A 54,462-nucleotide genomic window follows, 5' to 3' on the forward strand; every position below is an offset into this window, starting at 1 on the left:
GGTCAGGATCGCGTGGTCGGAGCCCTTCTTGAATTCGACGCGCTTGGTGACGTCATCGGCCGGGGCGGTCGACAACAGCGCAGCGAACAGGGCGAGTGGAGCGAGGGAACGCATATCGGGATCCTCTGTTAAAAACCGCCCCGGCGGCGGCGCAAGGCGATGGAGAACACGCCCAGGCCAGCCAGCAGCGCTCCGGACGGCTCCGGAACCACGTTGACCGCGAATTGTCCGGTCTGAGGACCGGCGCTGGCCCAGCCGGACGAGCTGGTGAACACATCATCCCCAATGCTCCAGCCCGCGAGTGCCGGTGATTCGGAGTCGGAACTGGTAAGGGCCCAGCGGGTGATGTCCCCGGAGAGGCTACCTCCGCTCATGACCAGCCAGTAGGTGGTCGATGCCGCAAGGTTTGTGGCGGAACTCGGGGTGAAGAGGTACGTTCCCGGATCGGTAATGGCACTGCCGGTCAACGAGACGGTCTGCGTGCCAGGAGTTCCACCCGCATCCGAGTGGATCGACACGGTAATCCCATCGGCGGAGTTCCCGGTGTCCCGCGTGAAGGCGATGGCGATTGATTCCAAGCTCCACGAGGGCAAGCCATCGCCGGTCGTGAAGGAAGTGGCGACCTGAGTCTGAAAGCCGATGCCGCCATTGGGGGACTCCCCCAGATTGGAAACGGCGACGGCCGCCGAGGCGGTGCTCACCGCAGCGGAGGCGAGCAATGAGGCGAGGATGGGAGTGTGGTGGTTCATGTCAGGTGTGGACTGGTTTGATTTGGGTGAATCTGGATGGATGCGGTGAATGGTGAAAAATGGCTCACTCCGCCATGCTCCGCGCCCAAGCGGGACCGTTGGCGGCTTCGTAGGCCATCACCGTGCCAAGCTTGGCGCCGGTGCGGCTGTTGAAGAGTTCGACGGTGGCCGGGCCGTGGTTACCGCGGGACTTCACCACGATCTGCTCCTGCTCGGCGTACCAGCGGGTCTGCTCGACGTTTGGCGCGGCGGTGCGGAACGAGGTCAACACCCGGCCGCCCTCGCGGATGGTGACGGCCCCGTTACCGGTCTCGGCGGTCAGCGGCTGGCCGTAGGAAGACGCGCTGCCGGGCAACTGGCTGGCGCTGCCTTCGACGGGATTGCCGTTCTCATCGACCATGATGCACTGGGTCATAGGGAGCACGGCGGCGGCGGTCAGGAGGGGAAGAAAAATGGATCTCATGATGGCGACAAACGGCCGGGATGTTAGACCAAAGTGCGCTTCGGATAATAGGTCATTTCGAAACGACAAAGTTCACGTATTATCAGGTTGCCCCCGCCCGTGACCCGCCGTAGTCAAGCTTCGCTGTGCCTTCCACCCGTCGCCGCATCGCCATCATCCTGCCGCTTGAGTCGGACCATTCGGCACGGCTGCTGCAAGGCGCCCTGAGCTATTCGCGGGAGAAGCCCGCCGTGACCCTGGTGGATGTCTTTTACCCGGTCGACCAGCCTGGACGGCTGGAACTGCGTGACCCGGTCGATTTCGACGCGGCAATGATCTGGGCATCGCGTGACGCCAGCTGGGTGGAGGCCCTGCTGGACCGCGGCATCCCGCTGGTCTCGGTGAGCGGCGATTGGCCGGTGGAACGGGTGCCGTGCATCTCCTTCGACTCCGAAGCCGTGGTGAAGATTGCGGTGGAACATCTGGCGGCGACCGCGCCGGCGCGCCTGCTGTATGTCGATTTCCGAACGCACGGACTGCCGGTCAAGGAGCGCCGTTGCCAGATGTTCGTCGAACACACCCGGCGACTCGGCATTCCCGCGACCTGCCATCAGGTTTTCGAGCCCGCGGACGCCGCCGATTCCGAAGCCGCGCGCCGCCTGCCGCTGGGGGACCTTCCCGCACGGCGCCTGCGCCAGGCCCTGGCATCGTCGCCGCTCCCGGTGGGGATCTGGTGCGGCGAAGACCACTTGGCGCGACGGGTTTGCGATCTGGCCACGGACATGGGATTGCGGGTACCGGAGGATATCGCGGTCCTCGGCCTCGGCGATTTCCCGGTCGCCGAATGCGGCCACCCCACCCTTTCGAGCATCCCCTTGCCCGGCGAGCGGATCGGCTTCGAGGCCCTGGCCGTGCTGCACCGGCATTTGATCGAGGGCAAGCGTCCGCCTCCCTTCACCCCGGTGCCGCCGCCCCCGGTCACCCGCCGCGAGTCAACCGCCGGTCATTCCCCCGACGACCCGCTCGGCCGCGCCATGTCGCTGATTGCAAGCGGGGCCTGCGAAGGCATCACGGTCAAGGAAGTCGCAGCCGGCGTCGGCATGAGCCCGCAATCCCTCCATGCCCGGTTCAACCGGCAATTCGGCCAGCCGCCCGGGGAAGCGATCCGCGGCGCACGGCTGGCCGCGGCCAAGCGTCACCTCGCCGACCCGTCGCTCACCGTCTCACGGGTCGCGGCCTTGTGCGGCTTCGACCAGGTGAACCGGTTCAGCAGCTTTTTCCGCCGTGAAACGGGTTCCAGCCCGCGCGATTGGCGGAAGGATCCCGTTTAGCGGGACGGCCCGCGGCGATCACCCGAAAAAGTCGGCCGCGCGGGCATCCCGGGGGAAGTTTTGAGTCGCCCCCGCCAAAAAGGCCCTTGTAGTTTTCAGCACATTCCGGGAACCCGAAATTTGCCCGGAAACCCAAGGACCCATGAGCAATTCGATTGAAAGTCACCTCGCGGAGGACCGCGTCTTCAAGCCCGCCAAGAGTTTTTCCGCCAAGGCCCGCATCTCCAGCATGGCCCAGTACAAGAAGCTGTGGAAGGAGTCGGTCGACAAGCCGAAGAAGTTCTGGGCACGGGAGGCCAAGGAACTGGCCTGGCGCAAGCCGTGGAAGAAGGTGCTCGACTGGAAAGCCCCCGACGCCAAGTGGTTCACCGGCGGCAAGCTCAACGTCACCGAAAGCTGCGTCGACCGCCACGCCGCCGGACCGCGCCGCAACAAGGCAGCGATCATTTTCGAGGGTGAACCCGGCGACCGCCAGGTGATCACCTACGGCCAGCTCCAGCGCGAGGTCTGCCGCTTCGCCAACGTGCTGGTCGCCAAGGGCGTGAAACCGAAGGACCGGGTCCTGGTCTACATGCCGATGATCCCCGAGGCCGCGATCGCGATGCTCGCCTGCGCCCGCATCGGCGCCGTGCACTCGGTGGTGTTCGGCGGTTTCTCGTCGGAATCGATCGTCGACCGCCTGGAAGACTCCGGCGCCACCCACATCGTCACCGCCGACGGCGGCTGGCGCCGTGGCAAGATCGTCCCGCTCAAGGACAACGTCGACGAAGCCCTAAAGAAGTACCAGGGCATCCGGTCGGTGGTCGTTTTCAAGCGCACCGGCCAGGAGGTCGCGATGACCGACGGCCGCGACAGCTGGTGGCACGATGAAACGGCGAAGGTTCCGGCGAAGCACGAGGCAAAGGCCTTCGACTCCGAGCACCCGCTGTTCATCCTCTACACCTCCGGTTCCACCGGCAAGCCGAAGGGAATCCTCCACACCAGCGGCGGCTACCTCACCGGTGCCTACACCACCTGCAAGTACGTCTTCGACATGCGCGACGACGATGTCTACTGGTGCACCGCCGACGTCGGCTGGATCACCGGCCACACCTACATCGTCTACGGTCCGCTGGCGATGGGGGTGACCCAGGTGATGTACGAGGGCGCCCCGAATCACCCCGATTTCGGCCGTTTCTGGCAAATGATCGAGGAATACGGCGTCAGCATTTTCTACACCGCGCCCACCGCCATCCGCGCCTTCATCAAGGCCGGCGACCAGTTCCCGGAAAAGCACGACCTCTCCTCGCTGCGCCTGCTCGGCTCCGTCGGCGAGCCGATCAACCCGGAAGCCTGGATGTGGTATCACGACAAGATCGGCGGCGGCCGCTGCCCGATCGTCGACACCTGGTGGCAGACCGAGACCGGCGCGATCATGATCACCCCGCTGCCCGGTTGCACCCCGACCAAGCCGGGGACCGCCACCCTGCCCTTCTTCGGCATCGATGCCGCCATTCTCGACGAGGAAGGCCACGAGTGTAAGCCGAACGAGGGCGGCCGCCTGGTGATTCGCAAGCCGTGGCCGTCGATGACCCGCACCATCTACGGCGACAAGGCCCGCTTCAAGAAGACCTACTGGTCCGACTACAAGGGCATGTACACCGCCGGCGACGGGGCCCGCCGCGACAAGCAGGGCAACTTCTGGATCGTCGGCCGGCTCGACGACGTGCTCAACGTCTCCGGCCATCGCCTTGGCACCGCCGAAGTCGAAAGCGCGCTGGTCGCCCACGCCGCCGTCGCCGAGTCCGCCGTCGTCGGCCGTCCCGACGACCTCAAGGGCCAGGCGGTCGTCGCCTTCGTCACCCTCAAGGAAGGCGTCGAGGGCACCCCGGCCCTGCAAAAGGAGCTGCGCGACCACGTCGGCAAGGTCATCGGCGCGATCGCCAAGCCGGACGAAATCCACTTTGCGCCCGCCCTGCCGAAGACGCGCTCCGGAAAGATCATGCGGCGCCTGCTCAAGGAGCTGGTCGCGACCGGAAATGTCACCGGCAACACCACGACGCTTGAAGATTTCACGGTCATCGACAATCTTCGGAAAAGCATCGAAGCCAGCAGGAAAACCGGATGACGACCTCCCGCTACATCATTGCCCGCATCGCCCAGGCCTTCGGCGTGAACCGCCGCCAGCGGCGCATGTCCGAAGCCGCCAGCGAAATGCACCTGCTGCGCGAAGCCGAGCAGGTGCTCGGGCAATCGGTGTGGGAGCAGGTCGAGGAGGTCGAGGAACTCGGCGTCGAATACTGGAACCTGCGCAAGCTGATGAAGGAGCGGGAAGAGATCCGCTCCCGCCTCGACGAGTGTGAAGCCGTCCTCACCGACGCCCACGAACAACGGACCGCCCTGCTCGGCACCAAGACGGATGCCCAGCAGGAGCTCGAGGAGGCGCGCAGCCAGCTGTTGCAGGATCAGGAGAACCTCGCGAAGGAGCGGGATTCGGTCATCCAGCAGGCCCGCGAGATCCGCCGGATCTACGACGGACTGAAGATGAAACTCGAGGTGCTCCAGCGCGAGGGCGGCTCCGAGGTCATCGAGAAGACCAAGGGCCGCATGTCGGAACTCAAGGTCAGCTTCACCAAGTTGAAGCAGGACCGGGATCGCATCGCCGCCAGCATCGCCGAGGGTGACCGCAAGCTCGATGTCATCGAGACCGATCTCAACGAGGAGAAGCAGAAGCACCGCGACGAGGCTGCCGACGCATTCCAGCTGATCGGCCAGGCCAACCGCGAGATCTCCGCCCTCAAGGCCCAGCACGGCCTGGTTGACACCCAGATGCGCCAGTTGTTTAGCGAGATCGGCCGCCATGTCAGCCGCAACGCCTTTGTCAGCGACCAGTGCCACAAGGCCGCGAAGGGCCACATCCCGATGATCGACGTGATGCGCGCCCTGCGCCGATCGGTGGCGATGAACCACCGCCTCGCCGGGATGTAGCACAACGTTTCACGTTGTGTACAGGATCGTGTCGCCTTCCCGGGCAACGACGCCCCAGTCGGGAGAAGTCCGATTCGGAATCCTCTGGTCCTTCAGCGCCTGTCGCCAAGCGAGCCCTCCACCCGGAAGAAGCACAACGTTTCACGTTGTGACCGTGAACGCACCGCCTCCACCGGCAAGCCCGCTCGTTTCCGGAGAATCCCCCGACCCGGAGTTAAGCCGGACCTTCAACGCCGGATTTACCAGCGGGCCTTACACCCGGGCAACTTGGAAAGTCGCCCTACTTCAGCCACCCGGAAGTAGCACAACGTTTCACGTTGTGACCGTGAACGCACCGCCTCCACCGGCATGCCCGCTCGCTTCCGGAGAATCCCCCGACCCGGAGTCAACCCGGACCCTCAACGCCGGATTGCAAGCGGGCCTCACACCCGGGCAACTTGGAAAGTCGCCCTACTTCAGCCGCTCCAGCAGCTTGGTGTGGATGCCGCCGAAGCCGCCGTTGCTCAGCACCGCGACCACGTCCCCCGCTTCCGCCTCCGCGGCCACCGTCTCCACGATTTCGTCGACGGTTAGGATGTAGCGGCCGTGTCCACCGTGCTTCGCGATGTCCGCGGCGAGCTTGTCGGGATCAAGGCGGTCATCCTCCGGGAACTTGTGAAGGTCGGGGATTTCCGAGATCACCGCCCGGTCCGCCAAGGCGAGCGCCGCCGCCAGATCGTCCTGGAAAACCGCGCGGCGGGTGGTGTTCGAGCGCGGCTCGAAAAGGATCCACAGCCGGCTCCCCGGGTAGCGCTGGCGCAAGCTGCCGACCGCAAACTTGATCGCGGTCGGATGGTGGGCGAAGTCATCGATCACCTTCACCCCGCCGGCCTCGCCGCGGAGCTCCTGGCGCCGTGCCACGCCGTCGAAGCTTTCCAGCCCCCCGCGGATCTCATCCGGCGTCAGTCCCGCGAAGCGGGCCGCGGCGGCGGCCATCGCGGCGTTGCGGACGTTGAACTCCCCGGTCATCCGCAGCGAGTACCGCTCGCCACCCAGGTTGAACGAGCTACGACCCTCCTCGTACTCCACGTCGCCGATCACGAGGTCGTTGCCCTCCCCCAGCCCCACCGTGCGGACCGGGCACGGGGCATTGTCCGCCACGTCGCGGCAATTCGGGTCGTCGCCGTTGATGATCGCGCAGCCGGTCCGCGGCACCACGTTGAGCAGGCGGCGGAAGGTCAGCTTGATCTCGTCGAGGTTGTTGTAGATGTCCGCGTGGTCGAACTCGATGTTGTTCACGACCGCGACTTCCGGCAGGTAGTGGAGGAACTTCGAGCGCTTGTCGAAGAACGCCGTGTCGTATTCGTCGCCCTCGAGGACGTTGAACTCCGAATCCGGGAAGTGCGCGCCGCGGCCGAGGTTCTTGGGCAGGCCGCCGATCATCCAGCCGGGATCGCGGCCGGCGGACAGGAACAACCAGGCCAGCATCGAACTGGTGGTGGTCTTGCCGTGCGTGCCGGAGACCACGTAGTTGCGCTTGCCGCGCAGGAAGTGCTCCTTCATCACCTCCGGCAGGGATTGGTAGAGCAGGCGCCGCGACAAGGCGGCCTCCGCTTCCTCGTTGCCCCGCGAGATCGCGTTGCCGATGACAATGACGTCCGCCCCGGCCGGCAGGTTCTCCTCCCGGTATCCCGCGGTGATCTCGACCCCTTCGTTGCGGAGGAAGTCCGACATCGGCGGATAGACGTTGTTGTCGGACCCGGTGACCACGAATCCCTTCTGCTTCATCGCGACGGCCACGGCGCCCATGGCGGTCCCGCAGACCCCGGTGAAATGGAAATGCTTCTTTTCGGACATGATGGAACGGCGGCCGGGCTTCAGAAGGTCGGCGCGGCCACGGTGGCGTTCTCACGCTCCTCGGACCGGCGGCGCAGGATGCGGTCGGCGGTCTCACGCACCATCTCGGTGAGCAGCAGCCAGAGGTGGCTGCCCTCGCTGTAGTCGGCCGGGGCGATGTGTTTCACCCGCCCGGCATGGGCCGACAACTGGAAGCATTTGCGGAAGCTGCGGCCGGTCGGATCCTCCGGATTATAGACCGCGATCGCCTGCCCGCCGCTCTTCGACATCACCGTGAAACAAGGCACGTCGGTCGGCCCGTCACCGACGTAGATCATGTTCTCGAAAGGAATCGGCCGCTGGTCGGAAGGCATGTGGTCGTTCACGTCCTGGGCGTAGTCGAGCATGCCCTTGTTGATCCGGAACAGGAACTGAGTCTTGGTCGTGTGCGAGATCGCCCGCTTCGGGAAACTGATGTGGCCGTGGGCGTCCTCGCCGAATTCACAGCCGAAAATCGCTTTCACCTTCGGCTTCAGCCGGCTGCCGTCCAGCAGCGCCTTGAGACCGGAGGAGATGATGTAGAACTCGATCTTCACGCCCGCCAGCTCGTGATCGTGACCGAGGCAGGTCGCCGGCAGCGAGTCGAACATCTCCGCGACACCGGGGAAGAAGCTCAGCCCGGCACCGAGCTGGGTCAGCCGGGCGTTGGTCACCTGGTCCATCTGCAGGTAGTCCAGGATGCACTTCAGGTAGGCCAGCTCCCCGTCCCACTGCTGCTCGGTCACCAGCGCGTTGCACTTTTTCCAGAACTGCGCGGGATCGATCCCGAACTCCGGGAACAACACATCGTCCTGCATGTAGCGCGGGCTGAGCGTCTGGTCGTAGTCGAAAACCAGCGCGATCGTGTTCTGCGGGGCGGCCATGGAGCGGCGGAAGGGAACCAGCCGCCATCCCGTGCCGCAAGAGCAATTGCCGGACGCACGGCACCGCCCCGGGTGAATTCTGCTCGCCAAAACCCCACCCATCGGTGTTCATGCGATCATGTCAGACCGGATTTCCGACCTCCCCCTCGACGAGCGGCCGCGCGAGAAGCTGGCAAAGCTCGGCCCCGGAGCCCTCGACAACGCCGAGCTGCTCGCCCTGTTCCTGCGCACCGGGATGAAGGGACGCAGTGCCATCCAGATCGGCCGCGACCTGCTCGAACACTACGGATCGATCGGTTCGCTCGGCAGCGCCGGGGTCGACGAGCTGGCCCGGCAGCCGGGCCTGGGCCTCGCCAAGGCCTGCCAACTCGTCGCCGCCTTCGAACTCGGCGCCCGTGCCGCACGCGAACAACTGGCCAGCACGCCGCTCGACTCACCCGAAATGATCCACCGCACCTTCTCGCCCCAGCTCGCCTGGCTGCGGCACGAGAAGCTGCTGGTCGCCCTGGTCGATACCCGCCTGCGCCACAGCGGCACCATCGAGGTCAGCGCCGGCAGCCTGACCGAAACCGTCGCCCACCCGCGCGAGATCCTCCGTCCGGTGATCACCCGCGGGGCCTACGGCTTCGTCCTGATCCACAACCACCCGTCCGGCGACCCCTCCCCCAGCCGGGCCGACGAGCATTTCACCCGCCGCATCACCGAAGCCGCCGACCTGCTTCAGCTCCGCTTCCTCGACCACATCATCGTCGGCCGCCCCGACCGCGGCCGCGAGGCCTACTTTTCGTTCCGCGAAGCCGGGATCATCGGTTGACGGAGCGGCCGCCCGCCGAACACAAAAAGACGGCCCGCAGGCCGTCTTTCGGAAAATCCTGGAATTCCTCCGCGGGAATTACTTCACGCCCTTCTTCGAAAGGCGGGTGCCCTTGGTCGCACCCTGGCGGGCCTTGAACTTCGGGTTCGACTTGCAGATCACGTAGAGCGTGCCCTTGCGCTTGACGACCTGGCAGTCGGCGTGGCGGCGCTTGGCGGAGGCGAGAGAGGAAAGAACTTTCATGGCGAAAATGGCGTTTCGGTGCGGGCCGCGGAACTTAGGGAACCGGGCGAGCTTGTAAAGCCGATTCTCGCGCCAAAAAACCGTGTTCATCCGACCGCCTTCGTGGTCTGCTCCTCCCGCGCCCAGGATGAGCGAGAATTTCTACCAAACCACGACCTCCGCACCGGCCACGCCCTACGACGTCTCCCTCCGTCCCCCGGTGTTTTCCGAGTTCATCGGCCAGGAAAAGGTCAAGGAACGGCTGCTACTCATGGTCGCGGCGGCCGGAAAGCGCGACGATGTGCTCGACCACGTGCTGCTCTCCGGCCCGCCCGGCCTCGGCAAAACCACGCTGGCCAACATCATCGCCCGCGCCACAGGTTCCCAGCTCCACGTCACCTCCGGCCCGCAGATCGAGAAGGCCGGCGACCTCGCCGGCGTGCTGACCAATCTGCAGAAGGGCGACGTCCTGTTCATCGACGAAATCCACCGCCTCCACCCCGCGATCGAGGAATACCTCTATCCGGCGATGGAGGACTTCCGCCTCGACATCATCATCGACTCCGGCCCGTCCGCCCGCTCGATCCAGCTCAACCTGCCGCGCTTCACCCTGGTCGGTGCCACCACCCGCTCCGGCATGCTGACCGCGCCGCTGCGCTCGCGCTTCGGACTGGTCAACCGCCTCGACTACTACAGCCAGGAGGAACTCGCGCAGATCATCGAGCGCTCCGCCGGCCTCCTCGACATCCCGATCCTGCGGGACGGTGCCATGGGCATCGCCGCCCGCTCGCGCGGCACGCCGCGGGTCGCCAACGCCCTGCTCCGCTGGGTCCGCGACTACGCCCAGGTCAAGGGCGACGGCACCATCACCGGTCCGCTCGCCGACGCTGCCCTGGCCATGATCGAGATCGACGAGCAAGGCCTCGACGAGATGGACATGCGCATCCTCGAGGCGCTGATCTACAAATTCAACGGCGGCCCGGTCGGTGTCGGATCGCTCGCCGTGGCCGTCGGCGAGGACGCCGCGACCCTCGAGGAAGTCCACGAGCCCTTCCTCATCCTCCAAGGCTACCTCCAGCGCACCCCGCGCGGCCGCGTCGCCCTGCCCGCCGCCTATCAGAAAATCGGTGCCCCCCCGCCGCCGCCCGTCGACGGCCAGCCCAACCTCCTCTGAATCGGGCCCCGCCAAGCGAGCCGCCCTCAAACGGAGCGCCGGATTCATCCGGCTTCACCAGACCGGCACCACAGCGCCCTTATCCTCCCCGCATTTCCCGTTTCTCATTCCGCCATCCTCCGCTTACCCTTTCCCCGGATGTCCGACCTCGTCGCCCAGACCGTTGACCGCTGCCGATCCGCCGGCCTGCGCCGCACCAAAGCGCTGGAAGAGCTGATCACCACCCTGCTCGATTCCGACCGCCCGATGACCCTCGGCGAGCTGGCCGCCTCCCCGCGGCTGCGCGACCAGTGCGACAAGGCCACCGTCTTCCGCCTGCTCCAGCGGCTCGCCGAAAAGGGGGTCGTCCGTCGCCTCGGACTCCACGAGCGCGCCGCCTACTTCACCCTGCTGCTGCCGGGGCGGCACCACGACTACCTGATCTGCACCGAGTGCGGCAGCATCGAGGCGGTCAAGGCCCCCTGTCCCGTCCACGAGCTCGAAGACGAGATCCGCCGCAAAACCGGCTACCGCAACCTCTACCACGAACTCGAATTCTTTGGCACCTGCCCCGCCTGCGCATGAACCGCCTCGTCCGCATCGCGCTCACCCTGTTCATCGCCGCGAGCGTCCTGATCCTCCTGGTCCTCAAGCGACTGGAGCGCGCCAAGGAGATGATCGGCTCCCAGGCCGACTCCGAGGTCCAGATGGCTTACTTTGGCATGGGCATCGTCGCCCTCATGATGATCGGCGGCATCGTCCTCCTCATCACCGCCTGGGTCCGGTCGAGGAAAAAGCCCGCCGGCAATGAGTGACGACCCGGAGAACGACTTCCTTCGCTTCATGGAAGTCGAGCGCAGCGCCTCGCCGCGCACCTTGGCCAATTACCTGCAAGCCCTTGAGACCTGCCGCGGCTGGTTTGGCGACGGCTTCCCCGGCTGGCGCAACGCCACGGCCGACGACTTCCGCCGCTACCTCTTCGAGCTGATGAAGCAGGAGCTGTCGAAGGCGACCATCCGCCTCCGCTTCGCTGCCCTCCGCTCCTTCTACAAGTTCCTCGTCCATCGCCGCGGCCTGGCCAAGAGCCCGGTCGCCGAAGTCCAGCTGCCCAAGCCGGAGAAGAAGCTGCCGGTCGTCCTCAGCATCTCCCAGATCGACGAGCTGCTCGCCCTGCCCCTCAAGGTGCCCCTCCACAAGCAAACCGCGCCGTGGATGCCGCTGCGCGACGCCGCCATCCTCGAGCTCTTCTATTCCTGCGGCCTGCGCATTTCCGAGCTGCGCGGGCTCGACGTCAAGGATGTCGACTTCCTCGGCGAGAACGTCCGCGTCATGGGCAAGGGCGCCAAGGAACGCATCGTGCCGGTCGGCGGCCCCGCCCTCGCCGCCCTCCAGCGCTACCAGCGCGAGGCCGCCGTCACCAACGGTCCCTTGTTCCTCGGCAAGCTCCGCACCCGCATCAGCCAGCAGGCGATCGACCAGCTGCTGAAGAAGTATCTCAAGCTCAGCTCGATCCCCTTCAAGATCTCGCCCCACAAGCTGCGGCACAGCTTCGCCACCCATCTCCTCGACGCCGGCGCCGACCTGCGTTCCGTCCAGAGCCTGCTCGGCCACGCCTCGCTCTCGACCACCCAGATCTACACCCACGTCACCAAGGAGCGCCTGCGCCAAGCCTACGACCAGGCCCATCCCCGGGCCAAGTAGCGCAACGTTTCACGTTGCGTACCTGGACGGCCCGCCCCTTCTCAATCCCGGACCGCTTCCAACCAAGCCTTCCACCCCCCGTGGAAGGTGATCTCCTCGGCCCCTTCCGCCGCCCGCGGCTCGGCAATGAATCCCGGCACTTCCTCACCGCTTTCCAGCAGCACCTTGCCGATCCCAAGCGGTCCCGGGATCTTCGAAACGAAATCGCCGAAGGCCGCAGGATCCAATTCCCACACCTCGACCTCGATCGCCGCGCCCTTTTCGTCGTCGCGGATCATCGCCGGTCGCGGTGGGATTCCTTCGGAGGCGGGGATCGCATACATCCGGTAAACCGGCGCCGTCCGCGTCCGGGCCCGCAAGCTGGCACCGCGGTCCGCGAGCTGCCAATGCAGCGGCAGTCCTTCCAAATGGGCTCCGCAAACCACCACGGGGATCCGGTTCGCCGCTTCCGCAGGGGCAAACTCCGCCCCCCCGAAACGCCCGGCCAACCCGAGCAATGCCTGGTCCCAGCCCGCCTGCGCCGCAAGGGTCACTCCCCAACGCGCCCGCCCGCCCCGCGCCTCGCCGGCCGGCACCGCCACGGCACTGAGGTCGAGCAGGTTCATGAAATTCGTGTAGCGCCCGAGCGTGGCATTCGTCTGATACGGTTCATCCAGTACTTCCGCCACCGTGTAGAGACGCGGCGTCGTCGGCAGCAGCATCACGTCAACCTCCCGCCACGCCTTCGCGGCCTCCCGCGCCAGTTCCTGCAGCCGATACTGCGCCCGGAAAGTAGCCGCCGCATCCCAACCCTTCGAGGCTTCCAGGATCTTGCGCGTCACCGGGAAGACATCTCCCGGATGCTCCTCGACAAAGCCGCCTACCGCTGCCCAGCGCTCTGCCACCCAGGGGCCTTCATAGAGCAGCTTGGCCACATCGACGAAGGGCGTCAGGTCGATCTCGACCGGCACCCCGCCGATCTCCTTCATCCGCTCCACCGCGCCATCAAACAGGGCCGGCGTGTCCGGGTCGCCTGCGAAATCCAGCCCCTCCGGCACCCCGAAGCGGAAGGTCCCTCCGAAGCTGCCAACCGATGCCAACTCCCGTGCATAGGGATCCGTCTCGTCGAATACGCCGGCAACCGAAGCTACCAGCGAGGCGTCCGCGGCCGTGTTGGCAAACACTGACACACAGTCCAGCGAGCGGCAGGCCGGCACCACGCCGCTGGTGCTCAACAGTCCCTTGGTCGGTTTCCAGCCGATCAAGCCCTGGAAGGCAGCCGGCACCCGGCCCGAGCCCGCGGTGTCGGTGCCGAGTGAGAAGCAACACAGCCCCGCCGCCACCGCCGAGGCGCTGCCCGCGCTCGACCCGCCGGGCAGGAACTCGGCATCGATCGCATTCCGCGGCACGCCGTAGGGCGAGCGCGTCCCCACCAGGCCGGTGGCGAACTGGTCCAGGTTCCCCTTGCCGATCGGAATGGCACCCGCCTCGCGCAACAAGCGAACCACCTCGGCATCCCGCTCCGGAAGGTAGCTGAACTCAGGACAAGCCGCCGTCGTCGGCCACCCGCCCACATCGATGTTGTCCTTCACCACGAAAGGAATCCCCCACAGTGGCAGGTCCTTCGGCCTCCGCTCCACCGCCCGGGCCATCTCCAACAAAATGTCCTTTGCCGGCAGATGAATGAACAGCGCCGGATCGTTCCACTCCACGATCTTCGCCCAGATCTCCTCCACCAACTCCGATGGCCTGAATCCTTCTGCAAAGCGCGCCTTCAGTTCGTCGATCTTCATGCCTTCCAAATTTCGCGTTCTTCGCGTCGTTTCGCGGTTCAGTTCCGGCTCTTCACCACCAGCAGCGATTGCCCCGCACGGACACTCGCCCCTTCCGCCACCAGCACCTCGACGACCTCCACGGCTTCGTCGGCATCGAGCGGCACTTCCATCTTCATCGCTTCCAGGATCATGGCGGTATCGGATCCTCCCAGCAGATCGCCTGCCTGAACATGGATTTTCCAGACACTCCCGGTCACCGGACTGTCGAGCGTCGTGCATCCTTCCGGAATCGACACCTCCGCCACTTCGACCACCGCCTCGGCCGGCGCATCCATCGTCAGCCCGGCTTCCTCCCAGCGCTTGCGCTCCGCCTCGAAGGCCGCCCGCTGTTTCGTCCGGAAGGCCTCGATCCCGTCCGCATTCGCCTCGAGGAAGGCCTCGTATTCAGCAAAACGGAACACCGTCTCCTCGATCTCCAGCTGGTGCCGCCCGCGCGGGACGTCCTCCCGCAGTTGCAGCAGCTCCTCCGCGCTCACCGGATAGAAGCGCAGCTGGTCGAAGAAGCGCAGCAGCCAGGGCTGCTCGAAATCCACCGTCTGCCGCCAGCGGTTCCACACCGGGATCGTCCGGCCGGTGAACTGGTAACCGCCCGGCCCCTCCATGCCGTAGATGCACAGGTAAGCGCCACCGATGCCGACCGCATTCTCCGGCGTCCAGGTGCGCGCCGGATTGTACTTGGTCGTGACCAAGCGGTGCCGCGGATCGAGCGGCGTGGCCACCGGGGCACCGAGATAGACGTCCCCGAGTCCCATCACCAGATAGGAGGCGTCGAAGAAGATCCGCTTCACCTCGTCGATCGACTCCAGCCCGTTGATCCGCCGGATGAACTCCAGGTTGCTCGGGCACCACGGCGCGTCCGGCCGCACGCTCTGCATGTACTTGCGGATCGCCTCCTGGGTGCTCGGATCGTCCCAGCTGATCGGCAAATGAACCACCCGCGCCGGCACTTCGATTTGCTCAAGCGGCGGCAGGGAATGGATGCCTTCACGGATCGTCTTCCACAAAACCTCCCGGCCGATCGCCCGCGGATCGAAATGCACCTGCAACGAGCGGATCCCGGGCGTCAGGTCGATGATTCCCGCGATTCCCTGCTCCTTCAGCCATTCATAGACCACGTGGACCTTGAAGCGCAGCTTGAGGTCGAGGTGATGCGGTCCGAACTCGATCAGGAAGTAGCGGTCCCCCGCCCGCCTCACCACCACCGCATCATCGCCCTCGCCAAATTGATCCAAGATGGGCGACGGCAACTCGCCGATCGCCGCGGGATCCGGCAGGGAATCCGACTTTCCTGTTAGGAAAGCGTCCACCGCCACCGATTGGTGCGCCGCCCAGGCTTCGTCGACCGGCACGAAGCGCAGCTTGTCGCCCGGCCGCAACTGACCCAGCTTCCACAGCTCGGCATCGACCACCACCACCGGACAGACGAAGCCACCAAGGCTCGGTCCATCCGGCCCCAGGATGACCGGCATGTCGCCGGTGAAGTCCACCGCGCCGATCGCGTAGGCATTGTCGTGCAGGTTGGACGGATGCAGGCCGGCCTCGCCACCATCGGTCCGCGCCCACTTCGGCTTCGGGCCAATCAAGCGCACCCCGGTCCGGGCCGAGTTGTAGTGAACTTCCCAGGAAGTCGCAAAAAAGGTCTCGATGTCCTCGTCGAGGAAGAAGTCCGGTGCCCCGTGCGGCCCGTAGAGCACGCCGATGGTCCACTCGGATGCGATCGGCAGAGATCCCCGCGCTCCGATTGACTCGCTCGTCGACGGAACGTCGACCCTCCCTATCCCCAGCACGTCGCCCGGCAGTAGCGCACGGCCGAAGGGACCGCCGAAGCGACCCAGTGTGAAAGTGGCCGCACTGCCCAAATAGTGCGGCGACTCGATGCCGCCCGCCACGGCAAGGCAGCAGCGCATGCCCGGCCCCTCGATCCGGCCGATCTTCAGCAGGTCTCCCGCTGCAATCTCGACTGCCTCGTTCATCGGCACCGGCTCGCCGTTGCGCAGCATCAGCACCGGGGCTCCGGTCAGGGCGATCACCGCGTCCGCATTGAAGCGCAAGCTCGGGCCGCTCATCGTGATCTCCAGACCCGCCGATCCTTCGTCGTTTCCGACCAGGCGGTTGGCGAGACGGAAGGAAAGCGCGTCGAAGGGCCCGCAGGGCGGCACCCCGACCTCCCACAGCCCCCTCCGGCCCGGCCAATCCTGGACCGTGGTCATCGTGCCCGCCGTGACCACATCAAAGGTCCGCGGCCGGTAGTCGAAGCCCGCCATGTCGCGCATCGCCACGCCACCGGCGACGTACGACGACCACCGTACGACTTGCCGCAGGTAGCGCAGGTTGGTCTCGATCCCCGAGATCTGGCTCTCGTCGAGCGCCCGCGTCAGCAGGTCGACCGCGTCTCCGCGGTCCTTGCCGTGGACCATTACCTTGCTCAGCAACGGGTCGTAGAAGGGACTGACCTCCGTGCCGGCGGCGATCCAGCCGTCGCAGCGCGTCCATTCGGGAAACTCCGCCTCGGTCAGCAGCCCCGCGCTCGGGCGGAAATTGTGGTTGGGATCTTCCGCGTAGACCCGCGCCTGGATGGCATGGCCCTGCGGCGGCGGGGCGCTGGCAGGCATCGTCCATTCCGGGTCGAGCGCCAGCCGGATCATCCACTCGACGAGGTCGATGCCCGTCACCAGCTCGGTCACCCCGTGCTCGACCTGCAGCCGCGTGTTCACCTCGAGGAAAAAGAAGTCCTCACGATCCGCGTCGTAAATGAACTCCACGGTCCCGGCCGAGCGGTAGTTCACGCTCTCCCCGAGCGTCACCGCAGCCGCATGCAGGGCCGCGCGGACCTCGTCGGAAAGCCCCGGTGCCGGGGTTTCCTCGAACACCTTCTGGTTGCGCCGCTGCACCGAGCAGTCGCGCTCGCCCAGCGCCAGCACCCGGCCTTCGCCGTCGCCGAAGATCTGCACCTCGACGTGGCGGCCGCGCTCGATGAAGCGCTCGATGAACACCCCGCCCGAGCCGAAGCTGCGTTCGCTCAAGCGCACCACGCTTTCAAACTCCTTCGCGAGCTCCTCCGCGTCGCGGCAGACCTTCATCCCGATCCCGCCGCCGCCAGCCGTGCTCTTCAGCATCACCGGGTAGCCGATGCCTTCCGCCGCCGCGACCGCTGCCGCGGCATCTTCCAACAAGTCCGTCCCCGGCACCAGCGGCACCCCCGCCTCGCCAGCTAACCTCCGCGCCTCGTGCTTCAGGCCGAAGGCAATGATTTGCTCTGGAGTCGGCCCCAGCCACTTCACCCCGGCCTCCTCGCACATCCGCGCGAAGTCGGTGTTCTCGCTCAACAAGCCGTATCCCGGAAACACCGCCGCTGCCCCGCTCTGTCGTGCCACCTCGAGCAGCGACTCCTTCAAGAGATAGCTCTCCGACACCGGCCCCGGCCCGAGCCGGTGGGCCTCGTCCGCCAGGTCGACGTGCGGAGCGCCGGCATCCGGATCCGAATACACCGCCACCGCCCGCAGCCCGAGATGATGAACACTGCGGATCGCCCTCGCCGCGATTTCTCCTCGGTTTGCTATGAGTATGGAGCCTTTCATTCGCTTCGTTTCAAAACCACGGAACACCTCAATTCAAAACCCTCTTCGTTCCGCGTATTCCGTGATCTCCGTGGTTGGTGTTCCTAGTCCCAGATCAGCACTTCCACGGGCGTCGGATTCCAGCCGTTGCACGGGTTGTTGAGTTGAGGGCAGTTCGAGATCAGGCAGACGACATCCATCGCCGCGACCATCTCGACGTATCGTCCCGGCGCGGAGATGCCATCCTCGAAACTCAGCTGGCCGTCCGGGGTCACCGGCACGTTCATGAAGAAGTTGATGTTGCAGGCGATGTCGCGCTTGCTGAGCTCGATCTTCCATTCCTGCGCGCCGCGGATGAAGGAATCGCGGCATGCATGCATGCACTCCTTGTCGTGGGCGTAGCGCATCGTGTTGCTCTCGCGCGAGCAGGCGCCGCCCAGGGTGTCGTGGCGGCCGCAGGTGTCGGCGGTGATCTCCAACAGCACGTTCCCCTCGGTGCTCATCAGCTTGGTGCCGGTGCTCAGGTAGAGCGCCTGCTGGGCCTGGATCGTCCCGTCCGCCGAGTAGCGGTCGGTCGGGTCGGCGGCACTGTAGAACAGCGTGTCCGCGGCCTGGTTGCCCTCGAGGTCCAGGATCCGCAGCGTCTGGCCACGCTTGATCTCATGGACCCACCAGTCCCCCGCCGGGATGACGTGGCGGTAGGCGGCCGTGGCCGGGTCGAGTTTGCTTTCGGTCATGGCGGTTAGAAGCGCAGCGCGTGATAGGTTTCGTTGTTCTCCCAGGCCCGGAAGTTTTCCGGCCGGACCTTGAAGCAAGGATCGTCCTCCGCCGGAAGATCGCCATCGACAACCTCGAGCTTCACCGGCTTGGGCTGGTAACCGGGGTTCGGGTCGAAGGGATGCTGGCAGGTGTTGAGCACCACCAGCGTGTCGATCTCAAAGCGCAACTCGAGCTGCTCGCCGGCCTTCGAGTTGCCGGGGACGAAACTCAGCTTGCCGGCTTCATCCGCGACCACCTTGCTGAACCAGTTGAGGTTCGGCACCAGGTCCTTCTTGCCCAGCCCCCACTTCGCCAGCTCGATCAGGAAGCAGTCGCGGGCATTGCGGAACCACTCGTTGCGCGCCTGCTGGTAGTCGCAGGCACCGTACTTCCGGAACACCCCGGCCGCATCGCTGTGGCCGCAGACGGTGTCGTGCCAGCCGCAGTCGTCATGGGTCACCGAAGCCAGCAGGCGTCCCATGTCGGAGTGCAGGCAGTAGGGAGCGCGGAGGTAGAAGATGTGCTGACCCTTCAGCGTGTCGGGCATGTTGTAGCGCTCCTGCCGCTCGAGGGCGTTGTAGAGCATCATGCCGACATTCGCGCCGCCTTCCAGGTCGGTCAGGCGCAGCCGTTTGCCGCGGGAAATGACGCCGGACCACATGCCGGCACCGCTCAGGGTTCGTTCGAGGATCGTCTTCATGCGCGGGTTGCGTTCGCCTTGGCGTGCAAGGGCGGGATGAGATGGGGCGTGAGGGTCAGGTGGGCGGTCTTGACGCCCTTGCAGGTGACCAGCTTGTTGGCGATCTCGCGCAGCGTCTTCGCCGGCCCCTGCATCAGGATCACCTCGAGCACGTGGTCGTCCTCCAGCAGCACGTGCTGCGAGGAGATCACCTCGGCGATGTGCTCGCGGAAGATCCGCGACAGGTCGCGCAGCAGCGCGCTCTTCGACTCGTCGTAGACCAGCGACAAGGTCGCCGCCATGACCTCCTTGCCGATCTTGCCGAGATGCTCGGCGGCGTGCTGGTGGATCATCTCCGCGACCGCCTGGGAACGGCTGTCGAAACCGCGTTCGGCGACCAGCCTCTCGAAGGCCTGGAAGGTCTGCTCCGGCATCGAGACGGTGATCCGCCGCAGGCCGTCGCTGGGTGCGTCAGTGGACATGCCCCGGAGAAAGCACCCGAGGTGCCGAATGTGAAGTTTTTTTCATTTCTTCATACCGGATTCCTCCAGCAATTGCGCCACGCGCCCGCCGATCCATCGATTGATCTCGCGCAGATCCGCTGCCGGTCTCCCGCTCGACGGTTCACTTTGCAGATAGCCGTCCGGGCCGAATTCCGGCGTGACGGTGAAGAACTCAGCCCCTTTGTCCTGATGCCGTTCTGCAATCCGCTTCCAGCACTCCAAATGCGCCGCCAGCTCCGCGCCATATCGTTCGACCCGTGGATCCGGGACCTGAGGACCCTGATCGTAGCCAACCCGCGTGTGCAGATGCCCGACCTTCGCCTGGATGCTTTCCATCCATTCGACCTCTCCCGGCATCAGCCGTTCGCAGACCACACACCAGTGAGAGACATCGAGCGTCAATTTCATGTTCGGCAATTCCTCCAGGAATCGCCGCGTCCTCGCGAGATGAAAGGTCGGCCGAGCGCGATGGGTCTCGATACACACTTTCGCACCGCGCTGTTCCGCGATCCCAAGAAGGTCTTCGAAGAAGCGGCAGGCAGTCGGAAAGTCCCAGAAATCGCTCCCGGCCATCGTCGTGATCCTTAGCGGCTCCGCATCAAGGGCCAGATCGAGCTTTCGCCGGAAGTCCTCCAGATGCTCGTCAGGCGTCACCTTCAGCCCCGGCACATAGCTTCCAGAGTCGCAGCCGGTGACGATCTCCGCGATCAATTCCATGCCTTCCCCGGCGATCTCCCGGATGACCTCCGCCGGTCCCTCGACCGCCTCGAAGCCCCATTCGCAGGCCAGGCCCAGGGCCTCGACGGGCGAAGCCTGGTTTCCCCAACAGGACACGGCGCGGATCAGCTTCATGGCAGGTCGCAGGCGAGGCGGAATCCCAGGTTGTCCTGCCGCCGATCTGCCGGCAGCGGATGTCGGGCCGACAGCCGCAGCAGCCGCGGCAAGGCGTCCCAACCTGCGGATCGCACCACCCGCAGGCCGGCATCGGCGGCAAGGTGCGGCCGCCCGTCGGCTGGCAGCGCGGAAAGATCCGGCGACCAGGTGTCGGCCACCCATTCGGCAACGTTGCCGAGCATGTCCTCGAGGCCGAAGCCGTTCGGCGGGTAGCACCCGCGCGGCGTCCGCCCGCCCAGCCCGATCCGCTGCTTGCCGTCGTCGTGGAGGAAGTTGGCCTCCGTCGGACCGATCGAATCTCCCATGGGGAATCCCCCGCTCCGCCCCGCCCTCGCCGCGAACTCCCACTCCGCTTCGGACGGCAGGCGCAGGGGCAAGCCCGACTTGTCGGCAGCCTCTTTCAGCCAGCCATCGATATCGTTCCAGGAGAAATCCACCACCGGATAGCTCCCTTCCTTTTCGAAGCGCCACTGGGCCACGGTGACCGGAAAGACACCCATGGCGAAGCGGTGCCCGATCGAGATCTCACGGACCGGCCGCTCCGACGCCGTGGCAAAGCGGTCATCTTCCGCAGCACCCATCCGGAAGCTCGCCGGCCCCAGTTCCACGAAGTCGCCGAGCCACAGCAGCTCACTCGGAATAGTGCTCATGGCGCGGCAGGGAGTCGGCGGTTTCAAACCACGGCAAACGGTCGACCACCCAGTTGTGGTCGCGCGGCGGAAGCAAGGACGGGTCGTCGAGGCTGCAGGTGGTCACCTCATACTCATCCGGAATCGCCGGATCATAGAAACTCAACGGCGTGCCACACTCGGGGCAGAATCCCCGCTCCCTTTCGGCAAAACTGAGCAGCTTCGGCGCCCCCTTCGTCCATTCCAGCGAGCCTGTCGGAAAGAACGTCCACGCCACCACCGGCGCCCCGCTTGCCCGCCGGCAGTCCTCGCAATGGCAGTACGAGGTGCATCGTGGCTGCGCGTCGATCGCATATCGGGTCGCCCCGCACAGGCAGCCTCCGGTGATCATGACGTCACCTCCTTCTGCGATGGTGCCGGCGGCCGGTCCGCGGTCGGCCACGACCCACGGCTGCGCGCCGCGAGGAAGCGATGGAACAGCCACACCGGCATCTCCAGATGACTGAGGCGGCCCGGTTGCCAGCCAGCGGAGGCCAGCCCCCGTTGCACCGCCGTGCACACCTCCATGTCTTCCAGGTGGAAGGCCAACAGCCGCTGCGTTTCCCGCTCCATGATCGCGGCGAAGTCTTCCCGCTTGGTGGTTTCCACCGGCACCAGCAAGGTCGTCAGCAGCTTCATTCGCCCCGGACCGAGCGGCTCGACCCGATACCACGCGCAGCAGTCGTGACCCGTGAAGAACAGGAAGCAGGGATGCACCAGATAAAGGTGCCAGTGGCTCAAGCCGTCCTCCTCCAATCCCCGGATCACCGGGAACCCGGTCTCCGCATCCCCCTTCGCCAGCGAGTCCTCGATCGCCGCGCGGTGCTCCGCCGTGTAGGGCAAGTGGCCATGAACGTAGCGTCGGTGTTCCTCCTCCGTCCACGTGTTCTTCGCCGGCATCAGCAGTTGCAGCGTCTTCCGGTGCGCGCCGAGGTGGTGGTAGGACTCCATGAAATTCTCCACCAGCACCTTCCAGTCGAATTCGCACTCCCACTCGCGCTGCAGGACCACCTCGAGTTCCGCCGGTTTCCACGGCGCGATCGCCGCCGCCATGCCTTCGAGGTCACCAGCAAAGGGCGGTGCCTCGCCATCGAGGTTCACGAACACGAAACCGTTCCAGGTTTCGCTGCGGAACTCGCGCAAGCCCCACTCGTCGCGCTGGAAGCCCTCGGCCAGCTGCATTTCCGGACAGGCCCGCAGGCGGCCGTCGAGATCGAAGGTCCACGAGTGGTAGGGACAGAGCAGGAAGCGGGCGTGGCCACAGGATTCCGGCAAGCCCTCGCGGCGCTCGGCCGTGGTCAGGCGGCCCTCCGAATAGCCGGGCGGCAGGATGTCCATCGCCCGGTGCGGGCAGACCCGCGACATCACCCGGATCTCTTGGTCCTTGCCACGGATCACCACCAGCGGCTCGCCTAACAGGCCCAGCGTGATGAAGTCGCCCGCCAGCGGGATCTGCGAGACATGCGCCACCGCCATCCAACCGCCCGCGAGCAGCGCCTCGCGCTCCCACCGGTGGAAAGCCTCGCTGCGATAGGCCTCGCGCGGCAGGGTCGTCGCCTGCGAGAGGGGCACGTCGCAGGCCTGCCGGATCGATTCGAAGATCTTCTCGAGTTCGCTCATGGGATCAGAAAACCGGAGGCAGCGGGATGCCGGACCATTCCTCCTCCGGCAAAGGCGGCTCTTCCACAATGGCTTTGCGGACCTCGGCTTCGAGCGCCACGACCATCTCCCCGAACAAGCGCGCGCCCTCCTCCTTGGTCGCCGCCGACGGCATGCCGGTCACGCCGTTGAGGCTGGTCCGAGCAACCGGGTGGGAGAACACCGTTCCGGTCGTCCGGTCCGGGTCGTCCGCGTCGGCCAGACGGTCCTCGTGCACCTGTTCCGGATGCAAGTGCAGCATCAGCGAAGTCTCTGCCCGGTTGGCGTGAAGATCCGCGGCATCGTCGGTGTAGGTCTTCCAGATCCCCGGCGTCAGCTGGAAGACATGGCGCAGGCCGATGTGAAAGCGTCCCTCGAAGGCCAGCCGCAGCTGGTCCACCGCGACCCGCGCCGGGGCGTCGTTGCCGAAGTGCGAGTTCACCAGCAGCAGCCGCTGCCATCCGGTCGCCGCCGCCCATTCCGCCACGTCGCGCAGCACCGCCAGAAAGGTCGAGTGCCGCAGCGAGAAGGTGCCCGGCCACTTGGCGGTGTGGCCTTGCGAGACGGTGTAGCGCAGCGCCGACAGCACCGGCACGCCGGTTTTGCCCGACACCGCGTGGCACACCGCCTCCGCCAGCAGCGTGTCCATCGCCACCGGCAGATGCGGCCCGTGCTGCTCGGTCGCGCCCAGCGGCAAAAGCAACAAGCCACCGTTCGTCCCGCGCAGCTCCGCAATCTCGGGCCAGGCAAGTTGTTCGAGCAGGATCGGTTTCATCGTCTTTCAAAAAGGGAGCGCCGACTTCAGCCGGCTGGGTCGGACCGGCAGCCAAGCCGCCCTTGATCAGAACAGCCGCGCATAGGTGTCGATTTCCCACTGGCTCACCCGCTGGTGGTACTGGCGCCACTCCTCCGACTTGTAGGTGATGAACTCGTCCCGCAGTTCCTTGCCCAGGACCTTTTCCACGAAGGGATCTTCCGCGAAGGCCGCCACCGCCTCGTCCAGCGTCCGCGGCAACTCTCGGATCCCCCGCGCGGCGAACTCCTCGGGCGACAGCTCGTAAAGGTTCTCTTCCTGCGCCGGCCCCGGATCGAGCCCTTCACGGATCCCCTCCAGCCCCGCCGCCAGCACCAGCGCGGCAGCCAGGTAGGGATTGCAGGCGGCGTCCGCATTGCGGCTCTCGCAGCGACCGCCCGCCATCGGCACGCGCACCGAGTTGGTGCGGTTGTTGCGGCCGTAGGAATTGAAGACCGGCGCCCAAGAGTAGTAGGACATCAGCCCGCGGCGGACCAGACGCTTGTAACTGTTGACCGTCGGCGCGAAGGCCGCGCACAAGGCCGGGCCGTGCTTGAGGATGCCAGCGATGAACTGGTAGCCGAGCTCGCTGATCCCGAGACCCCGCGGATCCTCGTCGTGTGGCCGCTTGAAAAGATTCCCTCCGCTCTCGAGGTCGTAGAGCGACATGTTGAAGTGCGCGCCGCTGCCGGTGCGGTTGGCGAAGGGCTTGGGCATGAAGGTCGCCAGCAGCCCCTCCTCGGCCGCGTAGTGCTTGGCCATCAGGCGGAAGAAGATGAAGCGGTCGCACATCGTCAGCGCGTCGGCATACTTGAAGTCGAACTCGAACTGCGAATTCGCGTCCTCGTGGTCGAGCGAGTAGAGGTCCCAGCCGAGGCCGTTGATCGCGCTGGCCATCTTGTCGAGCCAGGGGTAGCGGTCCATGAAGCGCTTCACGTCGTAGCACGCCTTCACCAGGTCGTCGTCGGGATTGGGAATCTCCAGTTGCCCCGATTCGGTGAGCTTGAGGACGAAGAGCTCGCACTCGATCCCGAGGTTCATCCCGAAGCCCATCTCCGCCGCCGCGGCGAGCTGCTTTTTCAGGGCCACCCGGGTGCTCACCTCGTAGGGCTGCCCCTTGAAGGTATTGTCGGCCGGAAACCAGGCGACCTCCTTGTTCCAGGGCAGCACGCAGCCGCGCTCGAGGTCGGGCACCGAGTTGATCTCGTCGTCGTTCGGCTTCTGGCCGAGGCCGTCGAGCGCATAACCGGTGTAGAGCTCCGATCCCGCCGCGAAGTCCTCGAAGTGGTCGATCGGCACGAACTTGCCCTTCGGAACGCCATGGATGTCGACGTAGGCGCCGATGCAGTACTTCACCCCCTGTTGCTTGAGCGAGTCGCGAAGCGCCCCGATGCTTTCTTGATTCATACGTTTTAGTTGAAAAGTGTGAAACAACGGGTCCGCGATGGCCCCCTGTTGGAAATCGGTCCTTCAGATCACGTCGGGATCGGCGACGGCCATGCGCAGCACCGGCGCCTCCTTCTGCTCCTGGCCGGGCGGGTGCATCATGTGGTCGATGTGCTTGCGCGTGGCCATGAAGGTCGGATCGAAGAGCTGCTGCTCGGAGCGCGGCCGCGGCACCGGCACCTCGACGATCTCCGCGACCCGGCCGGGATTGGCATCGAGCACCAGGATGCGGTCGGACAGGAACACCGCCTCGTCGAGGTCGTGGGTGATGAAGACAATCGTGATGTCGACGTTCTTCCAGATATCCAGCAGGTATGACTGCATCTTGCAGCGGGTCTGGGCGTCGAGCGCGCCGAAGGGCTCGTCCATGAACAGCACCCGCGGCTGGTTGGCCAGGGCGCGGGCGATTGCCACCCGCTGCTTCATCCCGCCCGAGAGCTGGTGGGGATAGGAATTCTCGAACTTCGCCAGCCCGACCAGATCGATCCACTCGCGCGCCTCGCGCTCGGCGGTGAAGGACGACTTGCCGGCCATCTTCGGCCCGAACATCACGTTCTCCTTCACCGACAGCCAGGGGAACAGCGTGTAGCCCTGGAACACCATGCCGCGGTCGGGACCCGGCCCGGAGACCGGCTCGCCGTAGACCTTGAGCTCGCCGGCGGTCGCCGTCTCAAGCCCGGCTAGGATGCGCACCAGCGTCGATTTCCCGCAGCCCGAGGGACCGATCACGCACATCAGCTCGCGCTTGTGGACAGAGAAAGAGACGTCGCTCAGCGCGGTGACCACCCCGCGCGGCGTCTCGAACTTCTTGGTCAGCCCGCTGACCTCGAGCGCCACCGGGCGCTGTTGCAGGCGGGCGAAGCGAGCGGCGACCTCGGGAGCCTGCTCGCGGTAGCTGGGAAGTTCGACGTGAGTGCTCATGATGCTTCGTTGCGGCGGACTTCAGGGGTGGACATTTCCGAGGCCGCGATCCGTTCCCTCGCCCCGGCCGCCACCATGCGGAAGGGCCAGCTGACGAAGCTCGCCACGGCGCGCGAGAAGTTCCCCGACTTGCCGGCCCAGGGAAACAGCAGGCCGTGCAGCCAGGACAGGATCTGGTCGGTCACGAAGCCGGTGACCCCGATCAGGATGATCACCGGGAAGACGCGTTCGAAATTGCGGAAGCGACCCTGCGTTTCGATGAACTCGGTGAGGCCGCTCTTGACCCCGATCAGCTCGGCGATGACCAGCCAGGTCCAGGCCCAGCCGAGCAGGATGCGCAGGTCGTTGTAGAGGTTCGGCAGGATGCCGGGGATCACCACCTTGGTGATCATCTGGCGCGGCTTGGCACCCAGGGTCTGGGCCGCCTCGAGCAGCGCCGGGTCGAGCAGCCGCGTCGTCTTCGACACCACCAGGATCATCTGGAAGACGGTGCCGATGAAGACCAGCGCGACCTTCGGCGCGTCGCCCGCCAGCAGCACCGCGACCAGCAGGGTGCTGAAGGTCGGTGCCGGCATGTAGCGGAAGAAATCGACGAAGGGCTCGAGCAGCTTGGAGAAGAAATCGAAGACCCCGCACAGGATCCCCAGCGGAATCCCAACCACGCAAGCCCACAGGAAGCCGGCGATGATGATGTGCAGCGACTGGCGGTAGCGCTGGCCCATCGTCAGCTCACCGGTCGGCACCTCGGCAGTGAAGTCGCGCTTGGCCGCGCGGAACACCTCATGCGGCGCCGGCAGGTAGACCGGGTTCGCCGGCATGCCCTGCGGCACGATCTTGAGCAGCGGCTCGTCCGGCAGCTGCTTGTAGGAAAAGTCGGGCGAAAGGGCGGACATCACCGCCCAGTTGCGGCGGACGATGTCCAGGTTCTCCGGAGTGAGCTTTGGATCGGCCGAAGTCCTGGCACCCGTCGCCAGGTCGCGCCAGACGTGGTAGAGGACGGCATCGTTCTGCCCGTCGGTGTAGTCCAGCCAGCCTTGCTCGACGGCCAGCGGCGCAAGCTGGCGCAGCAGCTTCTGGTTCTTCCGCTTGGCACCGGAGCCGGGTGTCCCGGCTTCACGGGCGGCAAGCACCGCCGCATTCTCCTGGCGCACCGCCTCGACGAACTCCGGGAAGAACTCTCGGCTCACGTGGTCGCCCGCCGTGAACACCGTGGTCACCCCTTCCCGCTCGGCTGACAGCTCGATCTTGACGTCGGGATGCCAGATCCAGGGGACGTAGGAAACCACGCACCAGAGTGCCAGTGGCAGCAGGAAGGAAACCACCGTCAACAGCACCCGCCGGCCATGCGGCAGGTCACGACGGATCAGGAACCAACCCCTGAGAATTGCAGGTCGAGCCATAAGGTCGGATGCGGGCGGGAGCGCACGCCCCGTGCCACCTCGGCACGGGACGCTCCTAACAATGAAATCAAAACCCGCTCACTCGCCCTTCGGGGCCAGCGCTTTGGTCAGCGAGGGGTCCAGGTACTTCGCCGGATCCTGGCTCTTGTCGTAAACCTCGAACTTCAGGTTGAAGTCATCGACGATCTTCGACGAGCCGTAGACATTGCCCAAGCCTTCGCCCGGCTCCCAGCGCTTCAGCGCCTCGTCGAGGGTCAGGATGTAGGTGCCCTTGAGGAATGGCTCGTATTCCTCCGGAGTCACCTTCACCCGGCCGGAGAGGATCTTCAGCGCGTCGTCGAGGTTCTCCTCGTCACGGATGTAATCGGCGATCTTGTACCAAACCTTCACCACCTTGGCCCAGTCCTCCTTGTTCTTCTCAAGGCTCTCGGCCGAGACGTAAAGCAGGTCGTAGATGATGCCCGGGGCATCCGCGGAGGTGAACACCGGCTTGGATCCCGGCAGCGCCTTGAGCGCTTGGCCCGAGCTCGGCTGCCAGGCGCCGATCGCGTCCACGGCCTTCGAGGCCAGCACCTGCGGCGTCTCGTTGGTCGGCGTGTTGACGATCGTCACGTCGCCGGCCTTCATGCCCGCCTTTTCGATGCCGGTCAGCAGCAGCAGGTGCGAAACGAAGCCTTCCTCGAGGCCCACCTTCTTGCCCTTCAGGTCCTTCATCGACTCGATCCCCGGGGCGGCGACGATCATGTCGTTGCCATTGGAGAAGTCGTTGATGATGATGCCCACCGAAGGCTTGCCGGTCGCCCCTGTCACCAGCGCGTCGCCGTTGGTCATGCACACCGCGTCGACCTTGCCGGCGACGTAGGCGTCCATCGACGGCACGTAGTCGAACCACTCGAACTTCACGTCGACCCCGGCTTCCTTGAACCATCCCTTCTGGATCCCGATCTCCCAGGCGATCCAACCCGGCCAGTCGGAATAGGCGATCTTGAGGGGTTCGGCATGGGCAAGTCCGGCCGCGGCCAACAAGCCTGCGATCGAGGCGCGAAGAATGGGAAACGATTTCATGAAGGTTGGGATCTCGTGTTTCTTACCATCAGCCGATGTGAAGTTTTGGCCGATAATTCACACTGGAATTAGCAGGGGCCATACCATTCTCCCGCGTCACGAGCACAAAAAAGGGCGGCCACGTTGCCGTGGCCGCCCGAAGCAATTGTTAGGATCGCCTTGCGATCAGAAGCTGACAGCCAGCTTCACGCCCGCGATGAGGTAGTCCTGGCCCGAGGTCACGTCGGTCAGGTTGGTGAGCAGGTCGCTGTCACCATCGGTGTACTTCACGTACGGGGTGAGGGTCACGCCGTCGCGGAACTCCCAGGGGAGAGCAGCGGAGACGTAGTAGCCCTGATAGCCGTCGGCAGTGGCGCCCGGATTGAAGAAGGGAGCGCTGGTGTCAACCTGAAGGCCGTGGCCGTCGGCGATACCGCAGCCAACCGCGAGGTCGAGGCTGAGGCATTCGCTGAATTCGAAGGACTTGGTGATCTCCGGCTGCAGGTACCAACCGTTGTTGGCATCGAAGTCGTAGAAGAAGGTCGCACCGGCACCGATACCCCAGAAGAGCTCGGTGGAGGCGGCGAGGTAAACTTCCTGGGTGTCGATACCAGCGACATCAAGGAAGTGGTAGAAGATGTAACCAGCTTCCAGGGAAACCGGGCCGCACTCGTAACCGACGCTCGCGTAGAGATCCAGTTCGTTGGCGTTCAGGTTCTGGCCAATGATCGAGCTCTTGCTGTCATTGGTGGAAGCGTACCAAGCACCAGCGGCGAAGCTGAAGCCCGAGTATTCGCCGAGCGAAAGATCGACACCGGCTTCAACCATGTCCTGGCCGAGGTCCACAAAGCGGAACTCGTACATGTTGGCGTAGCCGACGTGGATCTCGCCTTCGATTTCAGCCATGGCATTGCCGGCCACGAGGGCGGAGGCAGCGGCCAGGGCGCCGACAGTTTTGGTGTATTTGCGCATCTTGGTATTCGGTTGTTCGATTACTGCTTGGCTCGACAGGGTCAGCCTGGGCTTATCCCGCGGAGGTCAGCATCAACGGCGGATCACAGGCATGCTTTTCAGCCGCTGGATACTACCTTTCGCGATTTGTTTAAGAAAAGCTAAAGGTATTGTCCAGTGAAAAGAACGCGCGCAAGCGCCGCTTCGGCGGGGTAACTAGGTGCAGCAGATGCCAGTGGCAAGCCAGAAAAGTGACCTCACGGGCGGTTAGGCACCCCCGTTGGAACGACGGTCGCCCGCCCCGGATTGTCGGGGTCTGAGCCTTTCGAGCCCGCCCATTCTTCCCTGCCGCCGGCATCACGGTCGAACAGACGTCCCTCCCCGCAGGTCAACCCAGCCATCTGTCGAGCCGGGGCATCCGGATACAGACATCCTCCCGCCAATCGCCCTTCGCGGCAGCCGGTTGCGCTCTGAAAACCAGGTCTCCGCGTGCGTTCGCCGCACCGCTTCAGGGCCGCCCCGATCGTCGGGAATCGCCCGTCATGTCAGGGACTTCCACGATGCTTTTTGCCGCTGGCACGCCATCTGCTTTTTGCCGATCCGCAGTTAGGAAGACAAAAAACCTGGCTGCACAATCCATCCGAAACCGAGTCGAAATGAGCCTGAAAACACGAATGGCAAGCAGTGCATCCGCACTAGCTGCCCTTGCAATGATGGTCCTGCCTTTGGCACCGCATGCCTCTGCACAGGAAGAAGCCACCCCGCCGCCTGCGGCAGTTGAAGAAACGACTCCGGCCGCGCCGGCCGAGGCCGCCCCTGCCGAAGAAGCGGAAGCCCCCCCGGCCGAAGGAACCTACGAAGCCTTCATGGCGGGCCCGGACGCCGCGATGTTCACGGTGAACAACCTGTGGATCCTGCTCTCGGCCGCCCTCGTGTTCATCATGCACCTCGGCTTTTGCTCGGTGGAATCCGGGATGTGCCAGAAGAAGAACACGGTCAACATCCTCTTCAAGAACGTCTTCATCGTCTGCATCGGTGCCCTCGGTTACATGGCCTGGGGATTCAACGCGATGTATCCGGGAACGATGGGTGAAGACTGGAACGGCTTCTTCGCCATGGGCAGCAAGCTCATGAACGGTTTCCCTGACGAAGCGACCCGCACCGCCAATGTCACTGCCGAATACGCCAGCTACACCATCTGGGCCGACTTCATTTTCCAGGCCATGTTCGCCGCCACCGCCGCCACCATCGTTTCCGGTGCGGTTGCGGAGCGCGTCAAGCTTGGCAGCTTCATGATCTACGCCACCATCCTGGTGACCTTCCTCTACCCGATCACCGGCTCCTGGAAGTGGGGTACCGGCTGGCTCGACGCCAAGGGCTTCTATGACTTCGCGGGATCGACCCTGGTCCATGCCTTCGGTGGTTTCGCCGCGCTTTCCGCCATCCTCATCCTCGGCCCTCGTCGCGGGAAGTACACCAAGGAAGGCGTCAAGCCGGTCCTTCCGCACAACCTGCCCCTCGCCAACATCGGCGTGTTCATGCTCTTCCTCGGCTGGTTCGGGTTCAACGGCGGCTCGGTCCTGAGCGCTGACCCGGAAGGCGTCTCCCGCGTCTTTGTCACCACCGCCATGGCCGGCTTCGCCGGTGGCCTCGGTGCCATCTTCACCTCGTGGATCGTGCTGAAGAAGCCCGACCTCTCGATGGGCCTCAACGGCATCCTCGCTGGTCTCGTCGGCATCACCGCCGGCGCCGACGTGATCTCGCCCTGGATGGCGGTTCTGGTCGGTGCGATCGCCGGTCTGATCGTGGTCTTCTCGGTCCTGTTCTTCGACAAGATCAAGATCGACGATCCGGTCGGCGCCGTCTCCGTTCACGGCATCTGCGGTGTCTGGGGAACCCTGGCTGTCGGACTGTTCAGCACGAACGCCGACCACAGCCTCGGCACCCAGCTGCTCGGCACGGTCGTGATCAGCGCCTTTGCCTTCGTGACCTCCGGCCTGCTCTTCTTCGTCCTCAAGCTGGTCATCGGCGTCCGCGTCGATGCCCAGGAAGAGGAAGAAGGCCTCGATGTCGCCGAACACGGCGCCCCGGCCTACACCGACTGATCGTTACCCGATCCATTCGTTTCATCCAACAGGCGGCCCGGACAGGGCCGCCTGTTTTGCATTTGCCGCCCGTCCCCGCCCGACTATGCCTGCACCCGTGAATCGACGCATGCTCCTGTTGCTGGTCTGCCTCGTCATTTCGCTGGCTTTCGCCGGCTGGGAGTGGCTGCGCCCGTATGAAAGCGGCAGCGACCCCGCGGCACGATTCCGGATCGCCCACGCCTCGGTCACCCGCGATCACCGGAACCTGTGGCTCGACCTCTATCTCAAGCACACCGGAGGAGAACCCCACGACCTCGGCAAACCGGTCGACCTCCAGCTCGCGGACGGACGCTCGATCGAGCCCGCCGGCACCACTCTCGAAGGCGAAACCGGCACCACTGCCATCGGCTTCCGCTTCTGGCTCGACGAGGCCGATTTCTCGGGCCCGATGTCGCTGCGGATCAACGACGGCACCCTGTCGGTCCGGAGCGGCTCCGGGGTTCCCGACGGCGGGGATGGTTCGCCCCGATTCTTCACCACCCGGAACTGGTAGCAACATGGCCTGGCTCCTCGTCGACAATTCCAACACCCGCACCAAGTTCGCCCTCGCCGATCATCGCGAGCTCTCCGCCAGCCGTGCCTGGCTGCCCACCGCGGAAATCTCGGCGGAGAGCCTCGACCACTGCCTGGCGGAGTGGAACTTCGAAGCGGCCCTGCTTTGCTCCGTCGTTCCGGAAAAGGCGAATCTCCTGCTCGAATACCTCTGCCGCCGGGTCCCCGTTCACGCGCTGACCCATCGCAGCGACACCGGATTAACGATCGACTACCCCCAGCCGTCGCAGATCGGCGCCGACCGGCTCGCCAATGCGATCGGTGTCAGCGCCCGACACGGTGCCCCCGCGATCGTGATCGACTTCGGCACCGCGGTGACCTTCGACGTCGTCGCCGCCGGTCCGGCCTACTGCGGAGGCGTCATCGCGCCGGGGCTCGGGGCGATGCAAGACTACCTGGGACGCCGGACCGCCCTGCTGCCGAAGATCGAATTGAAGGAGCCGACATCGGCGATTGGCAAATCAACCACCGAGGCCATGCAGGCCGGAGCCGTCTTCGGCTACCGGGGTCTCGTCCGCGAAATCATCCAGCGCCTGAAAGGAGAAATGGCGGGCAAGCCGGTGGTGATCGCCACCGGCGGCGACGCCGCCTTGATCTCCAAAGGCTTGCCTGAGATCGACCGGGTCGACCCTGACCTGACTCTCGAGGGCCTGAGGATCACTGCTGTCAGGAATCTCCGCTAAAAGTACGTGCCAAGACAGCTCCCAGTGGATACACCGTAATCACCTTTCCATGTTTGAAACCCCTCTTGCCATTGGTGTCGATTTCGGCGGGACCTCCGTCAAATTCGGCGTTCTCTATCGCAGCAATATCATCGACCAAGCCCCGCCGATATCCACGCAGGATTTCGACGGACCCGACTCGCTGATCGAAGCCATTCTCCGGGTCATCGCGGACCTCCGCGCCCGCCACCCGAAGGTGGAAGCCATCGGCGTCGGGGTTCCCGGCTTCGTGAATTTCGAGAAGGGCATCGTCCACAACCTGACCAACGTGGCCGGTTGGACCAACATCCCGCTGAAGAAGCTCTTGGCCGACGCCACCGACCTGCCCGTGGTGGTCGAGAACGACGCCAACTGCATGACCTACGCGGAATGGAAGCGCGGTGCCGGCCGCGGACTCAACCACCTCGTCGCCCTGACCCTCGGCACCGGCATCGGTGGCGGCGTCGTGGCCAATGGCAAGATGGTCCGCGGCGCCAACTACGGCGCCGGCGAAGTCGGCCAGATGTCCATCGACTGGAAAGGCCGCCGCGGCGCCTACGGGAATATCGGAGCACTTGAAGACTATGTCGGCAACCAGGAGATCGCCGCCGACGCTCACCAGACCTACCTCGACGCCGGCATCGACCGCCACCTGGCGGAGTGCTCTCCGGCAGCCCTCGCCCGCGAGGCGCTCCTCGACGACAAGATCGCACTCGCCATCTGGGATGACATCGGTGCCAAGCTCGCGACCGCGATCATGAGCTGCTGCTGGCTGCTCAACCCGCAGGCGGTGATCATCGGTGGCGGCGTCGCCAAGGCAGGTGACATCCTCTTCAATCCGCTAACCGCCCACCTCTATTCGCAACTTTCCCCCACCTTCAAGGAGCGGCTGATGATCCTGCCCGCCCGCTTCGGCAACGAGGCCGGCATGGTCGGGGCCGCCGCCCTGGCCTTGGAGGAGTCCGGAGTGGTGCTGCAGCCTTGACCGGCGCTCAGCAGCCCCAGCCCCCACCACCGGGTGTTTCGATCCGCACCCGTTCGCCGGGACCGGCGGCGTAGGTAACCGCACCCGGCAGAAGCCCGGCCTCTCCGCCCGGACGCAGCCTGAGCTGCCGGCCGGGCTGGCCGTCTCCCCCGCCCTCCAGCCCGCGGGGGGCGGTGGCCCGCCGTTCGGTCAGGAACGAGACGACGAGGGGTTCGAGAAACTCAATCTCACGGACGACGCCGTCGCCCCCCGGGTTCCGCCCCCGGCCGCCGGAACCCCGGCGGATCTCGTACTTCCACAAGCGGACCGGGAACCGGTGCTCCAGCACCTCCGGGTCGGTGATCGCTGTGTTGGTCATGTGGACGTGGCGTCCGGAACTGCCGGCGTGTTCCGGCCCCGCGCCCGACCCGCCGGCGAGGGTTTCATAATATCCGAAGCCCTCGTTCCCGAAAAGGAAGTTGTTCATCGTCCCGGGGCCGTTGGCGGCCAGTCCCAGGGCCTCGAGCAGAAGGTCGGTCAGCCGCTGGCTGGTTTCGACATTGCCGCCGACCACCGCCGGGGCATGCATCGGGTCCGCCCCGAAATCCGGCGCAAGTAGACCGGGTGGAATGACTACCTCGACATCCCGCAACAGCCCCTCATTGAGGGGAACATCCCGGCCGATCCACAGCCGCAAGGCGTAGAGGACCGCGCTGCGCACGATCGCCGGCGTGGCGTTCAGGTTTCGCGGATGGACAGCGCCACTGCCGGTGAAATCGATCACCAGTGTCCCGTTCTCCAGACGCACGCAAAGCGCCAGCGGCGTCCCGTCGTCGAGTTCGGACGCCACCTTCCGGCCCAGGGCGGGACCTTCGAGCAACTGCCCCATCAGCATCGCGGAACGATCGAGAATCCCCCGCAATTCGTCCTTCACCACCGCGCCACCGCTTTCTTCCGCGAGCTTCTCCAACCCGCGGACCCCGTGATGGATCGATGCCAGCTGCGCCTCCAGGTCCGCGAGGTTGTCGCCGATCCGCCGCGACGGCCAGTCGGCCGCGCGGAGCAGCGATTCGATCTCACCGAAGCGCGGCTCACCCGCTGCGGCGAGCAGTCGGGGCGCAATGACCACGCCCTCCTCGCCCAGAACCCCGGCATCGGCCGGCATCGACCCTGGAGCCTTGCCGCCGATCTCCGCATGATGGGCCCGGTTGGCCACGAACGCGATCCGCTCCCCCGCCGCATCGAAGACCGGCGCGACGAGGGTGACATCCGGGAGGTGCGACCCGCCGAATCCCGGGTGGTTGGTCACGATCACGTCCCCGGGCCCCGGATCGACCACTTTCAGCACTTCCCTGACACAGACGCCGAGTGCCCCGAGGTGTACCGGAACGTGGGGCGCACTCGCCACCAAATGGCCCTGCGCATCCAAAAGGGCACATGAAAAATCCAGGCGCTCCTTCACATTGGTCGACAGCGCGGTGCGGCGCAGCATTTCGCCCATCGCCGCGACCACGCCTTCAAAGCGGCTGCGGAACAAGCCGGACCGGATCGCCGCCGCATGCCCGCGGGTGCTGCCGGGAGCGTTCGCCATCCGCTCTAACAGAAGTGTTCCCCGGTCCCCGGTCCGGAGGCTCCAGTCCTCCGGTACCACACAGGTCGAGAAGCGATCCTGGATGACCACCGGTCCGGTTCGACTGTCGTCGCCAAACGACTCACCGGCCAGCGCCGGCAGCGGTTCCTCCGCCACCACCCGCAGGGAGACCAACTCCAGTTCCTTCCCGGCCGGCGGCGGATAACCGTAAAGCATCCGGTATTCCGCGCCGAAAGCTTCGAGCACCCAGCCGGCCGCGACATCCGGATCCTCCGGTTCGACGGTCAGGAAAGAGTCCTGCCCGGCCAGGCGCAGGTCCGCAAACCACCGGCAACTCGCACCCGCCATGCCCACCGTCGCTTCGGACGCCAGCTGGCGCCACCGCCCTGCGAGCGTCGCTCCAGTTGCGGCTAAGGGTTCCAAGACCTGCTGCACGCGCTGCTCCTGCCGGCACGATCGCTCGAGCCCCCAGGCGCTGAGCAAGCCGGCATCGGCCGGCACGAGCACCGACCTCAACCCGAGCAGTTCCGCCACTGCGCAGGCGTGCTGGGGTCCGGCGCCGCCGAAGGCGAGCAGCGCGAAATCCCGGGGATTCGCACCCTCCCGGACACTGATGCCTCGGATCGCCTCCGCCATCGTCTCGACCGCGATTTCACGCAGCCCCGCCAGCAGGTCTTCCCGGGAAACCGACGGCTCCCCTTCCGCGTGCAGTTGCGCCAGGAGCTCCTGCAATCGTGCCTCGGCCGCGCCGGGATCCAGGGGGATGCCCGCCTTGTCGGGGTCCATCAGGCCCAGCAACAAATTGACGTCGGTCAACGTGAGCGGCCCGCCACGGCCGTAGCACGCCGGCCCGGGATCCGCGCCTGCACTTTCCGGCCCGACCTCCAGGCGTCCGTTGCGCCAGCGGCAGATCGATCCGCCGCCCGCGGCCACGGTCTCGATCCTCAGCGCCGGGGCAAACACCCGGGCGGGACCGATCTGTTGCTCCTGCCGCCAGTTGAACGGCCCGTCGATGCGGGCGACATCGGTGCTGGTGCCGCCCATGTCGAAGGTCAGCACCTTGGGGAATCCGGCCGACCTCGCGGTCTCCGCGGCACCCACCAGGCCACCAGCCGGACCGGAGAGCAGCGAATCCTTCGGATGAAACCGATCCGCCGGAACCAGCCCGCCCGCGCTGGTCATCATCCACAGGCTGGCGCCTCCCAGCGGTTGCGAAACCCGCCGGACGAAGTGCTCCATCACCGGGGTGAGGAAGGCATCCGCCACCGCCGTTTCGGCGCGCGGCAACAAACGGATCAAGGGGGCGACCCGCGACGAAAGCGTGACGTGATCGAAGCCCGCCTCGCGCAGGATCCGCTCGGCCTGCTGCTCATGGGCCGGCTCTTTCCACGAATGGAGGAAAGCCACGGCCGCGGCCGTGCAACCGGCTTCAAGCGCTTGCCGTGCAGCCTCGCGCAGCGCCTCCTCGTCCAGCGGCTCCACCTCGCTTCCCTGCGCATCATGCCGCCCGGAAATGGCTCTCGTGAACGTCGGCAATACCTCCGGCTCCGGTTGGGCGAGCGAGAAAAGCAGGTCCCTGCGCTGGTCGCGGATCTCCAACAGGTCGGCGAATCCCGCGGTGGTGAAGAAGGCGAGCGAAGCCCCCTTTCGCTCTAACAAGGCATTCGTCCCGCGGGTGGTCGCGACCCGGAAGTCCAGCTTCGGGAGCTCCCGCCCGGCCGGTGTGCCGGTCAGGATCCGGGCGACCGCCACCGGTGCCTCGTCGCCGCAACCGAGCTCGAGGACCACGCCTTCGCCAAGCGACCCCGTTTCCCCTTCCAGCAAAAAGGCGCCGCCGCGGCTGTCGACGACGGTCACCCCTGCTCCCGTCCAGCCGGCAAAGGCTCCGTCCGGGGCCGAGATTTCGGAATCACTCCGCCACCACCTGCCGTCGCGGCCGCTGAGACGGCAGCGAATCGTGCCGTCGGAAAGGATCTTGGCCCGGCGCTCGGTCCCATCGGGACCGATGGCCCAGGCATCCGTGAAGGTGCCGCCGGTATCGACGCGGATGCGCCAGGAATCTTGCATGGCGCGAGTGGAACGCCCGCGCCCCGCTTCGGGAAGCGCGGAGTGATCCCGGCTGGTCGTGGCCGGGCGGCATTGCTAGACCCGGCGGCGCCATGGAGTTCCCCGCGGAGTATCGCCAGACCGTCTTCCACCTGGAAGACGCACCGGATCCACTCCCCGCCTGCTTCGCCATCATCACCGCCCACAACCCGCGGGACCGGCTGGCAAGCGAAGAGGAAAACCGGCGGCGGAACACCACGCTGCTGGCCGACCTCGAACAATCCGGCGCAGCTCGATTCACCGCCACCGGAGCATCTCCCGACGGCCTCCATCGCGAGCCCGGCTGGGCCGTCGTGATGGCGAAACACGAAGCCATCGCCACGGGCAGGTTGCACCAACAAACGGGCATCTGGTGGATCGAGCTCGACCAGCTCGTCCTGATCACCTGCGACGACGGCGCGGAGTTCCCGATGGGGAGCTTTTCATCGCGGGTGAAATCGGGAAGATGAGGTGTCCACTTGCCGCCATGCGCTCCCCGCTGCTCCTCACCTTGGTTCTCGCCGCGCTGTCCCCGCCCGCCGCGGATGCCGTGACGCTCTATCAACAGGAGACCTTCGACACCGACGGCGGCTGGTCCAGCGGCGCCCCGAATCCCTTTCCGCCCGTCCTGTTTCCCTACTTCGGCCCGTCCGGCGAGGACAGCGCCTTGAAGCTCACCGCGAGCGGCAGCTCCGGACAAGGCGGCAAACTGGTCATCTTCAACACCACCACCTGGAGCGGCGACTATCTCGCCGCAGGGATCACATCGATCGCCGCCGACCTGCGGAACCTGGGCAGCAGCGATCTCGCCATCCGCCTGGCACTCTCCGGTCCCGGCGGGATCTTTGTCACCGAGGCCGCGACGGTGACCGCGTCGAGCGGGTGGTCGATGGCGCTGTTCGATCTCCGGCCGGAGACGCTGATCGCGGTGGAAGGCGCCAGCGACGCCAACGCCACGATGAGCTCGGTGAATCAGATCCGCCTGATTCACGCGCCCTCCGCCCAATATCGCGGCGCCCCGGTCAGCGGCGTCCTGCTGGTCGACAATCTCATCGCCGTGCCCGAGCCCGGTGCCCTCGGGTTGCTGGCACCCGCGCTGCTGCTCGCCTTCCGGAGGAAACGCTGATTTGCAATGTTCGCTTATCTGTGAACCATCACGACGCAGATGTTGCGGCCTGAATTCATACGGGTTCTCATTCCGCTCCTCGCGATCTCCGCGGAGCATGCCACCGCGACCTCATTCGAGACCGTGTGGCAGTTGGGCAGCGACGACGGCAATCTCGCGCCCTTCAGCGAGGAAAGCCATTCCTCCAACGCCGCGCCCGGGCAGGCGTCGGTGCTCGACGACGATTATTACTTCGCCGGCAGCTACGCCGTGGTCGGCGTCGTGGCCGCGGACGAGGCGGCCTCGAACTTCGAACGGGCGGTGGCCGGCAGTGATCCGCGGAACCGGATTCATTTCCAGCTCTCCGCGGCCCACGCCGCCGCGACTTCCCGGCTGCGGGTGACGGTGGATCTTTTCCAAGGCGGCGCTTGGACCGGCGGACCGGTACCCGGTTTCACCACCCACGACATCGCGATCACCTGCAACGGCCTGCCCGTCGGACAGGCGCTGGCGATCACATGGAACCGGACGCTGGTTTTCACGATCCCGGCGTCAGCCGTGAGTGCCGCGGCCGGCGAGAACACCTTGCAGATCGAGCGCACCGGCGGCGCGACCGGCGGCTACCTCGGCATCGACCAGGTCAAGCTCGAGGCCGAAGTCGACGGCCTCCTCGATGGCGACAACGATTCGCTGCCGCGCTGGTTTGAAGACCTCTACGGCTCCTCCGATGCCGATCCGTCCGATGCGGGATCCGATGCCGATGGCGACGGGCTCGATGCGCTCGGGGAATTCCTGGCCGGCACCAACCCCACCGACCCCGACAGCGACAATGACGGGCTCTCCGATTTGGTGGAGGTGAACGGCGCGACCTTGCCGCTGGATCCCGACACCGACGGCGACGGCCTCCTCGACGGCGATGAAACCCTCACCAGCCCGCTGCTTGCCGACACCGACAGCGACACCTTTCCCGATAACATCGAAATCGAACAAGGCAGCGATCCGAACTCGGCGGCCTCCGTGCCATTCGATTTCCCCGGGGCAATCGGGCTCCAGTTCGTGGTCGAATCGCTGGCGGATGCCGCCCTGCCCGCGGGTGAACCCGCCGGCTATTTCCGCATCCCGCATTGGAACCCGAGCCCGCCCCTGCCGCAATGGATGAGCAGCGGCTCGGTGGTCAGCGGGTCCCTGCCGGCGCTCAAGGACCATCGCGGGGCGGCGACGGGCGTCAACGCCGCGTGGTCGTTCCACCACGCCAGCGCCGGCTATCACAAGGGCCCCGGCAACGAGCGGCTCTTCGCCGGGCTGATCCGCAGCCAGAAGACGTCCACCATCACGACACCGGCATCGGTCACGCTGAGCGGCATTCCCTACGCGACCTACGACATTCTCGTCTACCCCGGCTACCTCTATCCCGGCCTCACCGGGGTGGTCCAGCGGACCGGCGACGCCTCCAGCGCCCGCTATTTCGTCAGCGCCTCGGCCCCTCCTTTCCGCCGGTTCACCGAAGTCACCGCCACCTCACCCGCCGCCCCGCAGGCGGGAAACTACGTCCGCTATCGCAACCTGTCGGGCGGCACCCAGACGCTCACCGTGCTCGGCCTGGACTATGACCCGGTCGGAATCCACGGCCTCCAGATCATCGACACTGGCACCGACAGCGACGGCGATGGCCTGAGCGACGCCGAAGAGGTCGAGTTCCGTCTCGAACCCTCCGTCGCCGACGCCACCGGCGACGCGGACGGCGACGGGATGGACAATGCGACCGAACTCGCCGCGGGATGCGACCCGCATCATCCCGACACGGATCGAGACGGCCTGCCGGATGGCGAGGAGGCAAGCCATGGCACCTCCCCGACCGACCCGGACAGCGACGACGATACGCTCACCGACGGGGATGAGATCCACGCGACCCCATTCCCCTCTCTGCCGGATCAGGGCGACAGCGACGGGGACAGCTTTTCGGATGCCGTGGAGAGGAAATACGGATCGAACCCGATGGTGGCCGCGAGCATTCCGCCCCCGGTTCCGGTTTGGGATGCCCCGGCAAACCGCTGGACTTGGCGGGTCGACAATCTCCGGGTGCTCTGGAACCACCCGCAGTCAATGCTGGGCGCCATCGACGGCGACGAGACCATGCTCTGCGAGGCGGTGGCGCAGATCGGCCAAGGAGGGTGGAGCAAGCAAGTCGGCATGGGCATCCGCTATGTCGGCGGCCGCCTGACCTACCGCTTCCGCTGCATCGAGGGGGTATTCCACGTCAACGGCAACCCCGGCGCCGGATTCTGGAACAGCAACTGGAACAGCCCGCCGGCCGACCTGTCGCCGCTCTTCGGCCTGAGCGGGCATGGCACGGACGACGAGTCCAAGCCGTTGCGCATGGAGTTCACCGCCACCCGCGCGGCCGGCCCCGGGAATTCGTGGACGCTCGTCTTCTTGATCGCCGACCTCACCAATCCCGCCTCGCCCGTCACGCTCGCGACCTATACCTGGAACAATGCGGTGGCGGCGGATCCGTCGCTGCTCGCCGGCACGGCGGCCTGGACCGACGCCGGAGGCACCGCGGGACGCTTTGACCTCGTCACCGAAACCGGCGTCACCGCGGTGATTTCCGCCGACGCTCTGGCCGCCGCCGACAGCGACAGCGACGGCATGCCCGACGCTTGGGAAACCGACCACTTTTTCAATCCCACCAACAACGCCGACGCCGGGCTGGACGCCGACAGTGACGGCTTGAGCAATCTCCGCGAGTACCTCGCCGGCACCGACCCCCGCGACGACGACAGCGACAACGATGGCGTCACGGACGGCGCTGAAGTCAGCCACGGCTCCGATCCCAGCGACCCGGCAAGCCGGCCGGCGTGGTTCGATTTCACCGGCAACCCCGACGACCTCGACGGCGACGGACTGCCCGACGCCTGGATCCTGTGGTCGGGCGGAGCCGCGCGCGCACCGTTGGCGGACGACGATGGCGACGGGATGAGCAACCTCGAGGAAAGCGAGGCCGGGACCGATCCCGACGATCCCGACTCCAAATTGGACATGGTCACCTGGCGGCAGGACGACGACCTGGTCCTTTACTGGAGCGACCTGCCCTTTAAGAACCACCACGTCGAGACCAGCCTCGACCTCGGTGACTGGGAGGAAGCCGCCGGCCTGCCGGCGCCGACGGTGAGCGACTTCCACCGGCAGCTGGTCATCCCCGCGGCCCTGCTGCCCGAGGGCACCGGATTCTACCGCTCCTCCATCACCCCGCGGGATTCCGATGGCGACGGGGTCGAGGATTGGACGGAGGAGATGGTTTTGGGTTCTTCCACCGCAACTGCCGATTCTCTCGGGCAACCCCTGGTCCGCGCCAACGGGGAAACCCTCGAAGGCGATGCGATCGCCTTGCTCGACCGGATGCAGGGATCGGCGCCGAACGGCGGCAGTCCCGGCACTTCGGTTCCCGGAGTCCCATCCCCCGTGAACGCATCGCGTTTCCTGATGCAATCCACCTTCGGCCCGGTGCCCGCCGAAATCGATTCAGTCAGGCAAGTCGGCTTCGAGGGCTGGATCGACCAGCAGCTGGCCCTTTCTCCCTCCTACCTCAGTCCCTACATCAAGGAGATCAAGGCCGACGCCACCGGGCCCAGGATGGATCCCACCTACAACTACAGCGAGCTGGACGACTTCATCTTCGGCAACAACATCACCACCCCCTTTGCCCGCAATGCCATCGGCGCCCCGGACCAGCTCCGGCAGCGGCTCGCCTTCGCCCTCTCCCAGATCCTCGTGGTTTCGCGCCGGAATGCCGACCTCGAGGAGAAGCCGGAGGCGATGGCCTGCTACTATGACACCCTGATCCGCCACGCCTGCGGGAACTACGGCGACCTGTTGCTCGACATCGCCCTCAGCCCGGCGATGGGCATGTACCTCAGCCACGCCGGCAACCAGAAGGCGGATCCCTCGATCAATCGCTTTCCGGACGAGAACTTCGCCCGCGAGATCATGCAATTGTTCTCGATCGGCCTCTGGGAGCTCAACCCGGACGGCAGCCGCAAGCTCGACGGATCCGGCGAACCGATCCCGACCTACGACAACGGCGACATCACCGAACTCGCCCGCGTTTTCACCGGCCTCTACTTCGCCTCGCCCTACGGCTGGGGCGGCGGGGGTTGGGCCGACGACCACTACACGCGGCCCATGGTCATGTACGCCGACCGCCACGACTTCGGGTCCAAGAAACTGCCCGGTCATTTCGTCGTCCCGGCCCGGAATCCTTCGGAGGAGAGCGGGATGCAGGACGTGCGCGACGCGGTGAGCGCGCTCTTCCATCACCCGAACACCCCGCCCTTCGTCTGCCGCCAGCTGATCCAGTTCCTCGTCACCGACAACCCCGGCCCCGGCTACATCCAGCGCGTCCAGGATGTGTTCGTGGATGACGGCAACGGCACCCGCGGCAATCTCGCCGCGGTCGCCAAGGCCATCCTGTTAGATCCCGAGGCGCGCCAACTGCCGCTGTCGCCCGCCTTCGGAAAGCTTCGCGAACCGGTGGTCCGCACCATGCACCTCGGGCGCCTGCTGAAGCTCGCCGAGACGCACCCCGGCTTCGTCTGGTGGAACTGGACGGAAACCTACTACACCGACTCCAACCAGGAGCCGATGAACTCGCCCAGCGTCTTCAATTTCTACACCCCGGTCTATCAGGCACCGGGGGAAATCCGCAACCAGGGCCTGGTCAGCCCGGGCTTCCAGATCATCGACACCTTCACCGCCGTCTCGTTCCCGAACCTGCTCTGGGACTACCTCCACCGCGGCTTCCGCTCCGGTTACAACTGGTGGTATCCGCTCGATTCCAGTGCCGCCCTGTTGCTGGCCGACCAGCCTGCCGCGCTGGTCGATCACGTCGATCTGCTGGCATGCGCCGGCACGATGACCGCCCGCACCCGCGGCATCCTCCTCAACGCGCTCGACAACCCGGCACTCGACCGGAAAGAGCGCGTCGCCCTCGCCATCTGGACCGCCATGACCTGTCCGGAAGGAAGCGTCCAGCGCTAGACCCCGAAAGCCATGCCGTCCCGCCGCCAGTTCCTCGGAGAAGCCAGTTGCGCCGCCATCGGCTCGACCTCGGTGCTTTCAACCCTGCTGAACCTGACCATGGCGAATCATGCCGCGGCCCAGGGCGGCTTCGGAAGCCAGCGGAAGTCCCTGGTCTGCCTGTTCCTTTCCGGCGGCTGCGACACCTTCAATTTCCTGATCCCGACCGAGCCCGGCCCCTACGCCGAATACGCCGCCGCCCGTTCCAACCTCGCGATTCCCCTCAACGACCCGAACCCGTCGAACAACATCATCCCGCTCACCGGCACCGGCTACGGCCTTCATCCGTCCTGCGTCCACCTGGCGGAAATGTTCAACGGCACCGGCAGCTTCACCGGCAAAAAGCGCCTCGCCCTCCTCGCCAACGTCGGCACCCTGATCGAGCCGATCGCCTCCAAGCAAGATTACCTGAGCGGAAACATCGCCCTGCCCAAGGCGCTGTTTTCCCACCGCGACCAGATCGAGCAGTGGCAAACCTCGGTCCCTCAAGGCATGCAGGTGCTATCCGGTTGGGGTGGCCGCGCGGCGGACGTGATCCACTCGACCTTCAACACCGAGCAGACCGGCAACTACTACATGCCGATGAATTTCTCGCTCGCCGGCAACTCCGCCTTCCAGATCGGCCGGAGCGAAGGCCAGTTCGTCATCACCGGCAACGGCGCGCTCACGTTCGACGGGTCGACCGGCAACTCCGCGGTGAACCAGGCAAAGACCCAGGTGACCCAGGACACCGTCGCCAGCCCGATCGAGGAGCACTACCGCAACCTCTTCCAGCGGACCCACGGGCGGATCACCGCCAACAGCATCGAGCGCGGCGCCGAGTTCCAGCAGCACTTCGACAACCCCGGCACCCTCAACAGCCAGAACGTCGACGCGGTGATCGCCGCCGCCCCCTTCCCCGCGCACTGGATCTCCGACCAGTTCCGGGCCGCCGTGAAAACCATCGCCATCCGCGAACAACTCAAACTCGCCCGCCAGACCATCTTCATCGAGTTCGGCGGCTGGGACCACCACGCCGAACTTCTCACCAACCAGAGGAACATGCTGGGCGCCCTCGACGGCGCGCTCCACGCCTTCCAGATCTGTCTCGAAAACCTCGGCCTCAGCGACGACGTCATCACCTTCACCTGTTCCGACTTCGGCCGCACCCTGCGCTCCAACGGGCAGGGCACCGACCACGCCTGGTCCGGCAACCAGCTGGTGCTCGGCGGCCCGGTGCAGGGCGGCGTGATTCGCGGCAGTTTCCCCTCGCTGGTCATCGACGGCCCCGACGACATCGGACGCGGCGGGCGGATCTTCCCGAAGCTTTCCGCCGACGAATACTTCTGCGAGCTGCTGCGCTGGTTCGGCGTCACCGCCGGCGACATGGACATGGTCCTGCCGAACATCCGGAACTTCTACGATCCCGCCAGTAGTTCCCACCCGGTGAACTTCCTCGCCTGACCCGCCATGCGCCGTTGGAAGTGGCTCGTATGGCTGGCCTTCGCCGCCACCATCGGACTGGTAACCTGGACCTTCCTGTCCACCGACCAAGAGAAGGAGCCACTGCGTTCATCGATGCCGGCATCGCCGCCGCCTGTCCAAACACCCGCCAACCCCGTCCCCGGCGACCTGCTGCTCGCCGGTTATGCCGACCCGGCCACTGCACCCATCGAGGACCTGCGGAAGATCCATCGCGTGGTCGCCGGCTATTTCACGGTCATCAAGGACGGATCCCGATTCCCGATCGGCGGCAATGCCGACCTCGCCGCCGCCCTGCGGGGCGAGAATGCCAACCGCGAGGTTTTCGTGCGTGGGGACAGCCCGGTCTTCTCCGGCGACGGCCTGCTGGTCGACCGCTGGGGCAGCCCCCTCGTCGTGCACCCCGAAGCCTGGCGCCAGCTCGCGATCCGCTCGGCGGGCCCGGATCGCCGGGCCTACACCGCCGATGACCTCGTCCTGTTGCCCTCCGGACGCCAGGCCCGGCCGGGCGAGTGAGCCCGCCCGCCGGCAGGACCGCAGCCTTTTGCAACTTGCGGAATACCGACAACCGGCCTAACCAAGGAATGGTCTTTTCCCCAAGTTGCCATGAAAACAAAGACAGCCACCCGCGCTTGTGAAGCCTGCGCCTTTTGGAATCCGATCGAGGATTCGCACGGTGAATGCCGCCGCCACGCCCCGCAAACCGTCGCCTTCGAGGTCGACGAGGAAATGAAGTTCGAATCGATGTTTCCGGTCACGGCCAACGACGATTGGTGCGGGGACTTCGAGAAAGACGATTGACCGGGATTTGGGACCGGTCGCGCCGACCTAACGGTTGGAAGTTTTTTATTGCGACCCGTTCTCAACTGAAATCCAGTTCCGCCGTGATCCCTACGGCGGAACAAATTGACCGTCTCCTGCACCCATTGGCACCCGACCTCGCCAAGGAGGCGGACGCCCTCTTGGACCTGCGTGAGCTGCTGATGACCAAAGGCCACGCGGGAAAGTGCGTGCGTGCTTTTTTCCACCTATTCGCCGCCGCGAAGCAGGATACCCGCCCGAAACTCGCGCCCCTGCAGGCCTGGCTCGAAGAGCATCTCGAGATCTCGGTCCACGCCGACGGCCGGGAACTGGAGACCTTGCCGGTGGAACTGCACGCCATCGAGGACCTGGACTCCTTCTGCATGCGTTCGATCAAAAAAGTCCGGATGGACCGGAGTTTCGCCGCCCGGCGGCTAGATCTCGCGTTCCGTTACAAGGGGCTGGCCGTCTGACCGCACCCTACCCGGAAAGAGTGGGTCATCCGCGGCTTTTCGTTGTTCGCCCGGCTTGCCCTCCCGGGGCCGACCGCTAGCATCAACCGCTTCCGCAGGCCCCAGCCGTCCATGAACCGCATTTTCGTCGAGAAGAAGCCCGAATTCAACGCAGAGGCACGCCACCTCCTGCACGATCTCCGCGAGTCCCTCGGACTCACCGCCCTCCAGGGCGTCCGCACCATCCAGCGCTACGACATCGACGGCCTGACCGATGCCGAGTTCGGGCAAGCGGCTCGCCTGATCCTTTCCGAACCGCAGGTCGACATCACCTCCCCTGCCCTGGCCCTCGCGGACGACGAGACTGCCTTCGCCGTCGAATACCTGCCCGGCCAGTTCGACCAGCGCGCCGACTCGGCCGCCCAGTGCGTGCAAATCCTCACCGGCAAGGAACGTCCGCTGGTCGCCTCCGCGAATGTCATCGTCCTCAAGGGCGAGATCTCCGGCGACGACCTCGCGCGCATCAAGGGCTTCGTCATCAATGCCGTCGATTCGCACGAGGCGGGCATGGACCTGCCGGAGTCGCTGCAGCCGAACATTCATGCACCCGCCGACGTGGTCGTTCTTGATGGCCTGATCTCCAGGTCCGCCGACCAGCTCGCCGCCTTGCGGAAGGAACTCGGACTGGCCATGTCCGACGCCGACCTGGCCTTCTGCCAAGCCTACTTCCGCGACGAGGAAAAGCGCGACCCGAGCATCACCGAGATCCGCATGCTCGACACCTACTGGTCCGACCACTGCCGTCACACGACCTTCCTGACCAAAATCGACGACGTCACCTTCGCGGACGAGTCCGGTCCGGTCGAACGCGCGTGGCAGGCTTACCTGGGCGCCCGCAAGGATCTCGGCCGCGAGGACAAGCCGGTCACGCTGATGGACATCGCGCTCATCGGCATGCGCGAGCTCAAGGCCAGCGGCGAGCTCGACAACCTCGAGGTCTCCGAGGAAATCAACGCCGCCTCGATTGTCGTCCCGGTGAAAATCGACGACCGCCCGGAGGAGGAGTGGTTGATCCAGTTCAAGAACGAGACCCACAACCACCCGACCGAAATCGAGCCCTTCGGCGGTGCCGCGACCTGCCTCGGCGGCTGCATCCGCGATCCCCTTTCCGGCCGTTCCTACGTCTATCAGGCGATGCGCGTGACCGGCGCCGGCGACCCGCTGACGCCGTTCTCCGAAACCCTGCCCGGCAAGCTTCCGCAGAAGAAGATCTGCCAAGTGGCCGCCCACGGCTACTCGTCCTACGGCAACCAGATCGGCCTCGCCACCGGCCAGGTGGCCGAGGTCTATCACCCCGGCTACGTCGCCAAGCGCATGGAGATCGGCGCCGTGGTTGCCGCCGCCCCGCGCTCGCAGGTCTTCCGCGGCTCGCCGGCCCCCGGCGACGTCATCCTGCTGATCGGAGGCCGCACCGGCCGCGACGGTGTCGGCGGTGCCACCGGGTCGTCGAAGGAACACACCGACACCGCACTGGAAAACTCCGCCGAGGTCCAGAAGGGCGACGCCCCGACCGAACGCAAGATCCAGCGCTTGTTCCGCAATCCCGATCTCACGAAAAAGATCAAGGTCTGCAACGACTTCGGCGCCGGCGGCGTGTCGGTGGCAATCGGGGAGATCGCGCCTTCGCTCGAGATCGACCTCGATGCCGTGCCGAAGAAGTACGACGGCCTCGACGGGACCGAACTGGCCATCTCCGAGTCCCAGGAGCGCATGGCGGTCTGCATCGACCCGGCCGATGCCGCCTATTTCATCGCCGAGTCCGACAAGGAGAACCTCGAGTGCGTCCACGTCGCCAAGGTCACCGACAGCGGACGGCTGCGCATGACTTGGCGCGGCAAGACGATCGTGGACCTTAGCCGCGCCTTCCTGGACACCAACGGGGTCCAGCAGACGGCGAAGATCCATGTCGCCGCCCCGGACGGCATCTTCCAGTCCGCCTTTGACCTGCCGCAGTCGGCGACCAAGCTGCTCGCCGACCTCAACCACTGCTCGCAGAAAGGCCTCGGCGAGCGCTTCGACTCGTCGGTCGGTGCCGGCACCGTGCTGTGGCCTTTCGGCGGCAAGCACCAGCTCACCCCGCCCGACGCGATGGTGGCCAAGTTGCCGCTGCTCGAAGGCGACACCGACGTCTGCACCTACATGAGCTGGGGTTTCAACCCGCGGATCTCCGCCTGGTCGCCCTTCCATGGGGCCGTCTACGCCGTGACCGAGTCGGTCTGCAAGGCGGTCGCCGCCGGTGCACGGCTTTCGGACGTCCGCCTGACCCTGCAGGAGTATTTCCCGAAACTCGGCAACGATCCCGCCCGCTGGGGGCTGCCCTTCGCGGCACTGCTGGGTGCCTACCACGCCCAGCACGGCCTGCGCCTCGCGGCCATCGGCGGCAAGGACTCGATGTCCGGATCCTTCAACGATCTGGACGTCCCGCCGACCCTGGTGTCCTTCGCCCTGGCCCCCGGCAAGGCCAGCCTCGCCCTGTCACCGGAATTCAAGAAGCCGGGCAGCACCCTCTCGCTCGTCAAGGTCGCGCGCGACGACGACCAGCTCCCCGACTTCAAGAATCTCCATGACGTCGCCGCCCGACTGCACGAGCTCAACGAGGCCGGCCACCTGCTGTCGATGAAAGCGCTCGGCTCCGGCGGGCTGATGCACGCCGTCGCCACCAGCGCCTTCGGCAACCACATCGGCGCCAACATCACCGCCGACCTGCAGCCGTATGCCGAGCGCTACTTCTGCTTCCTGGTCGAGCACGACGCCGAACTTCCCGCCGCTCTCCTGGCCCGGGTTCTCGGCGAGACCGTCGCCGAGCCGGTGATCACCTTCCCCGGGGAAAGCCACGCCATCGCGGATCTCCAGGCCGCCTGGGAAGGCACCCTCGAGCCGGTCTTCCCGACCAAGGAAGACGCCTCCGTCGCGACCACGCCGCACCTCTCCCTCGCGGCCTCTTTCACCGGCGGAATCTCCCATCCACCATCTTCCATCCGCCATCCAAAGCCGAAGGTCTTGATCCCCGCCTTCCCCGGCACCAACAGCGAATACGACTCCGCCAAGGCCTTCCGCGAAGCCGGTGCCGAGGCCGAGATCCAGGTCTTCCGCAACCTCAGCCCGCGCCACATCGAGGAGTCGCTGGCCGCCTTCGCCGAAAGCATCCGCCAGTCGCAGATCCTGATGTTCCCCGGTGGCTTCAGCGCCGGCGACGAGCCCGACGGCTCGGCCAAGTTCATCGCCACCATCATCCGCAACCCGCAGGTCGCGGATGCGATCATGGACCTGATCAAGAACCGCGACGGCCTCGTGCTCGGGATCTGCAACGGCTTCCAGGCCCTGATCAAGACCGGCCTCGTGCCCTACGGCGAGATCCGCGACCCGCACGCCGACGCACCGACGCTCACCTTCAACGACATCGGCCGCCACGTCTCATGCTACGTCACCACCCGCATCGCCAGCACCCTGTCGCCGTGGATGGCCGGCATGGAAGTCGGCGACCTCCACGCGGTGCCGGTGTCGCACGGCGAAGGCAAGTTCCTCGCCAGCCCGCAGGTGGTGGCCGAGCTCGCCGCCAAGGGCCAGATCGCCACCCAGTACGTCGACACCGACGGCGTCTACTCGATGGAGATCGACATCAATCCGAACGGCTCGCTGTTCGCCATCGAAGGCATCACCAGCCCCTGCGGCCGGGTCTTCGGCAAGATGGCCCACACCGAGCGCGCCGGGAGCCGGGTGGCGAAGAACATCCCGGGTGAAAAGCACCAGCCGATCTTCGCGGCCGGCGTGAAGTGGTTCGAGTGAGCCAATTGTAGATTGAGGATTGCCGGCTGAGCGGGTGGGTCGATGCCCCTCCGCTTCAGCCCGTTACAATCAGCAATCTCCAATCACTTGATCTCCAGCAGCTCGACTTCGAACACCAGCGGGCTGTTCGGCGGGATCACCGGCGGGCGGCCGGCCGCGCCGTAGGCCAGGTCCGCGGGGATCTCGAAGCGGAACTTGTCACCCACCCGCATCAGCTGCACGCCTTCGGTCCATCCGGCGATCACCCGGTTGAGCGGGAAGCTCGCCGGCTGGCCGCGGTCGACCGAACTGTCGAAGACGGTGCCGTCGAGCAGCGTGCCGTGATAGTGAACGGTGACGGTGTCGGTGGCCTTCGGGTTCACCGTGCCATCGCCGCTCTTGAGCACCGAGTATTTCAGTCCGCTGGCGGTGGTCTTCACGCCGGTTTCCTCGACGGCCTCGCGCTCCTTGCTCTTGCCCGGAAGCGCCTCGCCGGCGGCATCGTCCGTGGTCGCCGCGGTCGTTTCGGTGGACGGGGCGGCGCTGTTCTCCTTCGCTTCCGTGCCGGCTTCGCCGGACTTGCTGTCGCAGGCCGCGAGACCGAGCGCCGCGGCAAAGGCCAGAATGGGTCGTGTTGCTTTCATGTGGTTCCGCGACGATCCGAAAGCCACCACGGGCGGTCAAGGAAGGATCAAAGCTCGTTGTACTTCAGGTTGTTGCCGCGCGACTTGTCGGCGGGATAGCGTTCCTCGTTGCGGGCAATCTTGGCTTCCATCACCTCGCCGAGGTTCATCCCGAGCAGGTCCGCCATCTCAAAGAGCAGGATCCCGACATCGGCGATCTCCGAGGCGATCTCCGCGCGCTTCTCCACCGCCCGCCGCTCGACCTGGTCCGGTTGCTGCCAGACGAAGTGCTGCAGCAGCTCGCCCGCCTCCGCCGCGATCGCCACCGCCATGTCCTTCGGGTTGTGGAACTGTTGCCACTCCCTCGCCTCGACGAAGGTCCGGATACGGGCGGTCAATTCGGCGATGGAATCGGACATGACGGCATCTAAGTCCACCCCGCCGCCGCCGGAAACCCAAATCCCCGCGGAATACCCCGCTCCTTGCATCCTCCCACTCCCATGCGTAGATCTTCCCCGATGAAAGCCGCCCTCATGCTTGCCGCAGCCGTCACACTCACCGCCTGCTCGGCCGAGGACACCCAGAAAACCGCCATGGAAACCGCTCCGACACCCCCGCCGCAACCCGAAGGAAAGGTCGTGAAGAGCGACGAGGAATGGAAAAAGGAGCTCACGCCCGAGCAGTACCGCATCCTCCGCCAGGCCGGCACCGAGCGGGCGAACGGCGAGGTTTACAAGCAGTTCAACAAGCAGGGTGCCGGCACCTACTACTGCGCCGGTTGCGGCGCCGAGTTGTTTTCCTCGAAGGAAAAATTCGACAGCCACTGCGGCTGGCCGTCCTTCTACGATCCCTCCAAGGCCAAGAACGTCACCACCAAGGACGACTTTTCCGGCGGAATGGTGCGCACCGAGGTCAACTGCGCCGTTTGCGGCGGTCACCTCGGCCACGTCTTCAAGGGCGAGGGCTTCGACACCCCGACCGACCAGCGCTACTGCATCAACGGCGTGGCATTGAAGTTCGTTCCCGCGAAGGAGGGGAAAGCCGCTGAGCCGGAAAAGAAGTAGCGCAAGCTTGCAGCTTGCGTAGGGGAGACGCCACCCGGACCTTCCCGGCCTCGATCACCTCCGCATCTCCCCATCCACAAGCGGAGCGCCGACTTCAGTCGGACCCATTGCAGGGTGACTCCGACCGCCCCCATGCCGGCTGAAGCCGGCTCTCCCTTGAGAGGCACCGAGCAAGTCCCGCCTCTTTTGAATCCACCCTGCCCCGCGCCCCTTCGCCTTGCTTCCCCCCGGGACATCCTCCAGATCGACAGTCGACACTCACGGGAACCTTAGGAAGGTTCCGAACTCCACGGAACACATGGGTTCAAACTCTCCCCCGGGATCTACCCGCCCACGCACACAACTTGAAAAGTTGTGCTACTTCCCCGACTCCGCGTCCGTCTGGTAGAGCCGCTCCGCCGCACGCCGCGCATCGCCGCCCAGCGGCAGGCACTCGGCCCCCAGCGGCAGCGGCAGGTTGAGTTCGCGGACCTTGCGGAAGACCTCGCTGTAGCGGATCTCGCCGGTGCCGGGCTCGTTGCGCGCCGGTGAATCGGCGAACTGGACGTAGCCGATCCATTCCCGCCCCTTCTCGAGGTTATCGATCAGGTTGCCTTCGAAGCGCTGCATGTGGAACAGGTCCCAGTTGAGCTTCACCCAAGGCGAGCCGACCGCCTCGCAGATCGCGATCCCGTCGGCACTGCCATAGAGGCAATGCCCCGGATGATTGTAGGGGTTCATCGGCTCCAGGATGATCATCTTCTTGCGCGCCTCCAGCACCGGCACCGCCGCCCGCAACTTCTCGATGACCGAGGCATGCATCTGCTCCTTGGTCAGGCCGGCGATGTCGTCTCCCGCGACCACGCAGAAGCATTCGCAGCCCGGCAGCAGGTCGGCGGCATCGCAGGCATCGCGGATCTCGGCGACGAACTTCTCCACTGGAAACCCCGGGTCGTTGATCTCCTTGCCGAAGCCCCAGGCGGTGAACTGGGTCGCCGTCATCCCGTGATGACGGAGCCGCTCCGCCCCCGCCGCGAGATCCTTGTCGCGCCAGGTCCACAGCTCGATCGAGGGAAATCCAAGCGCCGCGGCCTGTTCGATGCGCTCGACGAAGGAGCCTTCGAACCACATCTCGATGTTGACGGCAATCGGCGTGTGCGGGGTGCGTCCGGGAAGATCAGTCATGCGGCCGCAGGAAAGCGCAATCCGCCCCGCGAAGCACGCTACTTTTGGCCCGACTCAACGACCGCCATCACGCCGTCAACTCGTCCCCGTCCATATCGCCTTCCTCGAAGTCGACTTCGCGGACGCGCTTGCGGTCGCGCCAGTATTCGACCTGCTTGCGCAGCAGCTCGCGCAGCTCCATGCCGTTGCTCACCGCCTTGATCTCGATCCGCGGTTGCGAGCGGTCGGAGGTTTCAATGATCAGGGTGGAGAGCCCGAACAGGCGACACCAGAAGGGCCGCTCCATCGAGGTGTCCTTGACACGATAGAGTTCGACGTCGTCGAGCTTGTGGTTGATCACGCCCTCGTAGAGGCGGATGCGCTCGGTGGTGAGCTCGTGGCGGATGGCGCGCGTCGAAACGAAAATCCAGAATGCCCATCCAAGCGGGATGACCAAGGCGGCGAGGATGAACGGATGGACCAGCACCCCCGCGACGCAGATCCCGATGTCGAGCGCCAGCACGACGAGATACTTGCCAAGGTTGGTGACCTGCGACGGGCTGCCTTTCCAGAGAACTTCCTCATTCACGATGGCAAGCTGCCCCATGCCCGGGCGGGGCAACAAGTGGAGATTTGGCGCCATTTTGCACCGGGCTCCGACCTTTCCCTACCCGGATGCTCAGTTCGCCCGGATCGGGGCGGTGGAAATCTCGCCCGCCGGAACGCCGCGGAGATGTAGGTCGAGGAACTGCTTGATCCGGAGGTTCAACTCCTGGCTCGCGAAACCGTGGCCCGCGCCTTCCATCGCGACCAGATGGGACTCGACGCCCGTCTTCGCCAGGGCGCGGTCGAGTTCCTCGGCCTGCGCGAAGGGCACCAGGCTGTCCTTGGTCCCGTGGGCGGTGAAGAAGGGGGCGTCATCCCGGGTGATCCAGTTCACCGGCGACGCCAGTTTCGCATTGCGACGGATCTCTTCCTCGTTCTTGCCGAGCAAACGGATCGCCATGTTGTCCTTGGGCACGTCCGCGACCTTCACGTCCTTGCCGAAGATGGTCAGGAAATCGGTCGGCCCGAAGAAGTTGACCACCCCCTGTACCCGGCTGCTGATATTTTTGAACTCCCCCAAATCCCCTTCCAACTCCTTCACGTCGCCACTGGTCCCCAGCATCGACACCAGGTGGCCGCCGGCGGAGAAGCCCATCACGCCGATCTTCCCGGCATCGATCCCGTACTGATCGGCCTTGGCACGGAGAAAGCGGATCGCCGCCTTGCAGTCGAAGATCTGGGCCGGCCAGCTCGCTTCCTGGGTCAGCCGGTAATTGATCGTCGCCGTCACGTAGTCGCCGGTGCCGGCGAGAAGGCGGACCACGTCGAGCCCGTCCTCCTTGCGGCCCGACATCCAGCCGCCGCCGTGGATCATCACCACCAGCGGCCGCTTCTTCGCGGTCCCCGACTCGGGCAGCAGGAGGTCGAGCTTCTGCCGTGGATTTCCGTTCCCGACGTAGTCGATGTCCTTCAGCAATTTGACCTTCCCGCCCTGAACGACCGGTGAGGCCTGTCCGGCAATCCGGAGGAACTCATCCCGGGAGACGAATCCATCGCCGTCGGTGTCGGCCAAGGGGATGTGGGGCCGCCACTTCCCGGGGACTTCCGCCCGGGACAACTTGCCGTCGTGATTGGCGTCCCCC

Annotated in this window: 48 protein-coding genes (1 of these 48 cut by a window edge); 21 read left to right on the plus strand and 27 right to left on the minus strand. The window is 65.7% G+C overall.

What is annotated here, in order from left to right; translation table 11 throughout:
- The 3 genes from IG178_RS06765 to IG178_RS06775 all read right to left on the minus strand — a co-directional run.
- Nucleotides 1–114: the start of a hypothetical protein gene (locus IG178_RS06765; protein WP_193211763.1), read on the minus strand. 525 nt of this gene lie to the left of the window's left edge; 114 of the gene's 639 nt are visible here — the first part of the coding sequence; it begins with the start codon at nucleotides 112–114; the stop codon falls past the left edge of the window.
- A 14-nt stretch (nucleotides 115–128) separates the two neighbouring features.
- Nucleotides 129–749: a PEP-CTERM sorting domain-containing protein gene (locus IG178_RS06770; RefSeq protein ID WP_193211764.1), complete on the minus strand. Its 621-nt coding sequence runs from the start codon at nucleotides 747–749 to the stop codon at nucleotides 129–131.
- A 64-nt stretch (nucleotides 750–813) separates the two neighbouring features.
- A complete protein-coding gene (locus IG178_RS06775; protein WP_193211765.1) occupies nucleotides 814–1,212 on the minus strand; it encodes a hypothetical protein in 399 nt (132 codons plus the stop codon).
- A gap of 125 nt (nucleotides 1,213–1,337) precedes the next feature.
- On the opposite strand from IG178_RS06775, the gene IG178_RS06780 reads away from it, so the two are divergent.
- The 3 genes from IG178_RS06780 to IG178_RS06790 all read left to right on the plus strand — a co-directional run bounded on the left by IG178_RS06780 (nucleotide 1,338) and on the right by IG178_RS06790 (nucleotide 5,489).
- Nucleotides 1,338–2,522, plus strand: coding sequence for a substrate-binding domain-containing protein (locus tag IG178_RS06780; RefSeq protein WP_193211766.1), 1,185 nt, complete (start codon nucleotides 1,338–1,340; stop codon nucleotides 2,520–2,522).
- 142 nt (nucleotides 2,523–2,664) lie between these two features.
- Nucleotides 2,665–4,629, plus strand: a complete 1,965-nt coding sequence (acs, locus tag IG178_RS06785; RefSeq protein ID WP_193211767.1) for an acetate--CoA ligase — start codon at nucleotides 2,665–2,667, stop codon at nucleotides 4,627–4,629.
- On the plus strand, nucleotides 4,626–5,489 hold the full coding sequence (locus IG178_RS06790; RefSeq protein WP_193211768.1) for a hypothetical protein: 864 nt from the start codon (nucleotides 4,626–4,628) through the stop codon (nucleotides 5,487–5,489). The genes acs and IG178_RS06790 overlap by 4 nt, the downstream gene beginning before the upstream one ends.
- A gap of 450 nt (nucleotides 5,490–5,939) precedes the next feature.
- On the opposite strand, the gene mpl is transcribed toward IG178_RS06790, so the two are convergent.
- Nucleotides 5,940–7,325: a UDP-N-acetylmuramate:L-alanyl-gamma-D-glutamyl-meso-diaminopimelate ligase gene (gene mpl / locus IG178_RS06795; RefSeq protein ID WP_193211769.1), complete on the minus strand. Its 1,386-nt coding sequence runs from the start codon at nucleotides 7,323–7,325 to the stop codon at nucleotides 5,940–5,942.
- 20 nt (nucleotides 7,326–7,345) lie between these two features.
- Nucleotides 7,346–8,227 (minus strand): haloacid dehalogenase-like hydrolase, encoded by an 882-nt coding sequence (locus IG178_RS06800; protein ID WP_193211770.1) that lies wholly within the window; start codon nucleotides 8,225–8,227, stop codon nucleotides 7,346–7,348.
- 118 nt (nucleotides 8,228–8,345) lie between these two features.
- Between IG178_RS06800 and radC the strand changes: the two genes are divergently transcribed.
- Nucleotides 8,346–9,041 (plus strand): RadC family protein, encoded by a 696-nt coding sequence (radC, locus tag IG178_RS06805; RefSeq protein WP_226895024.1) that lies wholly within the window; start codon nucleotides 8,346–8,348, stop codon nucleotides 9,039–9,041.
- Between the two features lie 78 nt (nucleotides 9,042–9,119).
- Here radC and ykgO read toward each other — a convergent pair whose 3' ends face one another.
- Nucleotides 9,120–9,284, minus strand: coding sequence for a type B 50S ribosomal protein L36 (gene ykgO, locus IG178_RS06810; protein ID WP_193211771.1), 165 nt, complete (start codon nucleotides 9,282–9,284; stop codon nucleotides 9,120–9,122).
- 127 nt (nucleotides 9,285–9,411) lie between these two features.
- On the opposite strand from ykgO, the gene ruvB reads away from it, so the two are divergent.
- The 4 genes from ruvB (at nucleotide 9,412) to IG178_RS06830 (ending at nucleotide 12,117) form a co-directional block, all read left to right on the plus strand.
- Entirely contained in the window at nucleotides 9,412–10,437 is a 1,026-nt protein-coding gene (ruvB, locus tag IG178_RS06815; RefSeq protein ID WP_193211772.1) for a Holliday junction branch migration DNA helicase RuvB, read from the plus strand.
- 138 nt (nucleotides 10,438–10,575) lie between these two features.
- The gene (locus IG178_RS06820) at nucleotides 10,576–11,001 is read left to right on the plus strand and encodes a Fur family transcriptional regulator (protein WP_193211773.1); all 426 of its coding nucleotides are present in this window, start codon (nucleotides 10,576–10,578) and stop codon (nucleotides 10,999–11,001) included.
- A complete protein-coding gene (locus tag IG178_RS06825; RefSeq protein WP_193211774.1) occupies nucleotides 10,998–11,231 on the plus strand; it encodes a hypothetical protein in 234 nt (77 codons plus the stop codon). Before IG178_RS06820 ends, IG178_RS06825 begins: the two co-directional genes overlap by 4 nt.
- Nucleotides 11,224–12,117 carry a tyrosine recombinase XerC gene (locus IG178_RS06830; RefSeq protein WP_193211775.1) on the plus strand — a complete coding sequence of 298 codons (894 nt, stop codon included), beginning with the start codon at nucleotides 11,224–11,226 and terminating at the stop codon, nucleotides 12,115–12,117. Before IG178_RS06825 ends, IG178_RS06830 begins: the two co-directional genes overlap by 8 nt.
- Nucleotides 12,118–12,158: 41 nt before the next feature.
- On the opposite strand, the gene atzF is transcribed toward IG178_RS06830, so the two are convergent.
- The 15 genes from atzF to IG178_RS06905 all read right to left on the minus strand — a co-directional run bounded on the left by atzF (nucleotide 12,159) and on the right by IG178_RS06905 (nucleotide 29,205).
- A complete protein-coding gene (atzF, locus tag IG178_RS06835; protein WP_193211776.1) occupies nucleotides 12,159–13,889 on the minus strand; it encodes an allophanate hydrolase in 1,731 nt (576 codons plus the stop codon).
- Nucleotides 13,890–13,927: 38 nt separating this feature from the next.
- Nucleotides 13,928–17,509 (minus strand): urea carboxylase, encoded by a 3,582-nt coding sequence (gene uca, locus IG178_RS06840; RefSeq protein WP_193211777.1) that lies wholly within the window; start codon nucleotides 17,507–17,509, stop codon nucleotides 13,928–13,930.
- 83 nt (nucleotides 17,510–17,592) lie between these two features.
- Nucleotides 17,593–18,225, minus strand: a complete 633-nt coding sequence (locus tag IG178_RS06845; RefSeq protein ID WP_193211778.1) for an urea amidolyase associated protein UAAP2 — start codon at nucleotides 18,223–18,225, stop codon at nucleotides 17,593–17,595.
- A 5-nt stretch (nucleotides 18,226–18,230) separates the two neighbouring features.
- A complete protein-coding gene (locus tag IG178_RS06850) occupies nucleotides 18,231–18,947 on the minus strand; it encodes an urea amidolyase associated protein UAAP1 (protein WP_193211779.1) in 717 nt (238 codons plus the stop codon).
- Nucleotides 18,944–19,408 carry a CopG family ribbon-helix-helix protein gene (locus IG178_RS06855; protein ID WP_193211780.1) on the minus strand — a complete coding sequence of 155 codons (465 nt, stop codon included), beginning with the start codon at nucleotides 19,406–19,408 and terminating at the stop codon, nucleotides 18,944–18,946. Before IG178_RS06855 ends, IG178_RS06850 begins: the two co-directional genes overlap by 4 nt.
- 42 nt (nucleotides 19,409–19,450) lie before the next feature.
- A complete protein-coding gene (locus IG178_RS06860) occupies nucleotides 19,451–20,281 on the minus strand; it encodes a sugar phosphate isomerase/epimerase family protein (protein ID WP_193211781.1) in 831 nt (276 codons plus the stop codon).
- Nucleotides 20,278–20,973, minus strand: a complete 696-nt coding sequence (locus tag IG178_RS06865) for a formylglycine-generating enzyme family protein (RefSeq protein WP_193211782.1) — start codon at nucleotides 20,971–20,973, stop codon at nucleotides 20,278–20,280. The genes IG178_RS06860 and IG178_RS06865 overlap by 4 nt, the downstream gene beginning before the upstream one ends.
- Nucleotides 20,954–21,343, minus strand: a complete 390-nt coding sequence (locus tag IG178_RS06870) for a GFA family protein (RefSeq protein ID WP_193211783.1) — start codon at nucleotides 21,341–21,343, stop codon at nucleotides 20,954–20,956. Before IG178_RS06870 ends, IG178_RS06865 begins: the two co-directional genes overlap by 20 nt.
- Nucleotides 21,340–22,611 carry an aromatic ring-hydroxylating oxygenase subunit alpha gene (locus IG178_RS06875; protein WP_193211784.1) on the minus strand — a complete coding sequence of 424 codons (1,272 nt, stop codon included), beginning with the start codon at nucleotides 22,609–22,611 and terminating at the stop codon, nucleotides 21,340–21,342. The genes IG178_RS06870 and IG178_RS06875 overlap by 4 nt, the downstream gene beginning before the upstream one ends.
- 4 nt (nucleotides 22,612–22,615) lie before the next feature.
- The gene (locus IG178_RS06880) at nucleotides 22,616–23,404 is read right to left on the minus strand and encodes a creatininase family protein (RefSeq protein WP_193211785.1); all 789 of its coding nucleotides are present in this window, start codon (nucleotides 23,402–23,404) and stop codon (nucleotides 22,616–22,618) included.
- Nucleotides 23,405–23,470: 66 nt separating this feature from the next.
- The gene (gene glnT / locus IG178_RS06885) at nucleotides 23,471–24,829 is read right to left on the minus strand and encodes a type III glutamate--ammonia ligase (protein ID WP_193211786.1); all 1,359 of its coding nucleotides are present in this window, start codon (nucleotides 24,827–24,829) and stop codon (nucleotides 23,471–23,473) included.
- 63 nt (nucleotides 24,830–24,892) lie between these two features.
- Complete coding sequence (locus IG178_RS06890; protein ID WP_193211787.1) at nucleotides 24,893–25,789, minus strand: ABC transporter ATP-binding protein; 897 nt, start codon at nucleotides 25,787–25,789, stop codon at nucleotides 24,893–24,895.
- Nucleotides 25,786–27,189 carry an ABC transporter permease gene (locus IG178_RS06895; RefSeq protein ID WP_193211788.1) on the minus strand — a complete coding sequence of 468 codons (1,404 nt, stop codon included), beginning with the start codon at nucleotides 27,187–27,189 and terminating at the stop codon, nucleotides 25,786–25,788. Before IG178_RS06895 ends, IG178_RS06890 begins: the two co-directional genes overlap by 4 nt.
- A gap of 78 nt (nucleotides 27,190–27,267) precedes the next feature.
- Complete coding sequence (locus IG178_RS06900; protein ID WP_193211789.1) at nucleotides 27,268–28,254, minus strand: ABC transporter substrate-binding protein; 987 nt, start codon at nucleotides 28,252–28,254, stop codon at nucleotides 27,268–27,270.
- A 165-nt stretch (nucleotides 28,255–28,419) separates the two neighbouring features.
- Nucleotides 28,420–29,205 carry a hypothetical protein gene (locus IG178_RS06905; protein ID WP_193211790.1) on the minus strand — a complete coding sequence of 262 codons (786 nt, stop codon included), beginning with the start codon at nucleotides 29,203–29,205 and terminating at the stop codon, nucleotides 28,420–28,422.
- Between the two features lie 692 nt (nucleotides 29,206–29,897).
- On the opposite strand from IG178_RS06905, the gene IG178_RS06910 reads away from it, so the two are divergent.
- The 4 genes from IG178_RS06910 to IG178_RS06925 all read left to right on the plus strand — a co-directional run bounded on the left by IG178_RS06910 (nucleotide 29,898) and on the right by IG178_RS06925 (nucleotide 33,569).
- A complete protein-coding gene (locus IG178_RS06910) occupies nucleotides 29,898–31,289 on the plus strand; it encodes an ammonium transporter (protein ID WP_193211818.1) in 1,392 nt (463 codons plus the stop codon).
- A 109-nt stretch (nucleotides 31,290–31,398) separates the two neighbouring features.
- Nucleotides 31,399–31,824 (plus strand): hypothetical protein, encoded by a 426-nt coding sequence (locus IG178_RS06915; RefSeq protein ID WP_226895027.1) that lies wholly within the window; start codon nucleotides 31,399–31,401, stop codon nucleotides 31,822–31,824.
- Nucleotides 31,825–31,828: 4 nt separating this feature from the next.
- Complete coding sequence (locus IG178_RS06920) at nucleotides 31,829–32,566, plus strand: type III pantothenate kinase (protein WP_193211792.1); 738 nt, start codon at nucleotides 31,829–31,831, stop codon at nucleotides 32,564–32,566.
- Between the two features lie 49 nt (nucleotides 32,567–32,615).
- Nucleotides 32,616–33,569: an ROK family protein gene (locus IG178_RS06925; RefSeq protein WP_193211793.1), complete on the plus strand. Its 954-nt coding sequence runs from the start codon at nucleotides 32,616–32,618 to the stop codon at nucleotides 33,567–33,569.
- Between the two features lie 7 nt (nucleotides 33,570–33,576).
- On the opposite strand, the gene IG178_RS06930 is transcribed toward IG178_RS06925, so the two are convergent.
- Nucleotides 33,577–37,206 carry a hydantoinase B/oxoprolinase family protein gene (locus tag IG178_RS06930; RefSeq protein ID WP_193211794.1) on the minus strand — a complete coding sequence of 1,210 codons (3,630 nt, stop codon included), beginning with the start codon at nucleotides 37,204–37,206 and terminating at the stop codon, nucleotides 33,577–33,579.
- 92 nt (nucleotides 37,207–37,298) lie between these two features.
- On the opposite strand from IG178_RS06930, the gene IG178_RS06935 reads away from it, so the two are divergent.
- The 8 genes from IG178_RS06935 to IG178_RS06970 all read left to right on the plus strand — a co-directional run bounded on the left by IG178_RS06935 (nucleotide 37,299) and on the right by IG178_RS06970 (nucleotide 49,965).
- Nucleotides 37,299–37,694, plus strand: coding sequence for a DUF3293 domain-containing protein (locus IG178_RS06935; RefSeq protein ID WP_193211795.1), 396 nt, complete (start codon nucleotides 37,299–37,301; stop codon nucleotides 37,692–37,694).
- Nucleotides 37,695–37,711: 17 nt separating this feature from the next.
- Entirely contained in the window at nucleotides 37,712–38,350 is a 639-nt protein-coding gene (locus IG178_RS06940) for a hypothetical protein (RefSeq protein ID WP_193211796.1), read from the plus strand.
- Between the two features lie 39 nt (nucleotides 38,351–38,389).
- The gene (locus tag IG178_RS06945) at nucleotides 38,390–43,366 is read left to right on the plus strand and encodes a DUF1800 family protein (RefSeq protein WP_193211797.1); all 4,977 of its coding nucleotides are present in this window, start codon (nucleotides 38,390–38,392) and stop codon (nucleotides 43,364–43,366) included.
- A 12-nt stretch (nucleotides 43,367–43,378) separates the two neighbouring features.
- On the plus strand, nucleotides 43,379–44,848 hold the full coding sequence (locus IG178_RS06950) for a DUF1501 domain-containing protein (protein WP_193211798.1): 1,470 nt from the start codon (nucleotides 43,379–43,381) through the stop codon (nucleotides 44,846–44,848).
- Nucleotides 44,849–44,854: 6 nt separating this feature from the next.
- On the plus strand, nucleotides 44,855–45,382 hold the full coding sequence (locus tag IG178_RS06955; protein WP_193211799.1) for a hypothetical protein: 528 nt from the start codon (nucleotides 44,855–44,857) through the stop codon (nucleotides 45,380–45,382).
- A 90-nt stretch (nucleotides 45,383–45,472) separates the two neighbouring features.
- The gene (locus tag IG178_RS06960; protein ID WP_193211800.1) at nucleotides 45,473–45,667 is read left to right on the plus strand and encodes a hypothetical protein; all 195 of its coding nucleotides are present in this window, start codon (nucleotides 45,473–45,475) and stop codon (nucleotides 45,665–45,667) included.
- Nucleotides 45,668–45,792: 125 nt separating this feature from the next.
- Nucleotides 45,793–46,140: a hypothetical protein gene (locus IG178_RS06965; RefSeq protein WP_193211801.1), complete on the plus strand. Its 348-nt coding sequence runs from the start codon at nucleotides 45,793–45,795 to the stop codon at nucleotides 46,138–46,140.
- A 111-nt stretch (nucleotides 46,141–46,251) separates the two neighbouring features.
- Nucleotides 46,252–49,965, plus strand: coding sequence for a phosphoribosylformylglycinamidine synthase (locus IG178_RS06970; protein ID WP_193211802.1), 3,714 nt, complete (start codon nucleotides 46,252–46,254; stop codon nucleotides 49,963–49,965).
- Between the two features lie 83 nt (nucleotides 49,966–50,048).
- Here IG178_RS06970 and bamJ read toward each other — a convergent pair whose 3' ends face one another.
- Both bamJ and IG178_RS06980 read right to left on the minus strand, forming a co-directional pair.
- Complete coding sequence (bamJ, locus tag IG178_RS06975; protein ID WP_193211803.1) at nucleotides 50,049–50,588, minus strand: BamJ family beta-barrel-assembly machinery protein; 540 nt, start codon at nucleotides 50,586–50,588, stop codon at nucleotides 50,049–50,051.
- A gap of 47 nt (nucleotides 50,589–50,635) precedes the next feature.
- On the minus strand, nucleotides 50,636–50,986 hold the full coding sequence (locus tag IG178_RS06980) for a nucleotide pyrophosphohydrolase (protein ID WP_193211804.1): 351 nt from the start codon (nucleotides 50,984–50,986) through the stop codon (nucleotides 50,636–50,638).
- Between the two features lie 99 nt (nucleotides 50,987–51,085).
- Between IG178_RS06980 and msrB the strand changes: the two genes are divergently transcribed.
- Nucleotides 51,086–51,631, plus strand: a complete 546-nt coding sequence (msrB, locus tag IG178_RS06985) for a peptide-methionine (R)-S-oxide reductase MsrB (RefSeq protein ID WP_193211805.1) — start codon at nucleotides 51,086–51,088, stop codon at nucleotides 51,629–51,631.
- 357 nt (nucleotides 51,632–51,988) lie between these two features.
- Here msrB and IG178_RS06990 read toward each other — a convergent pair whose 3' ends face one another.
- The 3 genes from IG178_RS06990 to IG178_RS07000 form a co-directional block, all read right to left on the minus strand.
- A complete protein-coding gene (locus tag IG178_RS06990) occupies nucleotides 51,989–52,795 on the minus strand; it encodes a TIM barrel protein (protein ID WP_193211806.1) in 807 nt (268 codons plus the stop codon).
- A 67-nt stretch (nucleotides 52,796–52,862) separates the two neighbouring features.
- Nucleotides 52,863–53,363, minus strand: coding sequence for a PH domain-containing protein (locus IG178_RS06995; protein WP_343225940.1), 501 nt, complete (start codon nucleotides 53,361–53,363; stop codon nucleotides 52,863–52,865).
- 90 nt (nucleotides 53,364–53,453) lie between these two features.
- Nucleotides 53,454–54,462: alpha/beta hydrolase fold domain-containing protein (locus IG178_RS07000; RefSeq protein ID WP_193211807.1), on the minus strand; the 1,009-nt coding region annotated here is incomplete at its 5' end.

The sequence above is a fragment of the Neoluteolibacter marinus genome, from assembly GCF_014904755.1.
In the GTDB taxonomy this organism is placed as follows: domain Bacteria; phylum Verrucomicrobiota; class Verrucomicrobiia; order Verrucomicrobiales; family Akkermansiaceae; genus Haloferula; species Haloferula marina.

Bases quoted from the DNA above. Each gene is read 5' to 3' on its own strand.
- IG178_RS06920 (WP_193211792.1), top strand. From the start codon at position 31,829: ATGGCCTGGCTCCTCGTCGACAATTCCAACACCCGCACCAAGTTCGCC.
- bamJ (WP_193211803.1), bottom strand. From the start codon at position 50,588: ATGAAAGCAACACGACCCATTCTGGCCTTTGCCGCGGCGCTCGGTCTC.
- IG178_RS06890 (WP_193211787.1), bottom strand. From the start codon at position 25,789: ATGAGCACTCACGTCGAACTTCCCAGCTACCGCGAGCAGGCTCCCGAG.
- IG178_RS06875 (WP_193211784.1), bottom strand. From the start codon at position 22,611: ATGAGCGAACTCGAGAAGATCTTCGAATCGATCCGGCAGGCCTGCGAC.
- ruvB (WP_193211772.1), top strand. From the start codon at position 9,412: ATGAGCGAGAATTTCTACCAAACCACGACCTCCGCACCGGCCACGCCC.
- IG178_RS06980 (WP_193211804.1), bottom strand. From the start codon at position 50,986: ATGTCCGATTCCATCGCCGAATTGACCGCCCGTATCCGGACCTTCGTC.
- IG178_RS06775 (WP_193211765.1), bottom strand. From the start codon at position 1,212: ATGAGATCCATTTTTCTTCCCCTCCTGACCGCCGCCGCCGTGCTCCCT.
- IG178_RS06930 (WP_193211794.1), bottom strand. From the start codon at position 37,206: ATGCAAGATTCCTGGCGCATCCGCGTCGATACCGGCGGCACCTTCACG.
- IG178_RS06880 (WP_193211785.1), bottom strand. From the start codon at position 23,404: ATGAAACCGATCCTGCTCGAACAACTTGCCTGGCCCGAGATTGCGGAG.
- IG178_RS06850 (WP_193211779.1), bottom strand. From the start codon at position 18,947: ATGAAGACGATCCTCGAACGAACCCTGAGCGGTGCCGGCATGTGGTCC.
- IG178_RS06895 (WP_193211788.1), bottom strand. From the start codon at position 27,189: ATGGCTCGACCTGCAATTCTCAGGGGTTGGTTCCTGATCCGTCGTGAC.
- ykgO (WP_193211771.1), bottom strand. From the start codon at position 9,284: ATGAAAGTTCTTTCCTCTCTCGCCTCCGCCAAGCGCCGCCACGCCGAC.
- IG178_RS06935 (WP_193211795.1), top strand. From the start codon at position 37,299: ATGGAGTTCCCCGCGGAGTATCGCCAGACCGTCTTCCACCTGGAAGAC.
- acs (WP_193211767.1), top strand. From the start codon at position 2,665: ATGAGCAATTCGATTGAAAGTCACCTCGCGGAGGACCGCGTCTTCAAG.
- IG178_RS06770 (WP_193211764.1), bottom strand. From the start codon at position 749: ATGAACCACCACACTCCCATCCTCGCCTCATTGCTCGCCTCCGCTGCG.
- IG178_RS06990 (WP_193211806.1), bottom strand. From the start codon at position 52,795: ATGACTGATCTTCCCGGACGCACCCCGCACACGCCGATTGCCGTCAAC.
- msrB (WP_193211805.1), top strand. From the start codon at position 51,086: ATGAAAGCCGCCCTCATGCTTGCCGCAGCCGTCACACTCACCGCCTGC.
- IG178_RS06915 (WP_226895027.1), top strand. From the start codon at position 31,399: ATGCTCCTGTTGCTGGTCTGCCTCGTCATTTCGCTGGCTTTCGCCGGC.
- IG178_RS06855 (WP_193211780.1), bottom strand. From the start codon at position 19,408: ATGTCCACTGACGCACCCAGCGACGGCCTGCGGCGGATCACCGTCTCG.
- atzF (WP_193211776.1), bottom strand. From the start codon at position 13,889: ATGAAGATCGACGAACTGAAGGCGCGCTTTGCAGAAGGATTCAGGCCA.
- glnT (WP_193211786.1), bottom strand. From the start codon at position 24,829: ATGAATCAAGAAAGCATCGGGGCGCTTCGCGACTCGCTCAAGCAACAG.
- IG178_RS06945 (WP_193211797.1), top strand. From the start codon at position 38,390: ATGTTGCGGCCTGAATTCATACGGGTTCTCATTCCGCTCCTCGCGATC.
- IG178_RS06900 (WP_193211789.1), bottom strand. From the start codon at position 28,254: ATGAAATCGTTTCCCATTCTTCGCGCCTCGATCGCAGGCTTGTTGGCC.
- uca (WP_193211777.1), bottom strand. From the start codon at position 17,509: ATGAAAGGCTCCATACTCATAGCAAACCGAGGAGAAATCGCGGCGAGG.
- IG178_RS06940 (WP_193211796.1), top strand. From the start codon at position 37,712: ATGCGCTCCCCGCTGCTCCTCACCTTGGTTCTCGCCGCGCTGTCCCCG.
- mpl (WP_193211769.1), bottom strand. From the start codon at position 7,325: ATGTCCGAAAAGAAGCATTTCCATTTCACCGGGGTCTGCGGGACCGCC.
- radC (WP_226895024.1), top strand. From the start codon at position 8,346: ATGTCAGACCGGATTTCCGACCTCCCCCTCGACGAGCGGCCGCGCGAG.
- IG178_RS06790 (WP_193211768.1), top strand. From the start codon at position 4,626: ATGACGACCTCCCGCTACATCATTGCCCGCATCGCCCAGGCCTTCGGC.
- IG178_RS06865 (WP_193211782.1), bottom strand. From the start codon at position 20,973: ATGAGCACTATTCCGAGTGAGCTGCTGTGGCTCGGCGACTTCGTGGAA.
- IG178_RS06970 (WP_193211802.1), top strand. From the start codon at position 46,252: ATGAACCGCATTTTCGTCGAGAAGAAGCCCGAATTCAACGCAGAGGCA.
- IG178_RS06800 (WP_193211770.1), bottom strand. From the start codon at position 8,227: ATGGCCGCCCCGCAGAACACGATCGCGCTGGTTTTCGACTACGACCAG.
- IG178_RS06860 (WP_193211781.1), bottom strand. From the start codon at position 20,281: ATGAAGCTGATCCGCGCCGTGTCCTGTTGGGGAAACCAGGCTTCGCCC.
- IG178_RS06820 (WP_193211773.1), top strand. From the start codon at position 10,576: ATGTCCGACCTCGTCGCCCAGACCGTTGACCGCTGCCGATCCGCCGGC.
- IG178_RS06910 (WP_193211818.1), top strand. From the start codon at position 29,898: ATGGTCCTGCCTTTGGCACCGCATGCCTCTGCACAGGAAGAAGCCACC.
- IG178_RS06870 (WP_193211783.1), bottom strand. From the start codon at position 21,343: ATGATCACCGGAGGCTGCCTGTGCGGGGCGACCCGATATGCGATCGAC.
- IG178_RS06925 (WP_193211793.1), top strand. From the start codon at position 32,616: ATGTTTGAAACCCCTCTTGCCATTGGTGTCGATTTCGGCGGGACCTCC.
- IG178_RS06960 (WP_193211800.1), top strand. From the start codon at position 45,473: ATGAAAACAAAGACAGCCACCCGCGCTTGTGAAGCCTGCGCCTTTTGG.
- IG178_RS06845 (WP_193211778.1), bottom strand. From the start codon at position 18,225: ATGACCGAAAGCAAACTCGACCCGGCCACGGCCGCCTACCGCCACGTC.
- IG178_RS06905 (WP_193211790.1), bottom strand. From the start codon at position 29,205: ATGCGCAAATACACCAAAACTGTCGGCGCCCTGGCCGCTGCCTCCGCC.
- IG178_RS06955 (WP_193211799.1), top strand. From the start codon at position 44,855: ATGCGCCGTTGGAAGTGGCTCGTATGGCTGGCCTTCGCCGCCACCATC.
- IG178_RS06950 (WP_193211798.1), top strand. From the start codon at position 43,379: ATGCCGTCCCGCCGCCAGTTCCTCGGAGAAGCCAGTTGCGCCGCCATC.
- IG178_RS06830 (WP_193211775.1), top strand. From the start codon at position 11,224: ATGAGTGACGACCCGGAGAACGACTTCCTTCGCTTCATGGAAGTCGAG.
- IG178_RS06825 (WP_193211774.1), top strand. From the start codon at position 10,998: ATGAACCGCCTCGTCCGCATCGCGCTCACCCTGTTCATCGCCGCGAGC.